The organism is Streptomyces sp. NPDC094034 (genome assembly GCF_040303865.1).
In the GTDB taxonomy this organism is placed as follows: Bacteria; Actinomycetota; Actinomycetes; order Streptomycetales; family Streptomycetaceae; genus Streptomyces.
In genome coordinates, this window is the sequence record NZ_JBEOUD010000002.1 from 344,418 (window position 1) to 400,305 (window position 55,888).

Consider the following 55,888-nt stretch of genomic DNA (forward strand, 5'->3'; position numbering starts at 1 on the left):
TCCGTCTCCGCGGTCATAGTCCCCGGATGCCCCCGCCCGCCCCGGATACGCGGCCCGGCCCGGATACGCGCCCGCTGGTGACCCAGTCCTGCTCAGATGCGGGCATCCTCCCCATCTGCCGGTCATGGCGCCTCCTGCCGAGCCTGAACCCATCTGGACTCACATCAGCTGGACTCTTCTGGGCTCACCTCAGACACGCTTCTCCCCCTCCTCCGGCACGCACCGCCGGTACCGTACAAGCATGAGACGGACTTCCTGACCCGTACCACTGCACATGCGCCAAGCGGCCTGGGTACCGTCAAGGCAGAAGTCCCGAAGGATGGAGCACGATGTCTCGCCGCCCGCTGGAATGCCGGCGCCTCACGCCTAGGTGGCCGCGCTGATGCTGGAAGAAGCCGAAGAGATCGGCCGTCGCGCACGTCGCGCACGGCTCCGCCTCGGCATGCCGCAAGCCGACCTGGCTGCCGCCCTGGGCAAGACACAGGGCTGGGTGTCCAAGATGGAACGCGGGCACATCGAACTCGACCGTGTCGGCCTGCTCAACCTGCTCGCCTCGGAACTGCACGTACACCCGAACGACCTGATCGGGCGTCCGTACAACAGCACCACCCCGGCCGAGAATCAGTGGCAGGTGTCTGCCGCCGCGATCATGCGTGAGCTGCGCCGTTACGACCTGGCTCCCGTCTTCGACGGAACTCCCCGCCCAGCCAGTCAGCTATGGCAGGAAACCACCCGCCTGCATCGCCTCCGCGACGCTGCCGCGAACGTGGCGATCGTGCGGGTACTCCCCGACCTGTTCCGCGAGGCGCGCGCCCTGGCCGAAGTCGCCACCGGCCACGAGCAGGAAGAGGCGTACGCCATCTACGCGGTGTGCTGCAAGTTCGCGCACACCGCCGCGCACGCCCTTGGACACCCGGAACTGGTCGCCATGGCGTGCGAACGGGCCGCATGGTCTGCGCGGCTGTCCGGCGACCCGGTGATGCCTGCCGTCGCCGATTGGATGCGCGTGTGGGACATGTGGGCCACGGCGGACTGGAACGACTCTGTTGCCCTGTCCGACAAGGCGATTCGCAGCGTGCAGCGGGACTACGACCGCGGTGAGCCGTTGGCCGTGCGGGCGTGGGGGTCACTGCAAATGCGCGCGGCAGTCTCGGCGGCGCGGGGTGGCCGTAAGGCCGAAGCGAAGGATCGCATCAAGCACGCACGGAGCGCGGCCAAGCGGATGGCTGAGGCCGCCGGCCCTCCGATCTACGACCGCCACAGTCTGACCTTCTCGCCGGGCAACGTGCAGATCCATGCGATCAGCGTCGCTCTGGAGATGCATGAGCAACGTGAGGCGCTGTCGATAAACCGGCGCACGAGCAAGGAGTTGATCGCGTCTCTTCCCAACTCCCGTCAGGGCCACCACCACATGGACCTTGCCCGCGCGTGGCTGTGGGACGGGAACCGCGACAAGGCGCTGAAGGAGCTGGAGAAAGCCGAGGTCATCGCTCCCCAGCTCGTTCGGAACCACCCCGTCGCCCGGTCAACCCTGCGCAGCATCGTGTACGCCGAGCGGGCGAGCACCCGTGAGAACCTGCGTCGCATGTCAGACCGCTTCCACCTCGACGGGTAGCGGTCGTATTCCTGCGGTTCATATTGGGCCCCGAGCACCCACCTAGCTTCGGGGCATGGCCGAACGAACCTCGCGGCAACTCTCCGCGTCCCGGACCGTTTTGAGCGCAGGCAGCCCATTCCATCCCCGCCTCGGCGACCTCGCCATCGATCTGGCCAAGGCGGGGACGATCGGGGTCGTCGTCGCGCTGCCAAGCGACAGCTCGGCGTCCTACCAGCTCCGTCCGCCTGGCGGCGGCGTGGACTGGCGCGCAAGGTCCGACGGAAGCACCCTGCGCCCCGTGCGGGTTCCGGTCACGCACGTCACGCCTGTTCGGCGGGACGCCGTGTACGACCCCCGTGCGCAGCAGGCCGCCATGGCGGTCACCGTCCACTACGAGGACGGAGGCACCTGTGAGTCGATGCTCGTCCTCACCCCCGCGCAACTGGAGCTGTACTACAGCCAGCTCGGCCGCATGATCGAGGCGAGGGAATCAGCCCAGGATCGTCGGCGGTGAGCCCGGACGTGCTGATGCTCGCCCCACCGTACGAGCAAGCCCTCCGCGCCATCGCCGCAGGCCGCCACGCCATCGCAGCTCCACCGCTGAACGCACACCCGCCGCTCTGCGGCGCTGTCCTGCCCATCTACCGAGGGGAAGACGCGGTGACCATCTATCCCGTATCGCCGAACACCGTGCTGGCCAACGCGCTGACGAGTGCCGAGGACCTGCTGAGGCCGCACATCGCCGAGGTGGCTCCGGAGCGCATCGTGTTCGTGGTGGGAACGCAGATCAACGGAGCGCCGCACGTCGGCACGTCCCTGGTTCAGTCGCTCACGTTCGCCACGGCGGCCCGCATCCGGGACAGGTTCGGCGTACCGGCGGAAGTCCAGTTCAGCGCACTCGACAACGCCCCGTACGCCATCGCCACCGACAAGGAGACCGGTCACCGCTACCAGCGTGCCTACGCGCACGCCCTGAGCGAGGCGGGCATCGCTGACCAGGTCGACAAGCTGTACCGGCCGCTGTTCAACGCGCTGTCCGAGCGCCTGGACGTGTCGTACTCGGTCGAGACCTACAGCCAGCAGCAGGCGGGCGAGCACTTCCGCCGTACCTGGCTGCGTCTGCTGCCCCGTCTGGACGCTGCCCGCTGGCATCTGTCTCCGTCGTCCGGCGTGCCACACGTTCGCGTCCCCTGCCCGCGTCCGGGATGCGGGTGGGCCGAGAAGCACGCCGAGCGAACTCGCGTCCGTGACGACGGTTTCGAGCGGGCAACCATCTCGGCTGTATGCCTGCACCACGGCGCATACGAGGTTGGCATCGAGCCCGCGGCCGGTGGATACCTCGACCTCGCCACGCTGTACCGCAATCTCGTCAAGGAACTGGCCATCGCCGGGGCGCGCGGCACCCTGTACGTCATGGTCAAGGGCAGCGACTGGATGCCCGGCTGTCTGCTCGTCGACGGCGCCCTACAGGCTGTGGGCCTCACTCGCGGACAGATGACCGCCCGACTCTTCTGCCCCCAGGTGGTCACGGACACGGGGGCGAAGCTGTCCAAGTCGCTCATCCGCGAGGGGCGCGCACCCTTGCCAGACGGTGCGGCCCCGTGGATGCTCGACACTCGCGAGTGGCCAGGCTCGTCGGCAGAGTACGTCGATCGCCTCCTCGGTCTGACCGACGTGTTACTCGCCGACCCACGCCATTTCTTCCGCTCGTACTCGGCCGGTGAAATCGGTCGGCTCATGTCCACTGAAACAGCAAGGAGCGTTCCCGCCCCATGACGGAGACTGCCGCCGCGCGCGTCCGCGAACTGAACCTCTACCGCCGTTACTTCGACCTCGTCGCCGCCGGTGAGAAGACGATCGAGGTGCGAGTGAAGTACCCCCACCTCGAAGACCTGGCCGCCGGAGACTTCATCCGCTTCCGCATCAAGGCCACCGAAGAGACGTGTGACGTCCTGGTGAAGCGGGTCACGGAGTACGAGACGTTCGAGGAACTGCTCGACGGGGAGGGTCCGGCGAACGTCAACCCCGCCTCCTCCCGTGCGCAGCAGCTCGCCAACATCCGCGATATCTACCCGGCGGAGAAGGAAGCGCTCGGCGCGCTCGCCATCGAGATCGAGCTGCCACCGCGGTAAGCCCGCCGCGCTGTCCCCGCTTCCCCGAGGGGACCGCTCGCGGCCTCCTGGCGCCCGCCGCTCCTGCCCGTGCCGCAGGCGGCGGATGCCCTGGACAGCTCCGCTGCGCCGGGTCCGTGGTTGGTCACAGGGCCATGCGCGCGAGGAGCCCGAGACATCGATGTCTCGTCCCCGGATGCCCCCGCCCGCCCCGGATACGCGCCCGCCGGTCCCGTTCCGGGGAAGATGCGCGACACTGGTCATTTGGCCACTGGTCATGCGGCCGTGCAGAGCCATCCAGAGCCACCCCGAAAGGCAGCCGCGCGTGAACGGACCCCTTATCGTCCAGAGCGACAAGACCCTGTTGCTCGAAGTCGACCACGAGCAGGCCGACGCCTGCCGCCGCGCCATCGCGCCCTTCGCCGAGCTGGAGCGTGCCCCCGAGCACATCCATACCTACCGGCTGACGCCGCTCGGGCTGTGGAACGCCCGCGCCGCCGGGCATGACGCCGAGCAGGTGGTCGACGCGCTCGTGGAGTACTCCCGGTATCCCGTGCCGCACGCGCTGCTCGTCGATGTCGCCGAGACGATGGCCCGCTACGGCCGGCTGACTCTCTCCAAGCACCCTTCCCACGGCCTGGTCCTGACTTCCACGGACCGTCCCGTGCTGGAGGAGATCCTTCGCTCCAAGAAGGTCCAGCCGCTGGTCGGCAACCGCATCGATCCGGACACCGTCGCCGTTCACCCCTCGGAGCGCGGCCAGATCAAGCAGACGCTCCTCAAGCTGGGCTGGCCGGCCGAGGACCTCGCCGGTTATGTCGACGGCGAGGCGCACGCCATCGAGCTGGACGAGACGGGCTGGGCGCTGCGTCCGTATCAGCGGCAGGCCGTCGAGGGGTTCTGGCACGGCGGCTCGGGTGTGGTCGTGCTGCCCTGTGGCGCGGGAAAGACGCTGGTGGGGGCCGGTGCCATGGCCGAGGCCAAGGCGACGACGCTGATTCTGGTGACCAATACCGTCTCGGCCCGCCAGTGGAAGCACGAGCTGGTGAAGCGGACCTCGCTGACCGAGGACGAGATCGGCGAGTACAGCGGTACGAAGAAGGAGATCCGCCCGGTCACGATCGCCACGTACCAGGTGCTGACCACCCGCCGTAAGGGCATCTATCCGCACCTGGAGCTGTTCGACTCGCGTGACTGGGGCCTGGTCATCTACGACGAGGTGCATCTGCTGCCCGCGCCCGTCTTCAAGTTCACCGCCGACCTCCAGGCCCGGCGCCGCCTCGGGCTGACGGCGACGCTCGTACGGGAGGACGGCCGCGAGTCGGACGTCTTCTCGCTCATCGGGCCGAAGCGGTTCGACGCGCCGTGGAAGGAGATCGAGGCGCAGGGCTATATCGCGCCCGCGGACTGTGTCGAGGTACGGGTCAATCTGACCGACAGCGAGCGGCTGGCGTACGCGACGGCCGAGACGGAGGAGAAGTACCGCTTCTGCGCGACGACCGCGACGAAGCGGAAGGTGACGGAGGCGCTGGTGCGCAAGCACCGGGGCGAGCAGACGCTTGTCATCGGCCAGTACATCGACCAGCTCGACGAGCTGGGCGAACATCTGGACGCCCCCGTCATCAAGGGCGAGACCAGCAACGCGCAGCGCGAGAAGCTCTTCGAGGCGTTCCGGCAGGGCGAGATCTCGGTGCTGGTCGTGTCGAAGGTCGCGAACTTCTCGATCGATCTGCCGGAGGCGACGGTCGCGATCCAGGTCTCGGGTACGTTCGGCTCCCGCCAGGAGGAGGCCCAGCGCCTTGGCCGGGTCCTGCGTCCGAAGGCGGACGGCCACGAGGCCCGCTTCTACTCGGTCGTCGCGCGCGACACCATCGACCAGGACTTCGCGGCGCACCGTCAGCGGTTCCTGGCGGAGCAGGGCTACGCGTACCGGATCGTGGACGCGGACGAACTCCTCGCGGAGAGCTGAGCCCGTACTCACCCCGTACCCGCCGTCGTACTCACCCCCGAACCGGCCTCCGCGCGCTGCACCGGCAGGACGAGGGCGGAGCCCTCCCTGCCCGCGCCCGGGCCCGTGCGCCATGCCGCGAACGCCAGCAGCCCCAGCGCGAACAGCGCGTACGGCGACGACGGCACCTGCTGCCACCATGGCAGCCGGAGGTCCAGATCGCCGTCGTGCGGCACCAGCCAGAAGCTGCGCGCCGTCCAGACCACCCCGACCGCCGCCGCCGTACGGAACCGGCGCTCCGCGATCAGCACCGCGAGCAGCGGTACACACCACACCCAGTGGTGCGACCAGCTGATCGGCGACACGAGCAGCGCGGTCAGCGCCGTGACCAGTACGCCCCAGGTCTCCAGCCCGGCCCCCACGACGGCCCGCCGGGCGATCCACAGTCCTGCGACGGCCGTCAGCCCGGCGGCCACCGCCCACACCGCGCCCGGCTCCGGGGTGTGCAGCAGGCGCCCCAGCATCCCTTGCAGTGACTGGTTGTCGACGATCCACGCCTTGCCGACCCGGCCGGTCTCGAAAACGCGTGTCGTCCAGAACTCGCCGCTCGCCTGGGGCAGTACGAGCGCGCCGAGCAGCACCGTGCCGGTGAAGGAGGCCAGGGCGATCAGTCCGGACCGTACGCGCCCGGTCACCAGCAGATACACGATGAAGACGGCCGGAGTCAGCTTGATGCCCGCCGCGACACCGAGGGCGAATCCCTTGCCGAGCGCGTGCTCGGGTCTGGACAGGTCCCAGAGAACGAGACAGGCGAGTACGAGGTTGATCTGTCCGAAGAGGACGGTCTGGAAGACGGGTTCGAGCCAGAGCCCGACGGCGACGGCGGCCAGCAGCGGTACGGGACCGGCGGGCATCCCCGCGAACCGCCAGGACAGCCTTACGAGGAGCGCCAGCAGCGCGGCGTTGCCGATGACGAAGACGACCTTGAGGGCGTCGACGGGCAGCCAGGTGGTGGGTACGAAGAGAATCGCGGCGAACGGCGGGTAGGTGGCGGGCAGTTGCCATTCGGTGACCGTGAACCCGTAGAGATCGGTGCCGTGGACGACGGCAGCGCCTTCCGCGCGGTAGACGAGCGTGTCGGCCATGGGAATGCGCCGCGCGACGCAGAGAGTCGCGAGTGCGGCCAGCGACAGGGCGAGCGCGCCCACTGCGGCGAGTGAACGGGGCGTCACGGTCCGGTATGTCACGGCCGCGACCCTAGTGGATCAGAGGCGTTACTCAGGAGCGCGGCGGGACGGGGCGGCGCGTGGTTGGCGCGATAAGGATCACCGGCGTTCGATACGGCTCAACGGTGCTCATCGTTCAGTGGTGCTCGTCGTTCAGCGGTGCTCTTCGTTCAGCGATGCTCGTCATTCAGGGATGCTCGTCACTGTTCAGCGGCGGCGCTTGATACCCGCCTCCTCCGAGTACTCCCCGAGGACCGCCACGCTGAACGCGGTGCTCACGAAGACCTTGACGGCGCGCAGCGCGTTGCCGACGTAGTGGGCGTGGTGGGGAACGGAGCCCGTGGCGGTCGCGCCGGGGAGCGGCGAACCGTGCGGGGCATGGGCCGGGGTGAAAGTCGCGGTACTCATACATCCATGATGGGCACGCCCGCCGGGTGAGTCATCGCCCTCGGGTTTGAGCCTCGTGCGGGGCCAGGTACGCCCAGGGTCGAACGGCCTCCCCTACGGGATGGAGGCGGCGGATGGCCCGGAAGACGGACGCCGCCGAAAATCATTCGCCTCCCCGTCACCCGCTGGCTACAATCGCCCACCTTGCCCGCCTCCCTCGCGGAGCGCCGTCGTCCGGACGGAAACCGGACGGCCGACCGCCATGACGTGATCCACGCCGAACGGCCACCGCCGCCCGTCGCCCGACGGGACGCGGCCCGTCGGCCTGCGTAAAGCCCCCGGAGGCACCACTGTGTCCGCGCACGCCCCTGACGACCTCGACGACCTCACCCCGGATCCCCTCGGTCCCACCGGTCCCACCGGTCCCACCGATCCGCTGGCGAGGGAACGCGCCCATCTCGCCGCCTCCCGCTCCGCCCTGCGCGCCATGCGCGAGGACGTCCAGGCGCTGGACATCCGCGACGTGACCGCGAACTGGGTCAACGCCGCCGTCCTGGAGGCCCAGATCGCGGACCGCATCAAGGCGCTCGCCGATCTCGCCCACACCCCGCTCTTCTTCGGCCGCCTCGACTATCTGCACCCGGTGGGCGCGGACGAGGCCGAGGGCGGCGAGGGGGAACGCTTCTATATCGGCCGGCGCCATGTCCACGACGCCGAGGGCGATCCCATGGTCATCGACTGGCGCGCCCCCGCCTCCCAGCCGTTCTACCGGGCCTCCAAGAAGGACCCGATGGACGTCGGGCTGCGCCGCCGCTTCGGCTACACGGCCGGCGACATCACCGCGTACGAGGACGAGCACCTCTCGGACCCGGCCGAGACCGAGCTCTCCAGCAAGCTTCTCCAGGCCGAGATCGAACGGCCGCGCGTCGGCCCCATGCGCGACATCGTCGCGACGATCCAGCCCGAGCAGGACGAGATCGTACGGAGCGGGCTCGGCGGCACCGTCTGCGTCCAGGGCGGCCCCGGCACCGGCAAGACCGCCGTCGGGCTGCACCGGGTCGCGTATCTGCTGTACGCGCACCGCGAGCGGCTGGCCCGTACCGGCACGCTGATCATCGGCCCGAACGCCTCCTTCCTCCACTACATCGAGCAAGTCCTGCCCGCACTGGGCGAGTTGGACGTGAAGCAGGCGACGGTGGACGATCTGGTCGCCTCGGTGGACGTACGCGGCACGGACTCCGCGCCCGCCGCCGTCGTCAAGGGCGACGCCCGCATGGCCGACATCCTCCGACGCGCCGTACGGTCCCATGTCACGCCGCCGACCGAACCGGTCGTGGTGGTACGCGGCTCGCGCCGGTGGCGGATCCCGGTGTACGAACTCGAAGAGATGGTCGAGCAGTTGCTCGCCCGCGACATGCGGTACGGCGCGGCGCGCGAAGCCCTTCCACAGCGGATCGCGCACGCCGTGCTCGTACGGATGGAGGAGGCGGGGGAGGCGCCCGACGACCGGGTGCAGGACGCGGTGGCCCGCAACCCGGCGGTGAAGGCGGCGGTCAAGGCCATCTGGCCACCGGTCGAACCGGCGAAGCTGGTGCTGCGGCTGCTCTCCGACCCGGAGTTCCTGGCCGCGCACGCGGAGGGCGTCCTCACGCCTGACGAGCGGAAGACGATCCTGTGGGCGAAGCCGGTGCGAAGCGTGAAGTCGGCGAAGTGGTCCGCGGCGGACGCGGTGCTGATCGACGAGGCGGCCGATCTGATCGCCCGTACCCACTCGCTGGGCCATGTGGTGCTCGACGAGGCGCAGGACCTGTCGCCCATGCAGTACCGCGCGGTGGGCCGCCGCTGCTCGACCGGCTCGGCGACGGTACTGGGCGATCTGGCGCAGGGGACGACGCCGTGGGCGACGGCGAGTTGGACCGACGCGCTGCGGCACCTGGGCAAGACGGACGCGGTGGTGGAGGAGCTGACGGCGGGTTTCCGGGTGCCGCGCGAGGTGATCGCGTACGCGTCGAGACTGCTGCCGTCGATCGCACTGGGGCTGACGGAGGTGGCGTCGGTACGGGAGTCGCCGGGCTCGCTCTCGGTACGGCCGGTCCCGACGGGGCCGGCGGGTCTCGACGAGGCCGTCGTCGCGGCCTGCGTGGAGTCGCTGACGCACGAGGGCTCGACGGGTCTGATCGCGGCGGACGCCCGTATCCCGGCGCTGCGTGAGGCGCTGGCGGCGGCGGGGCTGGCGTATCTCTCGCCGGGCGAGGAGACGACGGCCGAGGCCCGGCTGACTCTGGTCCCGGCGTCCCTCGCGAAGGGTCTGGAGTACGACTACGTGGTCCTGGACGAGCCGGCGGCGGTGGTCGACGGCGAACCGGACGAACGGACGGGGCTGCGGCGGCTGTATGTGGCGTTGACGAGGGCGGTGTCGGGGCTGATCGTGCTGCACGCGACAGGGTTGCCGGGGGAGTTGTCGCTGTAAGGGGTGCGCCTCCGGCGGTGCGGTGCGCCTCCGGCGGGCGCGGGGCGTCTCCGGCGGGCGCGGGGGCGGGCGCGGGGCGCGGTGGTGGTGGGTGGTACCGGGCGCCGGGACCTACGCACCGCCCCGGACCCGCGCCCCGGACAACGCCGCCTACGCGTCAAGCACCTCGCGCCATCCCCGTACCGCCCCCGGTGACACCGACCCCGCCCAGCCCCCCGGCCGCGCCGCGCCGCCGATGTGGAACGCGTCCACCCCCGCCGCCACCAGCACCCCCAGGTGGTCCAGCCGCAGCCCGCCGCCGACCATCAGCCGCGCCCCGTACCCCGGCTCGCCCCGCGCCCCGGCCGCCGCCTCCGTCAGCAGCGTCGGCAGCCCGGCATCCACGCCCGTCGCCGAGCCCGCCGTGAGGTACGTGTCCAGGCCCGGCAGATCCGCCAGCCGCTTACGGAGCGCGTTCCGGTCGGCCGCGCGGTCGATCGCCCGGTGGAAGGTCCACCGGCAGCCGTCCAGCTCGGCGATCAGGCGTTCCACCGTCACCAGGTCCGGCACCCCGGCCACGTCGAGGAAGCCGAGGACGAACTCGTCCGCGCCCTCGGCCCGCAGTCCCCGTGCCACCTCGACCAGGGCGTCCGCGCCTTCCGGCTCGCCCACCGTGAAGCCGTCGGCCAGCCGCAGCATCACCCTCAGCGGGATGTCGACGGCGGCCCGGATCTTCGCGAAGGTCTCGCGGGGTGGGGTCAGCCCGTCCGCCGCCATGTCGGTGACGAGTTCAAGGCGGTCCGCGCCTCCGTTCCGGGCGGCGACCGCGTCCTCCGCGTCGAGAGCGATCACCTCCAGGAGTGCACGCTTACTCATGGGACCTCATTCATAGGTATGCAGGCGGATCGAGGACATGACTGGACAGGACCCCGCTATAGGTCTAGTCCAATATGCAAGCCTACGGGGCACCCCCGTCCGCGCGCATCAGCACATCCGGGGAATGCCTTGCATCAGATACCCCATGGGGGTATACATAAGGGGGTGAGATACCCCTAGGGGGTAGGATGTGTAACGGTCGAGGAGAAGGAGCCGTCAGCCATGAGCCCCACACGGACCACTGGCGCAGCCACCACCGGCGCCACCGGCACAGCCGCCGAAGTCGAGCTCGTGATCGGTGGCATGACCTGCGCCTCCTGCGCGGCGCGGATCGAGAAGAAGCTGAACCGCATGGACGGGGTCGAGGCCACCGTCAACTACGCCACCGAGAAGGCCAAGGTCAGCTACCGGGGCGAGGACGTCGCGGTCGAGGATCTGATCGCCACCGTCGAAGCCACCGGCTACACCGCCACACCGCCCGCACCGGCCCCCGTGGCCGCGCAGGACGGTCAGGACGGACAGGACGGTACGGACACCGCGGAGGACGCCGCGGACGCGGAACTGCGGCCGTTGCGGCAGCGGCTGACCACCGCCGTCCTGCTGTCCGTCCCGGTGATCGCGATGGCGATGATCCCCGCCCTCCAGTTCGACTACTGGCAGTGGCTCTCCCTCACCCTCGCCGCCCCGGTCGTCACCTACGCCGCCTGGCCCTTCCACCGCGCGGCCTGGACCAACGCCCGCCACGGCGCGGCCACCATGGACACCCTCATCTCGGTCGGGGTCTCGGCCGCGTTCCTCTGGTCCCTGTGGGCGCTGTTCTTCGGCATGGCCGGCATGCCGGGGATGACGCACGCCTTCGAGCTGACCATCGCCCGTACCGATGGCGCCGGGAACATCTACCTCGAAGCCGCCGCCGGCGTCACCGCCTTCATCCTCGCCGGCCGCTACTTCGAAGTCCGCTCCAAGCGCAAGGCCGGCGCCGCCCTGCGCGCCCTGCTCGAACTCGGCGCCAAGGACGTCACGGTCCTGCGCGACGGCGACGCGGTGACCATCCCCACAGCCCAGCTGCGCACCGGCGACCACTTCCTCGTCCGGCCCGGGGAGAAGATCGCCACCGACGGCACCGTCGTGGAAGGCTCCTCCGCGATCGACGCGTCGATGCTCACCGGTGAGTCCGTGCCCGTGGAGGTCACCGTCGGGGACGCGGTCACCGGCGCCACCCTCAACGCAGGTGGCCGCCTTGTCGTCCAGGCCACCCGGGTCGGCGCCGACACCCAGCTCGCCCGCATGGCCCGCATGGTCGAGGACGCCCAGAACGGCAAGGCCGCCGCCCAGCGCCTCGCCGACAAGATCTCCGCCGTCTTCGTACCCGCCGTCATCGTCCTCGCGCTGGCCACCCTCGGCTTCTGGCTCGGCAGCGGCGCCGGACTCACCGCCGCCTTCACCGCCGCCGTCGCCGTCCTGATCATCGCCTGCCCCTGCGCCCTCGGCCTGGCCACCCCGACCGCCCTCATGGTCGGCACCGGCCGCGGCGCCCAGCTCGGCATCCTCATCAAGGGCCCCGAGGTCCTCGAATCCACCCGCCGCGCCGACACCATCGTTCTCGACAAGACCGGCACCGTCACCACAGGCCGTATGACGCTCCTCGGCACACACACCGCCGACGACACGGACGAGACCGAGGTGCTGCGGCTGGCGGGCGCGCTGGAGCACGCCTCCGAACACCCCATCGCCCGGGCCGTCGCCACCGCGGCGGCCGAGCGGACCGGGGCACTCCGCACACCCGAGGACTTCGCCAACGTCCCCGGCCTCGGCGTCCAGGGCATCGTCGAGGGCCACGCCGTCCTCGTGGGCCGTACCAAGCTGCTCGCCGAGTGGGAGATCCATCTCCCCGAGGACCTGGCGCACGCGAAGGAGACGGCCGAGGCCGCCGGCCGCACCGTCATCGCCGTCGCCTGGGACGGCCGGGCACGCGCCGTCCTCGAAGTCGCCGACGCCGTCAAGGACACCAGCCCCGAGGCCATCCGCAGGCTGCGCGCCCTCGGCCTGACCCCGATGCTCCTCACCGGCGACCACAAGGCCGTCGCCCACGCCGTGGCCAAGGAAGTGGGCATCGACCCCGACCAGGTCATCGCCGACGTCATGCCCGAGGACAAGGTCGACGTCGTCAAGAAGCTCCAGGCGGAGGGCCGCTCCGTCGCGATGGTCGGGGACGGTGTCAACGACGCCGCCGCCCTCGCCCAGGCCGACCTCGGACTCGCCATGGGCACCGGCACGGACGCGGCCATCGAGGCCGGCGACCTCACCCTCGTGGGCGGCGATCTGCGCACCGCCGCCGACGCCATCCGGCTCGCCCGCCGCACCCTCACCACGATCCGCGTCAACCTCTTCTGGGCCTTCGCCTACAACGTCGCCGCGCTCCCTCTCGCCGCCGCCGGGCTCCTCAACCCCATGATCGCCGGAGCCGCCATGGCCTTCTCCTCCGTCTTCGTCGTCGGCAACAGCCTCCGGCTCCGCACCTTCCGGGCCTCATAGACGAGCAGCCGTACCGAGCCGGGCCCCGGAACCCCCGTTCCGAGGCCCGGCTCTATCGTCGTCCCATGCCCGCACCTGATCTGCCCGCACCTGATCCGCGCAGCCGGTTCGCGACCACGCTTCTCGCACTCCGGGAGGAGGCGACGGGTCCCGACCCGTACGAGTACGCCGACCGCCTCCTCGCCCGCTGGGCCGAGCCCCAGCGCCGGTACCACACCACCGATCATCTGCTCGCCGTCCTGGACCATGTCGACACCCTCGCCGAGTTCGCCGACGACCCCGACGTCGTACGTCTCGCCGCCTGGTTCCACGACGCCGTCTATCTGCCCGACCGTTCCGAGAACGAGGAGCGGTCCGCCCGCCTCGCCGAGCGCGCCCTCCCCGAGGCCGGGCTGAGCGAGGAGCGTACGCGCGAGGTCGCCCGGCTCGTCCGGCTCACCACCACCCACGCCGCCGCGCCGGGCGACCGCAACGGCGCCGTCCTGTGCGATGCCGACCTCGCCATCCTGGCCTCGGGTCCCGAGGCGTACGCGGCCTACACGGCGGCGGTACGGGAGGAGTACGGCTTCGTCCCCGACGACGCCTTCCGTACCGGCCGGGCCGCCGTACTGGAGCAACTGCTCGCCCTGCCCGCGCTGTTCCGTACCCCCTACGGCGCGCGCGAGTGGGAGGCGCGCGCCCGCGCGAATCTGGCCGACGAGTTGCGCGACCTCACCCGTCTCACCAGCTGAGAGCCGGCGATCCGACGGAATGCGAGGGCTGATACGGGCGTTGTCAGCTGTCGTGCCCGACTCCGCCGATTCCTCACCGCCGAAGCGGCCGATACCCAAGCCGACACCGACAGCGACGCCGACACCGACACCGACACCCAAGCCGATACCTTCGATGGCGAAGCCGCTCCCGTCCCCCGGCCGGCCCGCGCCCCAGGATCCGTCCCCGTCCCCGTCCCGGTCCCGTATGCCCCTCGCCGTCTACATCCTCGGCCTGTCCGTCTTCGCCCTCGGTACGAGCGAGTTCATGCTCTCGGGCCTGCTGCCGCCCCTCGCCGACGACATGAACGTGTCCATTCCCACGGCCGGGCTCCTGATATCCGCCTTCGCGATCGGCATGGTCGTGGGCGCGCCGCTGCTCGCCGTCGCCACCCTGCGGCTCCCCCGCCGCACCACCCTCATCGCGCTGATCTCGGTCTTCGGCCTCGGCCAGGTCGCGGGCGCGCTCGCCCCGACGTACGAGATCCTCTTCGCCTCCCGCGTCGTCAGCGCGTTCGCCTGTGCCGGGTTCTGGGCGGTCGGCGCGGCCGTCGCCATCGCGATGGTGCCGCACAACGCGCGCGCACGCGCCATGGCGGTCATGATCGGCGGGCTCTCCATCGCGAACGTACTCGGCGTCCCGGCCGGCGCGTTCCTCGGCGAGCACCTCGGCTGGCGCTCGGCGTTCTGGGCGGTCGGCGCGGCCTCCGCGGTCGCGCTGGCCGGTGTCGTCACCCTCATCCCGCGTATCCCGCGGCCCGCCGAGAAACCCCGGCTGAAGCGGGAGCTGACCATCTACCGCGACCGTCAGGTCTGGCTCTCGATCACCGTCACCGCGCTCGCGGCGGGCGGTGTCTTCTGCGCCTTCTCGTATCTCGCCCCGCTGCTCACGGACGTGACCGGCCTCGACAGCGGCTGGGTGCCGACGGTGCTGGCGCTCTTCGGTCTCGGCGCGCTGGTCGGCACGGCGCTCGGCGGCCGGTACGCGGACGCCCATCTCTTCGGCGTCATGATCGGCGGCGTCACCGCGTCGACGGTCCTGCTCGCCCTGCTGGCGCTCACCGCCTCGGACCCGGTGGCCGTCATCACCCTGACCTTCCTGCTCGGCGTCTCGGCGTTCTTCACGGCCCCGGCGCTCAACGCCCGTATGTTCAATATCGCCGCCGCGGCCCCCACCCTCGCGGGCGCCACCACCACGGCCGCCTTCAACCTCGGCAACACCGGCGGCCCCTGGCTCGGCGGCACGGTCATCGACGCGGGCCTCGGCTTCGCCTCGACGGCCTGGGCGGGCGCGGCGATGACGGTCGTCGCGATCGGTCTCGCGGCGCTCTCACTGCGCTACCACCGCGCGACGGCGGGCAGCCGGGTGGTCGCGGGCTCGCTCCTGGCCTCGTCCGCCGAGTCGGCCAAGGCGGCCGAGGACGACGTCCGCAGTCCCCTGTCGTAGCCCTCTCGTAGCCCTGCCGGGGCCCCTGCTGTCTGATACGTAACCCTCCCCACACCCCCCTCGGCAATCTAGAGTTGAGGCACATGAGTTGAGGGGCCATCAGCTTCACGCGGGGGAGACCGGGATGTCGCAGCACGAGCCGGACGGGACCGAGGGACAGACACTGCCGTTCTGGGTCGACGTCGTGGAGGAGGAGGGCGAGGACGGCAACGCGATGGGCGGCCTCTTCCGGCACGACGGCGAGGCCGTCCTGCGCTCGGTTCCGCTGGGACCCCTCCGCAAGAATCTGGCTGATACGGTCGACGCGCTCCAGAAGGTCTTCGAGGAGGTCACCGAACGCGGCGGCGCGCTCCCGCTCGCCGAGGCCCAGCTCTCCTTCCAGGTCACCGCCACCGGCGGTATCCAGCTCATCGGCAGTGGCCAGGTACAGGGAACCCGCGGTCTGACGCTCACGTTCAAGCGCCCGTCGTAGGGGTTCCATGCCACGCCACAAGGCTCTCCTCATCGGAGCCAGCGAGTACGACGACGAGACGATCCGCTCACTGCCCTTCGTCCGTGACGACCTCCAGCGGCTGGAGGGCGCGCTGTCCGACCGGGGGTTCCGGCCGGTGGAGATCGCCGAGTCCCAGCGCGGCATCACCCCGAACGCCGTCAACCGCCACGTGCTGCGCTTCCTGCGCGAGGCAGGCCGTGGCGACACCCTGTTCATCATGCTCAGCGGCCATGGGGTGCACTTCGACGGCCGGGACTATCTCGTCCCGGAGGACGCCTACTACGAGAGCGAACCGTTCGCCGAGAGCTGCGTCGAGATCGGCTGGCAGAAGGAGTTGGAGGACTCCCCCGCCGGCCAGGTGGTCTTCCTCATCGACGCCTGCCGGGAAGGTTCGTCCCGCAGGACCAAGTCCCCGACCCGGATGCCCGGTTGGGAACGCCCCAAGATCGCCGCGACACTGCGCCGCAAGGTCGCGTACGTGTACGCGTGCTCCAAGGCCCAGTACGCGCTGTACGTGGACGAGTCCGAGGCCGTACTCCCCCAGCACGCCGACGCCGTCGTCACCCAGCCGAAGGACTCGTTCAGCCTCTTCTCCCGCGCGGTCGCGGACGTCGTGTCGAACGTCCCGCACACGCTGCACATGGGCGAGTTCCTGGACGAGGTGCAGCGCCGGGTGACCGCGCTGCACACGGCGTACGGCAAGACGCCCGCCGTCCAGCGGATCAGGGCCGAGACCGACATCCCCTGGCAGGAGTTCACGGTGCTGCCGGGCCCGGCCCGGGACGCCGCAGAACATCCCTGGGTTCGCGGCACCGCCGCCCACCCCGTATGGGAACGGACCGCGCCCGGCGCCGCCCGCGAAGCGCTCAAGGGCGTCTGCGCCACCCTCGCCGCCCGGCTCGCCGAGGGGTACGAGACGGCCGCGGCCACGCTGCGGGACGACCCGTGGCACGACGCGGAGCTGGCCAAGCGCGCCCAGGACCGGCTGGGCTTCCTCACCGGCCGGCTCGCGGCCGGTACGGAACTCTCCCCGACCGAAGCCGCGTTGACGGTCCTGCTGCCGCTGCTCGGGCAGGCGTTCTGGACGCATGAAGCGGCCCAGCGGGCGCCCGTCGTCACGGCGGGCCCGGCCGATCAGTCCACCCCCGAGCGCGACCGCTTCGGCAAGTTCGCCCAGGGCTTCCCCCGCCTCCAGCGCCGGCTGCGCACCCTGGAGCAGCGCGGTGTCTCGGACGGATCGGCCGAACGCATCCGCTGGTGGCTGTTCCACCGCTGGCTGGTCCGGCAGCCCGAGCTGTACGCGTCCCAGACCCTGAAGACACTGCTCGGCCCGCCGCCGGGCGGACCCGAGTGCCCGGAGTGGGTGACGGACGCCCTGTCAGGCGAGCGCTTCATGCGCTTCCTCCAGGAGCTGCGGGCGGCGCCGTTCGCCGTACCCCGTCGCGCCACCGGCCGCACAGGCGATTCGGACCGGTCGTACCGTACCGGGCAGGGCGACGGCGACTACGACGTCATCGCCGCCAGCACGAGAGACGAACACGAGGTGAGGGAATCCCTCGTCGCCTCCCTCGCCAAGGCCGCCCAGGCGTTCGCCGTGGACCCGGTGGATCTGCCGGAGATCCTGGTGGAGCACATCGGGATCTCCGACAGCGTGCACCTCGGCGATCTGCTGACGACGATCCGCGGCTCCGACTGGCGCACCTCGGGCCTCGGCCGCTCCCTGAACGCGGTCTGCCGTCACCCGGCCGTCCAGATCGCCCTGCGCGAGCACGCCCACCGCGTGGACGCGCTCCTGCGCGACATCAACCGGACATCGGCGCTCGCCCCGCTGCGCTCCCTGCCGCCGTACGCCGACGCTGACCGCGTCAGGCTCAGCGGCAACACCCCCACTCATCTGGCCGACGGCATCCGCTTCCAGCTCGCCGAGGACCGGGTGCAGGAACTGCTTATGGGCGAGGAGCTGTACGGCGAACGCGAGCTGGCGATCCGGGAGTTGTACCAGAACGCCCTGGACGCCGTCCGTTACCGGGACCGCCGTACGGAATACCTGCGCAGGACCGGCGAGATGCCCACGCGGTGGGACGGCCTCATCGAGTTCGTCCAGAAGGCCGACGCCCAGGGCCGCCCGTATCTGGAGTGCCGGGACAACGGCGTCGGCATGGGCATCGACGAGCTCCGCGACGTCTTCTCCCAGGGCGGCGCGCGCTTCGTCGACCTGCCGGAGTACATCGAGGAGCAGACGGCCTGGGCCGAGCTGGGCGAACCACGCATCGAGCTGCACCCCAACAGCCGCTTCGGGATCGGCGTGCTGAGCTACTTCATGCTGGCGGACGAGATCGAGGTGACGACGTGCCGCATGGGACGTGACGGCCGCCCCGGCAACAGGTACCAGGTGAAGATCGCGGGCCCGGGAAACCTGTTCCGCGTCGAGGACCTGGGGCCGGGTACGGCCTCCGGCACGACGGTGCGGCTCCTGCTGACGGACCACAAGGAGCGTGTCTCGTGCGTGGACACCCTCCAGAAGGTGCTGTGGCTCGCTCCGTACCGTACGAAGGCGGAGCACGGCTCGCGACGGCACGAATGGGAGCCGGGGCGGCTCTCGGTCAGCGGCCCCGAGCTCGCGTGGGCGGAGGACTCGGACATGTTCCTGCGTTCCGGCGCCTGTTTCCCGTCGCAGAACCCCGATGTGTGGTGGGTGGACGGAACGGGCCGCTTCCTGGCGGACGGTCTGCTCGCGTCCACCGGCTCCTTCGCCACGCCCGACAGCGGAGTACGGGAGCGCTATGGCGCCGTGGTCAATCTTCACGAACAGCACCAGCCGGAGCTGAGCGTCGACCGCAAGATGATCCGCGCCAACGACAAGGATCATGTCAACGCGGTGCTGAGCGAGGCACTGCCCAGCCTGTTCTCGACCGCGCTGCCGCTCCTGACGCCGGGCTGGCTGACCGAGGTCAGCCTCTCCTCCGTCCGTTTCGCGGACGAGGTCGCCGAACATGCCCGCAGGAGTGAGGTGCCCTGGCCCGTGGGGGACGCCGAACGGCCCTTCGACGCCGTGGGTTTCTTCCGCCCCGACCAGTTGCTGCTCCCGCTCGTCACCGGCCGGTACCCGGCGGCACGGGAATATCACGCGCCGTCCTATCTGCGTACGGTGCCCGCTCCCGTCCTGCGGTGGCGACTGCTCACGCTCTACCGGGCCGGTCTCGGCGATCCGCTGACCGACACCGCGCGGGTCTCGCCTCCGCTGCCGTGCGCCCTGCCGTCCGACCACCGGCTGCTCGCCGTCGACGGTCTGGCCGGCGCGCTCGACTGGACTCCTGGCTACAAGGCGTGGATCGCCGGGCCCCACCACTCCCTGCTGTATCTCAAGGCACCGTCCCGGCTCGTGCTGAACTCCGGCATCCTGAGCGCCTACGCGCTGAACACGTGGCGCGATCCCGGGCAGATGGTCACCCTCGACGAGATCTTCCTTCTGGTGGAGAGGACCGGACTCACCGTCGGCGCCGTCGCGGAGCGGCTGAGGGCCCTGGGGTACGAGGTCACCCCTCCGACGGGCCGCGAGCTGATCGGACGAGGCGATCTTGCCCTGGTACGTGCTCTGGGCTCCGTCACCAACGGCTGGCTGGAGCCGGGCAGCGAGCTGTCGGTGGCTCAGCTCTGCTTCAGCGCGGCCGTGGCCGAGACATCCACCCGGGCGGCGGCCGACCGGCTCGCGGAACTGCGTTTCACCGTCCCCTCCGAGTATCCGAACTCCGACGGCTGGACCGCTGAGGACCGCGAGGTGCTGCGGACACTGTGGGATCTGCACGCGGATCCCGTACCGCTCGACCGGGCACGGGACATCACCTACGCCCAGCTGATCAGTGTGGCGCGCGTCTCCGGCGTGACCACACAGTCGGTCGTGGACCTGCTGGCGGCCACGGGCTTCTCCCCGCCCGCGCAGCACACACCTGGGCAGGTGTTCGACGACGAGTGGGCGCTGCTCCACTACAACGGAGTCTCCCTCGCCGTGGACCGCGAGGTGCCCGTACCGCATGTAGTGGGGGTGGCCCATCGCACCGGGCAGACCCCCGACGAGGTCGCCGTGCGGCTGCGCGCGCTCGGCTTCGAGGTGCCCGAACTCCCCGCCGATGAAATGGCGTTGAGCAAACAGGACGTCAACTTCCTCTGCTCGAAGTACGACAGGAAATCGAGCACGGCCTGGCCCGAGCCGGATCGGCCCCTGGGGCTGCGCGCGATCGCGGAACGCGCCGAGCGCTCCACCCTCTCGATGGCGGACGCGGCGGCCAGACTGCGGAACCTCGGGTATCGATGCGCGCCGGATCCGGCACTGCTCGACCGCTTCCAGGAACACGACCTCGAAGCTCTCCAGTGGTGCCTGCCCGCCGAGGACGAGCCGACGGCGATCTCTCCCACCTGGCTCTACGCGGTGGCCGAGCACCTGGAACGCCCGCCGGAAGATGTCGCGCGGTCGCTCACGGACTTCGGTTACGACGTCGCCGAACTCCCCGACAGCTGGCTCCAGGAACGGAAAGCGGAAGCGGACCTGATCGACACCCTCTCGCGCGGAGAGGAACCAATCGTCGACATCGACTACAAGGTCGAGATCTCGCTTCCCACCCTCGCCACCGTGGCCATGCGCCTGAGGCTGCCCTTCCGTACCGTCGCCCTCAAGGCCACCGCGCTCGGCATGCGCCACGAGGCCGAGACCTGGTTCCCCACCGGCGAAGCCGCCGGCTGATCCCAGCTGTCACAGATCATCGACGGCACGAACCGACTCCGCCGGACGCCCCTTCGGCCGTCGCAGCCCCGCCTCCGTGATCCTGCGTACGAGTTCCTTGGAGCCGATCTCCACCGCGCCCGCCCGCACGGCGTCCTCGTAGCGCTCCGACGGTATGTCGTAGTGGTCGCGTTCGAAGGCGCGCGCCGGGCAGCCCATGGACGCGGCGAAGGCGTGCAGCTCGCCGAACGAGACGTCGCTGACCAGATGCGACCACATACGGCCGTGCCCCGGCCAGGTCGGCGGATCGATATAGACCGTCATGAGCCGGTGTTCTCTCCCTCGGAGCCCCTGGAGTCCCGGGAGCCCGGGGAGCCCTTGGAGCCCTTGGAGCCCCGCGCGCCCAGCGAGCCCACCGCCGCGACCACCACCCCCGCCTTCCCGCACACCCAGTGCGGATCGGGCCCCAGCTCCGGTTCCACCTCCAGCGCGTGCGGCCCATCCGGCGGATCCTCGGCGCAGACCGGGCACAGCGGCCACCGCCCGTACCGTTCCAACAACGCGTCCTGTACGTCCTGCGCCACCAGTCCGGCCACGTACGCCGCGCCCTCCGGCCACTGTTCGACCCACCAGCGCCGGTGCGACACCGACTCCTCCACCAGCGACACCACCTCGGCCCGCGCGACATCGCCGGCCGCCAGATCGGCCAGCACCAGGGCGCGGGCGGTGTGCAGTGCCTGCTCAAGGTCGTCCATTCAGCCATTGTCAGGGACGACGAGGGGTTGACGAGGACGGAAATCCGAAAATATCTTTCATAAGTGACCCAAGACGTGAAGGAAAGTTTCAGCGGTGGCGCCCCACCCGCCCCCGCAGCCCTGGCCGCCAAGGTACGGACCCTCGCGCCGACCATGACCCGCTCCATGCAGCTCGTCGCCGAAGCCGTCGCCGGTGACCCCGCCGGTTGCGCCGCGCTCACCGTCACCGGTCTCGCCGAGCTGACCGGTACGAGCGAGGCCACCGTGGTCCGTACCGCCCGCCTTCTCGGCTACCCCGGCTACCGCGATCTGCGTCTCGCGCTCGCCGGTCTCGCCGCCCAGCAGCAGTCCGGCCGCGCCCCCGCCGTCACGGCCGACATAGCCGTCGACGACCCCATCGCCGACGTCGTCGCCAAGCTCGCCTACGACGAACAGCAGACGCTCGCCGACACCGCCGCCGGACTCGACACCGTCCAGCTCGCCGCCGTCGTCGCCGCGGCGGCCGCCGCCCGCCGGATCGACATCTACGGCGTCGGCGCCTCCTGCCTCGTCGGCATGGACCTCGCCCAGAAGCTGCTGCGCATCGGCCTGATCGCGCACGCGCACTCCGACCCGCACCTCGCCGTCACCAACGCCGTACAGCTCCGCTCGGGCGACGTCGCCATCGCGATCACCCACTCCGGCTCCACCGGCGATGTCATCGAACCGCTCCGCGTCGCCTTCGACCGGGGCGCGACGACGGTCGCGATCACCGGCCGCCCGGACGCCCCGGTGTCCCAGTACGCCGATCACGTGCTGACCACCTCCACCGCCCGCGAGAGCGAGCTGCGCCCGGCCGCCATGTCGAGCCGTACGAGCCAGCTCCTCGTCGTCGACTGCCTGTTCATCGGCGTGGCGCAGCGTACGTACGAGACGGCGGCGCCCGCGCTCTCCGCCTCGTACGAGGCCCTCGCGCACCGCCACAGCCCGCGCCACACCCGCTGACCGATTCGGCCAGGGGCGCCCGAACCCGACACCCGGCGACGAACACCCAGCACGCAGCACGCAGCACCCGACCTGACCCGACACCAGACACCCGACACCGGACACCGGACACCGGACACCCAACGCCCGGCACCCGCCCCCCGTACCGCTCACTCAGACGAAAGAGCCACTTCTTCATGACCTCTCCGTACGGCGACCTCCGCGCGCAGCTCGACACCCTCACCACCGAGGCGTTCCGCCCCGAGCTCGCCGAGATCGACCAGCTGCCCACCCTTGAGATCGCCCGCATCATGAACGGCGAGGACAGCACGGTCCCCGCCGCCGTCGCCGCCCAGCTCCCCCGGATCGCCGCCGCCATCGACGCCACCGCCGAGCGCGCGGCTCGCGGCGGCCGGCTGATCTACGCGGGCGCCGGTACGGCGGGCCGGCTCGGCGTGCTGGACGCCAGCGAGTGCCCGCCCACCTTCAACACCGACCCCGAAGAGGTCGTCGGTCTGATCGCGGGCGGTCCCGGCGCGATGGTCACGTCCGTCGAAGGGGCCGAGGACTCCAAGGAGCTGGCCGCGACCGATCTGACCGCCATGAAGCTGTGCGCGCAGGACACGGTCGTCGGCATCTCCGCCTCCGGCCGTACCCCGTACGCGATCGGCGCCGTCGAGCACGCCCGGAGCCTCGGCGCGCTCACCATCGGGCTCTCCTGCAACGCGCACAGCGCGCTGGCCGAGGCCGCCGAGCACGGCATCGAGATCGTCGTCGGCCCCGAACTGCTCACCGGCTCGACCCGACTCAAGGCCGGCACGGCACAGAAGCTCGTCCTCAACATGCTCTCGACGATCACCATGATCCGGCGTGGCAAGACCTACGGAAACCTCATGGTCGACGTCCGCGCCTCCAACGAGAAGCTGCGGGCCCGCTCCCGGCGGATCGTCTCGCTGGCCACGGGCGCCTCGGACGACGAGATCGAGGCCGCGCTCGCCGCCACCGACGGCGAGGTGAAGAACGCCATCCTCACCATCCTCGGCGCGGTCGACGGACCCACCGCCGCCGCGCTCCTCACCGACTCCGACGGCCACTTGCGCGCCGCGCTGAAGGCCACCCGCACCAGCTGATAAACCACGCACCATGGCACCAGCAGATACGCCCGAACCATCCGGAACCGATAGAAACCGCACCACGGCCGAGGCGATCCTCCCGCTCGTCGGAGGCGCCGCGAACATCGCGTCCGTCGCCCACTGCATGACCCGGCTCCGCCTCGGCCTGCACGACCGTTCCCTCGTCCAGGACGAAGCGCTCAGGGCGCTCCCCGCCGTGCTGGGCGTGGTCGAGGACGAGACGTATCAGATCGTCCTGGGTCCGGGGACGGTGGCGCGGGTGACGTCCGAGTTCGAGCGCCTGGTGGGCGCGGAACGGGTGGCGGCGGAGCGCGCACCTCAGGCGGCGGCCGCCCTCACCTCGGCCGCCCTCACCGCGGCCGGACTGGCCGAGCGGGGAGCGGCCGTCAAGGCGGCGCGCAAGGCCAGGAACGCCACCCCGTTCAAGCTTTTCCTGCGCCGCGTCGCCAATATCTTCGTCCCCCTGATCCCCGCCCTCATCGGCTGCGGCATCATCGCGGGCCTGGGCGGTCTCCTCACCAACCTTCACTGGCTCCCCGGGCTCGTCCCCGCCCTCACCGCCCTCGCCTCGGGCTTCATGTCGCTGATCGCGGTCTTCGTCGGCTACCGCACGGCGAAGGAGTTCGGCGGTACGCCCATCCTGGGCGGCGCGGTGGCCGCGATCATCGTCTTCCCGGGCGTCGCCGATGTCGACGCGTTCGGCCGGCAGCTCGCCCCGGGCCAGGGCGGTGTGCTCGGCGCGCTGGGCGCGGCGATGCTCGCGGTGTACGTCGAGAAGTGGTGCGGGCGGCGGGTCCCGGCGGCGCTGGACGTTCTCGTGACCCCGACCCTGACCGTTCTCGGCGCCGGTCTGGTCACGCTGTACGGCCTGATGTACGTCGCGGGCGAGGTCTCCACGGCCATCGGCGACTTCGCGGACTGGCTGCTGGCGAACGGCGGCGCGGGCGCCGGCTTCGTCCTCGGCGGCCTCTTCCTCCCCCTGGTCATGCTGGGGTTGCACCAGGCCCTGATCCCGATCCACACCACCCTGATCGAGCAGCAGGGCCACACCGTCCTCCTCCCCGTCCTCGCCATGGCGGGCGCGGGCCAGGTCGGCGCGGCGGTGGCCGTCTACGTACGCCTCTCCCGCAACGGCTCGATCCGTCGCACCATCAGGTCCGCCCTCCCGGCCGGCTTCCTTGGCGTCGGCGAACCACTCATCTACGGCGTCTCCCTCCCCCTCGGCCGCCCCTTCATCACGGCCTGCGTCGGCGGCGCGTTCGGCGGCGGCTTGGTGGGCCTCTTCGGCCAGCTCGGCACGACAGTCGGTTCGACGGCGATCGGCCCGTCCGGCTGGGCGCTGTTCCCGCTGCTCTCCGGCGACAAGGGCCTGGGCGAGCTGGCCGTGGTGTACGGGGTCGGGCTGCTGACCGGCTACGCGGTGGGCTTCGCCGCCACATACTTCTTCGGCTTCACGAAGACGATGCTGACGGAACTCAACGCGCGAACAGCGCCGTCAGCCGTGCCGGAAGGCGGCCCGGTAGACGTGCGGACTCGTACCGACGACTCGCTTGAACCGGTCGCGGAACGCGGTAGGTGACCCGAACCCCACCTGGGTCGCGATGCGGTCGACCGGATGCGTGGTCGCCTCCAGCAGATACTGGGCCTGCCGGATACGGGCCCGGTGCAGCCACTGCAACGGCGTCGTCCCGGTCTGCTCCCGGAACCGCCGGTTCAGCGTCCGCGTGCTGGTCGCCGCCCGCGCGGCGATGTCCTTGAGGGTCAGCTCACGGCCGGCGTTCTCCTCCATCCACCGCAAAAGCGGCTCCATCGTGGCCCCGGCGGGCACCGGAGGCTGGTCCTGGACGATGAACTGCGCCTGGCCGCCCTCCCGTTCCAGCGGCATGACCGACAGCCGGGCCGCGTCGGCGGCGACGGCCGACCCGTAGTCCTTACGGATCATGTGCAGACACAGATCGAGCGCGGCGGCGGCCCCGGCCGAGGTGAGGATCCGGCCGTTGTCCACGTACAGCACCTCGGCGTCGACGGTCACGGCGGGATGGCGCGCGGCCAGCAGCGGGGCGGCCACCCAGTGGGTGGTGGCGCTCAGCCCGTCGAGCAGCCCGGTCGCGGCGAGGATGAAGGCACCGCTGCACACGGAGGCGATACGGGTGCCGCGCGCGGCGGCGGCCCGCAGGGCGTCGAGTACGTCCCGCGGCACCGGCGCGGCCGGGTCGTCCGTACCGGGCAGGACGATCGTGTCGGCCTCGGCGAGCGCGTCGAGCCCGTACGGCGCCCGCAGCGCGAACGGCCCGGCGTCGATCTCGGCCCCGGCCGAGACCGCGCAGACCACGACCCGGTAGGCGGCCCGGCCGTCGGGCAGCCGGGTACGGGAGAAGACCTCGATCGGTGAGGACAGGTCGAAGGGGATGACCCGGTCGAGCGCGAGGATGGCCACGGTGTGCATGCCCCACAGGCTAAGCACCCCGCGTGACCGCTTCGTCGGCGGTGGCGAGAATCCGTGGGGACCTGGCAATAGCGCCACTACTACGGGCGTGAGCAGCGCCTTAGCGTCGACGTGCACAGCCTCCTCCCGCCGAAGCCGTGCTCACCCCCCTCCCGCCGAAGCCGAAAGAGCGATCCACGCCGTGACGAAGTTCCTGCTCGCCGTACATGTCCTCGCCGCGATCGTCGCGATCGGCCCGGTCACCGTCGCCGCCAGCATGTTCCCCCCGTACGCGAGACGGGCGATGGCAGCGCCCGAGGACCCCCGGGCGCTGTCGTCGGTACAACTGCTGCACCGCATCTGCCGTGTCTACGCGACGATCGGCCTCGCGGTGCCGGTCTTCGGCTTCGCCACGGGGAGCGCGATGGGCGTGCTGGGCGACACGTGGCTGATCGTCTCGATCGTCCTGACCGGGCTCGCGGCCGTCACGCTCATGGTGCTGGTGCTGCCGCGCCAGGAGGCGATAGTGACGGACCTCGAAGAGACGACGGGGACATCAACGACCAAGCTGACCGCGCGCCTGGGGATGCACACGGGAATCTTCAACCTCCTGTGGGCGACGGTCACGGTCCTGATGATCATCCGCCCCGGCTCCACGACGGGTGCGTGAACGCCCAGCACGCCCAGCACGCCCAGCGCGCCCAGCACGCCCCACACGCCGTTCAGCCCACCGCCGCCGTACGCAGGAACCGCACCAGGTCATCCACGCTGTACCCGAGCAGCGGCCCGCGCTCGGCGGCCATCAGCAGCAACTGCCCCACCACCTCCGCGCCCCGGCCGTCGGTCCCGTCGGAGGCCCACTCCCAGAGCCCCTCGATCCCGAGGTCGGTCATGAGCAGTCCGTGCTCGGCCCTGATCTCCGCGCACAGCGGCCCCACGGCGTCGAGCAGGGTCGCACCCCGGCGCGCGCAGCGCAGACTGAAGTACGCCTCGAATCGCACCACCGTGCATCCCTCCGGTGGCCGGGCCTTGAGCCCGTCGTAACGGGGGTCGTCGAAGTCCGGGGAACTGTCGGCCGAGCAGTGCACGAGGCTGAACCGGTGCGTGACGGCGTCTCTTGTGTCCTGGGTGCGAAGCAACGCAACTCTCCACTGTGTGTGACTGATTGGGCTACACAGAGTGGCCGACAGTCGCTAGCGTGACCAGAGGAAGCAGCACAACACCGACATCTGTCTCACCGGGAGCACCTGTGCCTGGACCCAAGCCACTCGACCCGTCGTCCTCACCCCGCGCCATGCTCGGCGCCGAGCTCCGACATCAGCGCGACGAAGCGGACATGTCCCAGGAGGAGCTGGGCAGGCCGATCTTCGTCAGCGGATCGCTCATCGGCCAGATCGAGGCGGGTACGCGACGAATGCAGCCGGAATACGCGATTCACTTCGATGAGGTGTTCAAGACGGACGGCTTCTTTCTGCGGAATTGCGAAGCGTTGCGGAAGTCGAAATACCCGGATCACTTCGCGGAGGCGGCGGAGGCCGAGGCGATCGCGACGATGATCAAGGAGTACGCGCCGCAGCTGATCCCGGGCTTGTTGCAGACGGAGGCGTATGCGCGGGCGGTGTTCCGCAGGTACCACCCGACGGCGCCGGAGGAGGCCATCGACGAACTGGTGGCAGCGCGACTGGATCGCGCCAAGCTGCTGAAGGATCCAACAAAGCCCGTTGTGTGGACGGTGCTTGACGAGGCGATTCTGCGCCGACCGGTGGGCGGACCTGCGGTGATGGCGGAGGCGCTACGTCATGTCGCGGCCCTGATCCGAAGGCACAGGATCATCGTGCAGGTACTGCCGTTCAGCGCAGGAGCACACGCAGCGCTTGAGGGAGCCCTACAGCTGATGTCCTTCGAGGACGCACCCCCACTCGCTTATCTCCAGAGCACGGGATCGGGTCAATTGCTGGACGATCCGGCAACTGTGGCCCGGCACGAACTGACCTACGATCTGGTGGGGGCCAGCGCACTCTCACCGGAAAAATCCTTGGCCCTGATTGAATCAGTGGCGGAGGATTATGAACATGAAGAGCAGCAGCCATGAGTACGACCTGAGCGGCGTGTCCTGGCACAAGTCCAGCTACAGCGGAGGCAGTGGCGGCAGCTGCCTCGAAGTGGGCACCTGGCAGAAGTCGACGTACAGCGACGGCAGCGGCGGCGACTGCCTGGAGGTGGGCACCTCCTGGCGGAAGTCGACCCACAGCGGAGGCAGCGGCGGCAACTGCCTCGAAGTAGGCACCGTCTGGCACAAGTCGACCCACAGCGGAGGCAGCGGCGGCGACTGCGTGGAGGTGGGCACCGTCTGGCACAAGTCGACCCACAGTGGCGGGGACGGCGGCAACTGCCTCGAAGTAGGCAGTGTCTGGCGCAAGTCCACCCACAGCGACGGCAGCGGCGGAAGCTGCGTCGAAGTGGCCGACGGCCACCCCGACATCGTCCCCGTCCGCGACTCCAAGAACCCCGACGGTCCGGCGCTCGTCTTCCGGACCTCGGCGTGGTCGGCCTTCGTCGCCGACGTCAAGCTCGGTTGACCCATCCGGCGGTCCGGCAGCGGAGGGACGTCAGCGCCCTCCGCCAGGTCCGGGCGTCGGCTGGTCGTGGACACCGTCGCCTCGTTCGGCCGACAGCGGTCGCTGGAGGCCATCAGTCGCGATGTCATGACAATGCGACCGGGGAGATCGTGTGCGGGAGCGCCACCGGCACAGATCGCCGCCGACCTGGCGCACCCGGCTTGCGATACGGAGCGGCATCGCCACAAGTGGAACAGGAGGGGTCAAAATGCTGCAAAAGCGATTGAACTGAACGGAGTGGGTGATGGCGCGTCCCTGGCTGAACGTGCTGGCACAGGTAGTGCCCGTTCCACTCGGGTTACTGCTCAGCGGTGCTCTGGTCTGGGGGGCCACCAACGCCGACTGGAGCGGTACCAGCAGCAACAGCGGCAACACCTGGACCTCCAGCTCGCTGGGGCTCGCCAATGACAGCAAGGTGCCCATGTTCAGCATCGACGACATGCGCCCCGGCGACACAGGATCCAACTGCATCGAGATCAAGTCGAACGCCGACTTCCCCACCGCGCTCAAGCTGTACAGCAGCTCGGAGAACTGGCCCAGCAACTTCCAATCCTTCGTCGACCTCAAGATCGAGGTGGGCAGCGGTGGCACGTTCGGGAACTGCCGTGGCTTCACTCCGCACAGGACCGCGTTCGACGGCACCCTGGACACGTTCGTCGCCCTGTACAACGACTTCCGCACCGGCTTGGGTCCCTGGATCCTGCCCGGTAAGCCGCCCAACGCGTTGAGCTTCCGCTTCGCGTGGAAGTTCAGCCCGAGCGCGTCCAACGGCGCGCAGAGCACGAGCACCAACGAGGTTATTTTCACCTGGGAAGCGCGGGAACGGACGTGACCCTCCCGGGTGATCTGGCCGCCCGCCCGCTCCATCACCCCCCGGCCGACGACGCCCCGCACCCGGTCCGCGTGGTCACCTCGGTCATCTCACGTACCGTGCTCGGCTCGATGGTCGGGCTGCTGGTGTGGGCGCATTTTCCCGTGCTGGCGCTGGGCTGGACAGCGGGCGTGGTCCAGTCCGGGTCCATGCGTCCCGCCCTTGTGCCGGGCGACGTCGTTCTCTACCAGCCACCGCGCGACCGCGTTCCGGCGGTGGGCCAGATCGTGCTGACCCAGGACCCCACCCGGCCCAACCGTCTGCTCACCCACCGGGTCCACCAGGTGCGTCCCAACAACGACCTGATCACCAAAGGTGACGCCAACTCCGCACCGGACTCCACACCGGTCCGGCCCGCGGCACTCAAGGGCGTGGCACGACTGCGCGTGCCCTGGATCGGCCTGCCGGTCCAGCTCTGGCGCGCCAAGCAGCATGTGCCCGCGACGGCCATGCTGCTCGGACTCGCCGTGCTGCTCGCGCTCGCCGCTCTGCCCCTGCACAGCCGTCGGCGCTCCGGCGACGGAGGATTGTCAGACCCCTCCATTAGATTTCGCGCATGACTGAATTCGTACTCGTAGCAGGCACGTGGCTCGGCTCGTGGGCGTGGGACGAGGTGGTGCCGGAGCTGCGCGCGGCAGGCCATGGCGCCCACGCCGTGACGCTGTCCGGCCTGGCGGAGAAGCAGGGCGTACCGGCCGGGCAGCGGCGGCACGTGCAGGACATCGTGGACGCCGTCGAGCACAACGACCTGCGGGACGTCGTCCTGGTGGGCCACAGCTATGCGGGGATACCGACCGGGCAGGCCGCCGAGCTGATCGGGGACCGGCTGGCGCGTGTGATCTTCGTCGACTCCAGCGTTCCGGCGGAGGGCGAGTCGTTCCTCTCCGGCTGGCCGGACGGCCGGGCGATGGTGGAGGGCGCGATCGCCGAGACCGGCGGTTTCTGGCCCCCGCCGGCGGCTCCCGAGTACGCCGGCCAGGGCCTGACGGACGAGCAGATCAACCGGATCGTGACCGGCTCGCCCCACCCGGGCGCCTCGCTGACCGAGCCCGCCACGCTGTCCCGCCCGCTCGGCGAGCTTCCGGCGACGTACATCAAGTGCCTGCTCGACGGCGCCGAGCCGAACCCGGACGTGGCCGCGCTGCTGACCAGTGACCGCTGGCGGCTGGTCGAGATGGACACCGGCCACTGGCCGATGTTCTCCCAGCCCCGTGAACTGGCCCGCGTCCTGCTCGCGGAGGCCGCCAAGACGAGCTGATACGCGCTGGCGACTCATCGCCATCGCCTTGTTCCGCACCCGGCGCGACCTCCACGCTGACAGAACACTCCGAACCAGTGGATCAGTGGAGGTTTCCCCATGGTGCGGAAAACCCTTGTCCTGTCGGCCGCGGTGACCACGCTCCTCGCCGGCACGTCCTTCGCTCCCGCCCACGCGGACGCGGCCGAGCCCGGCGTGATCATCACCGATGGCGACCGCGTCCATGTCTCCAGCACCCCGCCTCCCACCGCGTCCGCCCACGGGTGGTGGAAGAAGGTCAGCGGGCCCGGTGACAAGGCGCGCGTCACCATTGATTTACAGGTGAAGAACGCTGACGGTTCCTGGCGCACGGTGGCGACCGGCTCCAAGGTCGTGAAGCCGGGTGGCGGCAGCGCACGCCGGGCCAACGCGCGCAAACAGTGCGTCAACGTCAATCGGACCATCAGTTGGCGAAGCGTCATCGATGTGGACATCATCGGTGTCATCGACTCACCCGAGAAGGCCGTCACGGCGCCCCAGTCGTTGCGGTGCGCCGTCTAGAAGGGAAGCTCCTTGACCGACGACGCGGACGACCTGGCGCCGACCATGATCATGGGCGTTCATGGCGTCCTCGACCTTGAGCCATGGATCCGCCGGGCCCATGAGGACGACAGCCTCGAAGAGGACATGTACAGCCTCGTCGTGAAGCGGACGGTCGCCTATGGGCTGAGTTCCTTCCACGCGGGCGGGCCGGAGGGCGAGCGCTGGGGGCACAACGACGCGGGCGGCGACTGGACCCAGGACGGAAAGGTCCACCAACTGGCCTGGCTCCAGGTCGCGGTCAGCGAGGACCTGCCCGGGCAGCGGATTCCGGTCCAGCCCGCGGCGACGGTCCTCCGCGATGTGCTGACCCGTCTGGGCCGCTTCCGCCTCACGGGGCTGCACACCCTGGCGCCCCTCCATCTGGCCCCCGACGGCCGCGCCGATCTCGTGGACGCGGCGGCCTGGTTCGCCCTCGCGGACCCGGGCCCCGCCGCGCCGGTCGACCTCACCGTGTCCGTATGGGCCCCCGAGAGTGCCGGTCCGCTCGGCGAGCGCGCGTCCGACCTCCTCGCCGCGGCCCAGGAACGTACGTACGAGGCGATGACGATCCGGCCCGCCCCGACCGAGGCGACCACGACCACCGCGCGGGACGGTCTGGACCTTCCCCTCGCGGGTGAGGTCCAGACGGAGGGAATGCGCCCCGGCCCGGCGTTCCATTGCCGCGTCCGTGAATGGTCACTCGATGTGGCCGCGTGGACAACGGAGATCTTCGTGGACGCCCTGAGGTCCACGGGAGCGAGGGCCCCGGCACTGATCACGGTGTCGGCCGGGGGAGCGCACTGAACGACGAGGACCCACTCGGCCGACCACGCGGTAGCCGAAATCGCCGCCGTCGGCAGAGCCCCCGAGCGTGCCCGGGGCCCCCGAGCGTGCCGGGGCGCGAAGCCGGTGAAGCCGGTGGCCGTGACACGGGTCGGCCGGTGACCATGATTCCCCCTCCTCCCGTCCTCCGCCCGCGCAAGTCCCTGCAAGTTCGTTCCTGCGCCCAGGAGTTGAGTGCAAGACTTCGGAGGGCGATCATCAGCCGCGACACCGGAGGTCAAGCATGGCTCTACACCTGCTCGGCAAGGACCCGGACTCCCCTGACGGCAAATCCCCGACCGTGTACTACGACGACACCACCGACAGCTACTTGGTCCAGGGCTGGAAGGTGCTTGACGAGCAGAGGCTGTCGAAGCTGGACCTGCCGGATCACGAGACGGTCGTTGAGATCCCCAAGCGCATGTTGCAGTTCTTCCCGGAGGTGAACGGTGGCGGCGGAGCCGGCGTTTGACGATCTCTTCCGGTTGGCCAAGCGATCAGCCGTGCACCTTGAGATGCGAGACGGGTACATGCGCTCCGACCCGAGCTTCGTCGCCTGGCGACTCGGCAAGCGCGACGATCCCGCCGATTCGGACCCTGAGCAGCGCCCTTGGCTCGCGCTGATGCGGGAGACCATCGGCCGGGGCGTGGAGGTGCGCAGAGCTCGTATCGTCTCGACCCCCGTGACTGACTACATCCACTTCGAGCACCATCTGACCGCCGGGAACGTCGCGGTCGGCGAACATGTCCGCTGGCTGCCCCGCAGACGGGCCTCGGATCTCCTGCTGCCCGGAAACGACTTCTGGCTTTTCGACGACAGCCTGGTGGTCTTCCTTCACTTCGCGGGAGACGGCGAGGCGTCCCCTGAGGGCGACGAGGAACGGACGAGCGATCCCGCGATTGCGCGGCTCTGCTCCACAGCCTTTCGAGCCGTGTGGGAACGGGCCATCCCCCACGAGGAGTACAGGCTGTCCTGACCATGAGTGAAGCAGGCTGATCGGCCCGTGGCCCTGTCGCCGCCGTCGTCCAGCGTTCATCAAGCCAAAGAGGCCCTCGGTCTGCGTCTGCGCGAGATCCGCAAGGACTCCGGCATGACCGCACGTGCGCTGGCCGCGGCGGCCGGCTGGCACGAATCCAAGACGTCACGGATCGAGAACGGGAAGACTGCCCCTTCCGACTCCGACATCCGGCTCTGGACACGTATCTGCCACGCGGAAGAGCAGACCGTGGACCTCATCGCCACGGCTCGCGGCATCGCAAGTATGTACGTCGAGTGGAGACGTCTGGAACGTGCTGGGCTGCGCCGGGTGCAGGAGTCCGTGCTGCCACTCTTCACGAGGACTCGACGGTTCCGTGTCTATCAGTCCTGGGTCGTGCCCGGACTCCTCCAGACCGCCGATTACACCCGTGCGGTCCTGAACACCGTCACGTCTCTGCGTGATGTGCCGGACGACGACGTGGAGGAGGCGGTCGCCGTACGAATGTCACGCCGCCGCGTCCTTCACACCGGCCATCAGCGTTTCGCCTTCCTCATCGAGGAATGGGTCCTACGAACGCTCATCGGCGACTCCCGCATCATGGCCGGGCAACTCGGCCACCTCATCACTGTGGCATCGCTGCCTTCCGTCAGCATCGGTGTCATCCCCATGGGCGTCGCGCGTGGGAACGCGTGGCCCACCGAGTCGTTCACCGCCTTCGACGATGGACAAGTCGCCGTCGAGCTGGTGTCGGCGAGCCTCACAGTGACCCAGCCCAGCGAGCTCGCCGCGTACACGCGAACGTTCACGGAGTTGTCCCGTATCGCGGTCTACGGACCGTCGGCACACGCACTGATCACCAAGGCGATCAACTCCTTCGGGTGAAGGAGTGCAAGTCCGCAGAAGTTCATTGAGGCATGGCTCTCGGCAGTCCGATGCTCTTCACGACGTCGTCGGCAGCCTTCGCGCACCCGAGCGCACACCGCGACGCACAACGTTGGAGGAATCATGAACACCGACCTCTACGCGCTGTCCACACGGGGGGCCACGTTCACGCCGATGTGCGGCGGGAACGGCGGCGATGCCGACAACGACGAGTCCTGTCTGACCCTCGCCGAGATCCCAGGGGCGCTGGACGCGTATGCCCTCGGCGACACGAAGAACGCGGACGTGGAGGGGGCCATCCGCATGAGCGGCGAGGAATTGGACACGTTCGCTGTCCAATGGGCCCGCCTTCGAGGCCTGGTCCTCTAGGGCCGTGCACTGGCACGGCTACAGATGGTCGGGAAGCCGTGAGGACATGCGGCACGAGAGCGTACGACGCCCGGACCACAAGGATTTCCCTGAGTCGAAACTCCCCCCGATGATGACCGGCTGGTGGATTCTGCGCCGCGAACAGACCAAACGGGCCTGGACGTGGACCGACTACATCCCGGCCGTGGAATGGCTGAGCGCCGCTTATGACGACAGCCCGCCCCCGCCCGGCACGGACGTCGGTGTGACCACCAAGGCCGAATACGCGGCGGACGCTCTCGCTGCGGGCGTGGACGTGGCGTGGGGCCACTACACCGGGAGAACCACGTTCGCGCACATCGCCGTCGTCTGCTGTCCCAACCGGCACTGGCCCGCGATCCCGTGTCCCCTCGGCCTGGAGAAGTGACCCATGTCCTTGTCTCTCCTGATGCCTCAAGGTGATGTCCGCCCGAACGAGCCGCTCCTGGTGCACCGAGGTCGCACCGCGGTGCACGAATCCTTCAGCATGCCGCTGCTGGACGACTACATCGAAACCGAGTGCCTGCCCGCCGCTCATGTCCTGCTACTGCGAGACGGCCGAGTCCTGGAGCGCGACCACTACGTCCGGGAAGAGCGGCTCATCGCCGGCAAGGTGCGCCACTTCCTCGACCAGGGGTACACCCTGTCCCTGCGCAATCTCCAAGATCTACTGCCGTTTTTCAACCGAATGTGCCGGACGATCCAACGCGAGACCGGCTACCCGTGTCATGCCACCGGGTATCTCACGCCTCCAGGAGCCCGCGGTCTGGGCTGTCACTGGGATCCGTACACGGTCGTCGTCGCACAAATATCCGGTACGAAGTTCTGGCCCCTGTACCGGCCGGTCGTGCATGCCCCCGTGCGCGAACATCTGTCGTTCCCGAGGACCACAACCAGCAGAGCCCTGCGAGAACGCCTCGCGGGACAACCCCCGGACCACAGCATCAGGCTGGCTCCTGGCGATACGTTGTGGGTACCACGGGGGTGGATCCACCAGCCCCGCACGGTGGGTCATGCCCCGAGCTTGCATGTCACTTTCGCATTGCGCGAACTGACCCGCTCCTGGCTCGCCCATCAACTCGTCGACCATCTCGTGACCGAGGACTTCATGCGTGAAGCCCTGCACGAGGCGGACCTGACCAGCGATCTGGTGTCGGAGGTCGTGCGGACGCGTGAGTTGCTGTGCCACGCGCTGGCATCGCTCGACCTACGAAAGGCAGAGCAGGAGATCCGGCGGTCGGCGACGAAACGCCCGCTGACGACCTGATCTCCCGCCCGCACGCCTCATCCGCACCGCGAGCGCCCGGGGCTCAAGCCTCGGGATCCGAGCCCTTTTTCCAAGGATGGGGTGGCGGGTCTTTACCCACCCACCCTCCCTGCCTGGGGAGTTGACTTTTCGTGACCGATTTGCCACGCAGGGTCGCGACGCTTTAGCGTGCCCATAGAGCACAAAACGGGCCCCCGCCGATGCTAACGACATCTGGCGAGGGCCTGACCAACCAGATCGACACCCAAAGAAAAGCGATCCGATGGCTGAGAGTCAGCTTAGTGCCGCCGCGCCCGAGACGCACGCGGCCTCACCCGCTTCACCCACTTCTCCCCCGATGGCGTCCCCCGGGTACGGCAAACGTTCGACACCCGGTCAACAGGCCCGCGGCGCCGACACCTTCGCGCAGCTGCCGCCGCGCGAGGCCGCCGTCGCCGCGTTCATCGACCGGCTGCCCGAGGGCACGGACATCTCGGTGAAGGCCCTCGCCAAGGTGCTCCCGTACGGGCAGTGCGCCCTGCGTACCGCGCTTCGCCGACTCCAGGTGGCCGGGCATCTGCGACGCGGCAAGGAACACCTCGCCGGTCCTGACGGCATGCGCTGGGTGACGCGTACGTGGTTCTCCCGTACCGCGCGGGACAACGAGTGGTGGGCCGCGTTCGTCTCCGGCGACCTGGCCACCGCGGACGCACGGGCCAACACCTCGGATCCGCCGACCCGTTCCCGCGCCTTCATCCTGCTCGCCGCGCTCGGCCGCAGCGCGCCGGTCCTGTCGCTGTCGGCCGCCGACTGCGCGGCCCTGGAACCCCTGACCACGCCGTGGTTCGAACGGGGCGCCACCGAGAGGGACATCCTGCACGCCCTCACCGCCGGACTCCCCGCCGTCGTCCACCACCCGGCGGCCCTCGCCCGCGTACGGCTGACGTCCAAGCTCCCACCCGAGCGGATCCGCGCTCCACGCCCGCCGCTGCGCGTCCTGGAGTGCGCGAAGTGCGGCGCCCCCGGCCGCCCCGAAGTACTCACCGACGGCGAGTGCGGCCCATGCCGGGGCGAGCCCGTCCCCGTACCCCCTGTCTCCCGGCTATCCCCCGCCCAGCTCCGCGCCCGCGTCGCCGAGGCCCGCGCGGCGGCGACCCGCCCACCCGAAAGGACTCGTACATGACCATCCAGTCGATCCGCCGCCATAAATCCGGGGCACCACGGAGGGGAAGAGGCGACGACGTGCGGCCGCAGATGTCCGTCGAGGACTTCGAGGAACTTGCTCGCAAGGCTCCCGAGACGGTGCTGCTCGAATTCATCAACGGAAAGCTAGAGGTCAAGCCCGTGCCGGACCAGCTTCACGGGGCCATTGCCATGTGGCTCCTGCGGCAGTGCATGCAGCAACGTCCCGAACTCGCGTTGCACCCGGCGCAGGGACTCCTCACGGAGACCTACCGCAACGGCCGCGCCCGCGCGGACGGCGCCCTCGCACCGCTCGACCACTTCGTGGACCAGGATGGTGAGTGGGCCAGCCCCGACGGCGTACTGATGACAGTCGAAGTGACTTCTCACGACCACGACACGGACCGCCGCGACCGCACCGAGAAGCGCGATGGCTACGCGGCGGCGGACATCCCCGTCTATCTCCTCATCGACCGCGACGCGGAAGAAATGGTCCTTTACACCGATCCGCGGAAGGGCAAATACCAGACGCGCACCACACGCCCTTACGGCGCTACGGTCAAGCTCCCGCACCCCGTCTCCATCACCCTGGAAACCGAGAAGCTCAAGGACTACACCCGCTGACGAAGCCTCGCTGAAACGCCCGAGGGCGGCACCCCCGCGAAGGGGTACCGCCCTCGGTCACTTCAGACCATGGACCGGGTCCGAGCCGTCAGGCTCAGAAGTCCATGTCACCGCCCGGCATGCCGCCGCCGGCCGGGGCCGCGCCGGCCTTCTCCGGCTTGTCGGCGATGACGGCCTCGGTGGTGAGGAACAGCGCCGCGATGGAGGCGGCGTTCTGCAGGGCAGAGCGCGTCACCTTCGCGGGGTCGATGATGCCCTCGGCGATCATGTCGACGTACTCGCCGGACGCGGCGTTCAGGCCGTGACCCACCGTCAGGTTGCGGACCTTCTCCACGACGACGCCGCCCTCAAGACCACCGTTGACGGCGATCTGCTTGAGCGGAGCCTCCAACGCGAGCTTGACGATCGCGGCACCAGTGGCCTCGTCGCCCGTCAGCTCAAGCTTCTCGAAGACCGAGGAAGCCTGGAGCAGAGCCACGCCACCACCGGCGACGATGCCCTCCTCGACGGCGGCCTTGGCGTTGCGCACCGCGTCCTCGATGCGGTGCTTGCGCTCCTTGAGCTCGACCTCGGTCGCGGCGCCGGCCTTGATGACGGCCACGCCGCCGGCCAGCTTCGCGAGGCGCTCCTGGAGCTTCTCGCGGTCGTAGTCCGAGTCGCTGTTCTCGATCTCGGCGCGGATCTGGTTGACCCGGCCGGCGACCTGGTCGCTGTCACCGGCACCGTCGACGATGGTGGTCTCGTCCTTGGTGATGACGACCTTGCGGGCGCGGCCCAGCAGGTCCAGGCCGGCGTTCTCCAGCTTGAGGCCGACCTCCTCGGAGATGACCGTACCGCCGGTGAGGATGGCGATGTCGTTGAGCATGGCCTTGCGGCGGTCACCGAAGCCCGGGGCCTTGACGGCGACGGACTTGAAGGTGCCACGGATCTTGTTGACGACCAGGGTCGACAGCGCCTCGCCCTCGACGTCCTCCGCGATGATCAGCAGGGGCTTGCCCGACTGCATGACCTTCTCCAGCAGCGGAAGGAGGTCCTTCACGTTGCCGATCTTGGAGTTGACGATCAGGAGGTACGGGTCGTCCAGGGACGCCTCCATACGCTCCATGTCGGTGGCGAAGTACGCCGAGATGTAGCCCTTGTCGAAGCGCATGCCCTCGGTGAGCTCAAGCTCAAGACCGAAGGTCTGCGACTCCTCGACGGTGATGACGCCTTCCTTGCCGACCTTGTCCATCGCCTCGGCGATCAGCTCGCCGATCTGGGTGTCGGCGGCGGAGATGGAGGCGGTCGAAGCGATCTGCTCCTTGGTCTCCACGTCCTTGGCCTGCTCCAGCAGGGCACCGGAGACGGCCTCGACGGCCTTCTCGATACCGCGCTTGAGGGCCATCGGGTTGGCACCGGCGGCCACGTTGCGCAGGCCCTCGCGGACCAGCGCCTGGGCGAGCACCGTGGCGGTGGTCGTACCGTCACCGGCGACGTCGTCCGTCTTCTTGGCGACTTCCTTGACCAGCTCGGCGCCGATCTTCTCGTACGGGTCCTCCAGCTCGATCTCCTTGGCGATGGACACACCATCGTTGGTGATCGTGGGGGCGCCCCACTTCTTCTCCAGGACGACGTTTCGGCCCTTGGGGCCAAGGGTGACCTTGACGGCGTCGGCGAGCTGGTTCATCCCGCGCTCGAGACCGCGCCGTGCCTCCTCGTCGAACGCGATGATCTTGGCCATGTGAAGTGGTCCTCCCGGACGGATGGGGTCTCCCCTGCTCGAACGCAGTTGAGAGCTTGGGGAAGGATTGCTCCGGACCGCGCTGGCGCCCGCGACGGACGGCCTGAGAGCCGTGCGGTTCCTTGCCCCACCGGCTCTTCGGGCCTCACCGACCCGGTCCTTAAGTTGTCACTCTCACTTGCAGAGTGCTAACGCAATGATTAGCACTCGACCCCCGAGAGTGCAAGCTCCTCCCGTTCGCAGCGGCCCCGCCGAGGCCCCGCCGAGGCCCCGCCGAGGCCCCTCCGGACGCTCCGGACCGGCCGGAACGCACGAAGGGTCCGCATCCCCTGTTCGGGATGCGGACCCTTCGGCGTGAGTCACGAGTCGTGCGTCGTGAGTTCGTACATCAGTGCGTCGGTGGCCGATCGCGCCGGGATCAGACGGCGAGCTTGACCATGTCCGCCTGCGGACCCTTCTGGCCCTGCGAGATCTCGAACTCCACTCGCTGACCTTCTTCAAGGGTGCGGTAACCGTCCATCTGGATCGCGCTGTAGTGGACGAAAACATCCGCACCACCGTCTACCGCGATGAAGCCGTAGCCCTTCTCCGCGTTGAACCACTTGACGGTGCCCTGAGCCATGCCTAACTCCCCTATTACTGGCCCTTGCACGGGGCCACACTTCGCGCCGGAACGCGTCGACCGCGGCTGAATGTATCTGCCCAACTGCCCTCTGCAACAGGTCAATCGGACGAGAATTCTGGGCATGGCTGAACAGGCATAGCGTTGAATTCCCTGCGTTCCAGGGCAAGTCGGGCCGGGCAAAGCGCACCTACGGCGCATACGGCACTCCGACTTCGACCCCATGTTGTCGCGTTCTCGCATGCGTTCGGCAGAGGCGACAGCGGGGCGTTCCCCTACTGTACCGCGCTCAACCATGTAGAACGGCCCCCTCCGCTTCTCTCACGGAGGGGGCCGTACCAGTCACAGAGCGGAGGAGGATGCGGGGATCAGCCTCCGGCGACGGCGGGAATGATCGAGACACCTGCGCCCGCCGGGGTGGCGGTCTCCAGGCCCTGTTCGAAGCGGACGTCGTCGTCGTTCACGTACACGTTCACGAAGCGGCGCAGCTTGCCCTGGTCGTCCAGGACGCGGGCGGCGATGCCCGGGTGGTTCGTCTCCAGGGACTGGATGACCTCGGAGAGGGTCGCCCCCTCGGCGGCGACCTCGGCCTTGCCGCCGGTGTACGTACGGAGAATGGTGGGGATGCGGACGTTGACGCTCATGGTGGTGTTCTGCCTTCCGTCTTCCGTAACGTCGTGGTGGTCGTCAGTCGCCGGTCGCGGGGCCGGTCGCTGGTAGCCGGTCGCCTGCCGCCGGTCGCGGGGCCCGTCGCCGGTCGCCGGTTGTCAGCTGCGGGCCAGGCCGGCGTCGCGGAACGCGTCCAGGCTCGGGCGGATGGTCGCCGTCGGGCCGGTCGTCGGGGCGACGGCGTCGAGCGTCTTGAGACCGTCGCCGGTGTTCAGGACGACGGTGGTCAGCGCCGGGTCGAGGAGACCGGCCTCGATCAGCTTCTTCGTCACGCCGACCGTCACACCCCCGGCCGTCTCCGCGAAGATGCCCTCGGTGCGCGCCAGCAGCTTGATCGCGTCGACGATCTGCTCGTCGTCGACGTCCTCGACGGCGCCGCCGGTGCGGCGGGCGATGTCCAGGACGTACGGGCCGTCGGCCGGGTTGCCGATCGCCAGGGACTTGGCGATGGTGTCCGGCTTCTGGGGCCGTACGACATCGAGTCCGGCCTTGAAGGCGGTGGACACTGGCGAGCAGCCCTCGGCCTGGGCGCCGAAGATCTTGTACGGCTTGTCCTCGACCAGGCCCAGCTTGATCAGCTCCTGGAGACCCTTGTCGATCTTCGTGAGCTGCGAGCCCGAGGCGATCGGGACGACGATCTGGTCGGGCAGCCGCCAGCCGAGCTGCTCACAGATCTCGTACGCCAGCGTCTTGGAGCCCTCGCCGTAGTACGGGCGCAGGTTGACGTTGACGAAGCCCCAGCCCTCGCCCAGCGGGTCGCCGATCAGCTCGGAACAGAATCGGTTGACGTCGTCGTAGTTGCCCTCGATACCGACGAGTTCACCGCCGTACACCGCCGCCATGACGACCTTGCCCTGCTCCAGGTCGTGCGGGATGAAGACGCAGGAGCGGAAGCCGGCGCGGGCGGCGGCGGCGCCGACCGCGCCGGCCAGATTGCCCGTGGAGGAGCACGAGAGCGTGGTGAATCCGAAGGCGCGGGCCGCTTCCACGGCGATGGCGACGACGCGGTCCTTGAAGGAGTGCGTCGGGTTGCCGGAGTCGTCCTTGATGTGCAGGGAGCCGGTGACGCCCAGTTCACGGGCGAGGTTGTCGGCCTTGACGAGCTTGGTGAAGCCGGGGTTGATATTGGGCTTCGTGGCCACATCGGCGGGAACGGGCAGCAGCGGCGCGTAGCGCCAGATGTTGTCCGGGCCCTCGGCGATACGCCTCTTCAGCTCTTCGGGGGTGCCGCTCGGCAGGTCGTACGCCACTTCGAGCGGCCCGAAACAGCTGGCACAGGCGAAAATGGGGCCGAGGTCGAAACGCTCTCCGCATTCGCGGCACGAGAGCGCGGCGGCGGGTCCGAGATCCACCGAGCCGGCGTCCTCGACGGAGTCGGCGTTGTGTACGGCGGTCTGCACAGCCATGGAGGCGAGGCCCTTTCTCCTCATCTTCCTCGCGACGTACTTCGCCACGAGACGGAATTGGCACCTTCCCCACCGTGACCTCGAATGGTCGGCGGGAGGGTTGCCGGGACTTCAACGGGCCGTTCCCTCAGTCCCTCTGGATGAGCGCTATGGCGCCGGACCCCGGGTCCGACGCGTTTATTGACGTAATGACCCCCGGCATGCGGTGGTCATTCGTGTTGTTCAAGACTGTAACCGACGGAGCGCGCGGTTGAGAGAGTCGTCCGCACCGCGAGATGGATCACGTTCAGGGCACACGTACGCACACGCTCAGGGAGTACCGACCGTGCTGGAAGAGGTGGAGCACTGGCTGACCAGGCGTTCCTGGTCCGTGGCCGACCGCCCGCTCGACCGGCTGACAGTGGCGAAGGCCGCGCGCGGTTCGACCGTGAGTGTGGTCCTTCCGGCGCTGAACGAGGAGGAGACGGTAGGCGAGATCGTCTCCGTGATCCGGCGCGAACTGATGGAGCGGGTGCGGCTCGTCGATGAACTGGTGGTGGTCGATTCCGGTTCCACCGACCGTACGGCCGCGGTCGCCGCGGCGGCGGGCGCGCGCGTGGAGCACCGGGACGCGATCCTGCCGCGGCTGCCCGCGCTGCCCGGCAAGGGCGAGGTGCTGTGGCGGTCGCTGCTGGTGACGAGCGGCGACATCGTGTGCTTCGTGGACGCCGATCTCAAGCGGTTCTCGGCCGATTTCGTGTCCGGGATCGTGGGGCCGCTGCTGACCGACCAGGACGTGCAGTTCGTGAAGGCGATGTACGACCGTCCGCTGTACCCGGATCCGGCAGGACCGGGAGCGGGACCAGGACCGGCAACGGGAGCGGGAACGGGAACGGGACCAGGACCGGGAGGGGGACCGGCACCGGCCCTCGGCCAGGGCGGGCGCGTGACCGAACTGGTGGCCAGGCCCCTGCTCAATCTGCACTGGCCCCGGCTGGCCGGTTTCGTTCAGCCGCTGGGCGGTGAGTACGCGGCGCGGCGCTCGCTGCTTGAGCGGCTGCCGTTCCCCGTCGGGTACGGGGTGGAGCTGGGGCTGCTCGTGGACGCCCTGCACATGGCGGGTCTCGACGCGCTGGGGCAGGTCGACGTCGGGATACGGATCCACCGCCATCAGGACGAGCGGGCGCTGGGGCGGATGGCCGCGGCGATCTACCGTACGGCGCAGCTGCGGCTGTCCCGGGCGCATTTGGTACGACCGGAGCTGACGCAGTTCGAGCGCGGCGAGAGTGGTTTCGTACCGCGCACGCACGCGGTGGACACGGAGGAACGGCCGCCGGTGCGGGAGATCGCGGAGTACCCGGCCGGACGCGCGGCGTAACGGAATGCGATCATGCGAATTATCTAGATTGCCCGGTTATGGCGATGGCGATGGCGATGGCGATGAATCCTGCGATGACCGGGCCGCTGAGCGCTGTGCACGCGCAGCTGGCCCAGGCCGGGAGCACGGCCGAGCGGCTGTGGCTGCTCGGCGGGGTGGTGCTCGCGCTGAGCGGCGCCGGGGTGGTCGCGCTGGCCGCCCTGCGCGGCCGGCGGGACTGACGGCCGTGCCCGGCCAATGGCGGGCGAGACAGCCGCGTCCGTACGTTTGAGCGTTTCCGTGACGGGCTAGGTTTCGGCACATGGTTACCGAGCCGCCCTCCCGGGCCCAGGTCCTCGTCGCGTCCAACCGCGGCCCCGTCTCGTACACCCCGCGGGACGACGGCTCGCTGGAGGCCAGGCGCGGCGGCGGCGGGCTGGTGTCCGGTCTGTCGGCCATCGGGCAGGACGGGGACGCGGTGTGGGTGTGCGCGGCGCTCGGGGAGGGCGACCGCGAGGCGGTACGGCGCACGGGCGGGCGGCTCGACCCCGCCGACACGGGCGGCCGGCGGGTGCGGATGCTGGGCATCGCGCCGGAGGTGTACGCGGACGCGTACAACGGCGTCGCCAACTCCACGCTCTGGTTCGTCCACCATCTGCTCTACCAGACCCCGCTGGAGCCGTCCTTCGGCCCGGAGTTCCGCGCGCGGTGGGCGTCGTACGAGACATACAACCGCGCCTTCGCGGAGGCCCTGGCCGACGAGGCGGCCGACGGCGCGGCCGTGCTGGTGCAGGACTACCACCTGGCGCTGGTGCCGGGGATGCTGCGCGCCCTGCGCCCCGACCTGAGGATCGGGCACTTCTCGCACACGCCCTGGGCCCCGGTCGACTACTTCCGGCTGCTGCCCGACGACATCGGGCGCCAGCTGCTGCGCGGCATCCTCGGCGCGGACCGCGCGGCGTTTCTGACGCACCGGTGGGCCGACGCGTTCACGGCGTGCTGTACGGAGCTGCTGGGCGCGACGGGTGGCACGGGAAAGACCCGGATCGGCGTGCACGGCCTGGGCGTGGACGGCGACTTCCTGCGTGAGCGCGCCCACCGCCCGGACGTGGACGAGCGGATCGGGACCCTGCGCGGGCAGATCGGCCGTACGGGCACGGGCGAGGAGCGGAAGACGATCGTCCGGGTGGACCGTACGGAACTGTCGAAGAACATCGTGCGCGGCCTGCTCGCCTACCGGCTGCTGCTGACCGATCGTCCGGAATGGCGCGAACGCGTCGTCCATGTCGCCTTCGCCTACCCCTCCCGGCAGGACCTGGCGGTCTACCGCGACTACACCGCCGAGGTCCAGCGGGTGGCCGACGAGATCAACGCCGAGTTCGGCACGGACGGCTGGACGCCGGTCGTCCTCCATGTCGAGGACGACTTCGCCCGCTCGCTGGCCGCCTACCGGCTGGCGGATGTGGCGCTGGTCAACCCGATCCGCGACGGCATGAACCTGGTCGCGAAGGAGATCCCTCTCATCTCGGAGCGCGGCGGCGCGCTGGTGCTGTCGCGGGAGGCGGGGGCGTACGAGGAGCTGGGCGAGGACGCGCTGGTGGTGAACCCGTACGACATCAGCGCCACGGCGGCGGCCCTCCACGAGGCGCTGGCCATGCCGGTCGACGAGCGCGCGGAACGCGCCAAGCGGCTGGCCGCGGCGGCGACGGCGCTGCCGCCGCAGCAGTGGTTCCTGGACCAGCTGACGGCGCTGCGCGCCTGACGACTCCTGGCGCGACCGGGTGGCATCGGTCCGCCCGGGCGCCAGGCGCCAGGTGTCAACTGTCAGCCGTCAGGCCATCGCCTCCGCCAGCGCCGCCAGGAAGTCCGCCAGCGCCGCCGGTCCCGGCAGCCGCAGGTCGGCGCGCTCGGCCAGTTCGGGCACTTCGCCGCCGCTACAGATCAGCAGCCCCGGGTGGCCGTCCGAGCGAAGCTTCTCGACCGCCGCGTAGGCCGGGAGGTCGCCCAGGTCGTCGCCCGCGTACAGGACCGTCTCGGCGCCGACCTCGCGTACGTACTCCAGCAGTGCCACGCCCTTGTCCACGCCGGGCGGACGCAGCTCCAGGACCATGCGGCCCGGTTCGACGATCAGTCCGTGGCGGGCCGCCAGCTCGGTCAGCGGGTCGCGCAGCGCGTCGAACGCGGCCTGCGGGTCGGAGGCGCGGCGGGTGTGGACCGCGACGGCCCGGCCCTTCTCCTCGATCCAGGTGCCGCGCCAGGCGCCGAACTGGTCCAGGACGCCGGGGAGTTCGGCGCGCACGGCCGCGACGCCCTCGTGCGGGGCGGGGGCGCTGACGGTGCCGGAGACGGCGTCCCAGCGCTCGGCGCCATAGTGGCCGAGGACCACGAGATGGTCCAGGCCCGGCACTCCGGCGAAGCCGCCGTACCGCACCGCGACCCCGGCCGGGCGGCCGGTGACGACCGCGACCGACGCGACATGCGGCGCGAGCGCGGCCAGTGCGGGGACGGCACGCGGATGCGCGCGGGCCTGTTCGGGGTCGGGGACGATCTCGGCGAGGGTGCCGTCGAAGTCGAGCGCGACGACGGCCTTGCCGGGCCGCGCGAGGAGCGCGGCCAGACCGTCGGCGCCGGCGGGAGTGGCAGGTCGCTGCAAGGGGTACGGGTTGCTGCCCATGCCACGACCCTATCGGCGCACGCCACGGCAGGGAGTCTGTCCGGCCAATACGCCACGGCACGAAGTCGCTCCGGGCCCACAGGGGCTCCCGGCACGATCTGAACGAAAGTCCTTGACGGCCCTAACGGCGGCGGCGTCTTTCGGCCCTGATCCGCCGCAGCCTGTTCACCGTCACCGGGTCGTGCTCCAGCGCCAGCGGATCGTCCAGCAGCGCGCCCAGCAGCTGGTAGTAGCGGGTCGGCGACAGGCCGAGCCCTTCCCTGATCGCCCGCTCCTTGGCGCCGGGGCCCGGCCAGCCGCGCCGCTCCATGGCGAGTACGGCGCGGTCCCGCTCGGACAGCCCGGCGGGGCCACGTACATCCTCGGAGTCGGCGGCAGGGTCAGCCGGGTCAGACGCGGTCATATGACCACACGCTACTCGGCGGCCTCGGCCGCCGCCGCGTCCCTGGCGATCCCGCCGAGGACGCTCGACGGGCTGGCGCCGGGCTCGACCGCCTTGCCGATGTTCTTCTTGAAGCTCTCGCTCACGCTCGCCCAGGAGTTCTTGCCGTACGGGATCAGCTCGGAAGTGGGCAGCGCGGTCAGGAACTTGCGCAGGTCCGCGTACTGCGGGTCCGCCACCATCGCCTCGTTCGCGCTGTAGGTGACCGGCAGCAGGTCGTACTGCCCGGCGAAGGACATCACGTTCTTGTCGTTGTACGCGAAGTCCAGGAACTTGCCGATCGCCGTACGGTGACCGTTCTGCTTGAAGGCCATCATCCAGTCGGCCACGCCCATGGACGCCTTGGCCTTGCCATTGACGCCGGGCAGCGGCACCATCCCGACCTTGACGCCCTGCTTCGCGGCCTCCTCCATCAGGGAGGGATGTCCGTTGAGCATGCCGACCTGGCCGCTGGTGAACGCCTTGAAGGCGGTGGCGCGGTCGAGCTTGCCGGGGGCGACAGGCCCGGTCAGCCCCTTGCCGACCAACTCCTTCTGGAGCCACTGGAACGTCTTGATGTTCTGCGGCGAGTCGATGTTGTACGAGCCGTCGGCGGTGTCCGTGTAGCCGCCGCCGCCGCTCAGCAGCCACATCATGGTCTCGCCCTGCGCCTCCTCGGAGCCCAGCGGCAGCGCGAACGGCGTGGTCACACCCGTGGCCTTGAGCGCCTCGGCGTGGGACTGGATGTCGTCCCAGTTCTTCGGGGCGTCGAGACCGGCCTGGTCGAAGAGTTCCTTGTTGTAGAAGAGCAGCCGGGTGGAGGCGACGAACGGCAGTCCGTACTGGATGCGGTTGACCTTGCCGGCCTCGGAGAGCTGGGAGAGGAAGTTCGCCTGCGTGGGGACGGAGAGCACTTCGTCGGCGGTGTAGAGCTTGTCCTGCTTCACATAGTTGGCGTACGAGCCGACCTGCGCGATGTCGGGGGCCTTGTTCTCCTCGACCATCGTGGCGACATCGCTGTCGACGGTCTTCCAGGGGCGGACGCTGACATCGACCTTGATGCCGGGGTTCTCGGACTCGAAGGCGGCGGCGAGCGCGGACCAGTACTTCTCGGAAGTGTTCTCGGAGCTGGTGCCGTAGTCCGCGGCGACGAACTTGAGGGTGACGTCGTCCCCGGACCCTCCCGTGCTGCCGCAGCCGGCCAGCGCCATTGTCATGCCCCATGCGGCTATCACCGCGGTCATTGCCCGATAGCGCTGTCGCACAGCTGTGTTCCCGCCCTTGTTCTTCGTTCGCGCGTAAGGCCCCGGTCGGTCCCCCGTGACGCACTGTTATGAAGCAGTGATTTTCCCTCATCCGGAGGTTTCGGGTCCACCGGTGATTGGTTTCACTTAGGCAACGCCCAAACCTGGAGCCCAGGGCTTCCGCGTTTGTATGGAGACTCAACAATCCTGGACAGTGGACTAGACCTTTCAAGGGTCTACGCGCGAGACTGTTTCCGTGAGACACGTCATCGCCCTGGATGTGGGCGGCACAGGCATGAAAGCCGCCCTCGTAGGGGCGGACGGCGCGCTGCTGCATCAAGCGCGGCGGGCGACCGGCAGAGAGCGCGGGCCCGAGGCCGTCGTGGAGGCCATTCTCGGCTTCGCGGCGGAACTGCGCGCGTACGGCGTCGAGCACTTCGGCGAGAGCGCGGTGGCCGCCGGGGTCGCCGTGCCCGGCATCGTCGACGCCGAGCGCGGTATCGCGGTGTACGCGGCCAATCTCGGCTGGCGCGACGTACCGATGCGCGAGCTGCTCGGCGCCCGGCTCGGGGGCGTACCCGTCGCGCTCGGGCACGACGTACGCACCGGCGGTCTCGCCGAGGGGCGGCTCGGCGCGGGCCGGGGAGCCGACCGGTTCCTGTTCGTGCCGCTGGGCACCGGGATAGCCGGGGCCATCGGCATCGCGGGCTCCATAGAGGCCGGCGCCCACGGCTACGCGGGCGAGATCGGACATGTCGTGGTCCGCCCCGACGGGCCCGACTGCGGCTGCGGGCAGCGCGGCTGTCTGGAGGCCCTTGCCTCCGCCGGGGCCGTGACCCGCGCCTGGGCGGCGGCGAGCGGCGACCCGGAGGCGGACGCCGCCGACTGCGCGAAGGCCGTGGAATCCGGCGACCCGGTGGCCGTACGGGTCTGGCTCGACGCGGTCGACGCGCTCGCCGCGGGGCTGGTCACGGCGCTCACGCTGCTCGACCCCCGAACGCTGATCATCGGTGGCGGTCTGGCCGAGGCCGGGGAAACCTTGTTCACACCCCTGCGGGCCCGGGTCGAGGAGCGGGTCACGTTCCAGAAGCTGCCCGAGATCGTCCCGGCGGCCCTCGGTGACCACGCCGGCTGTCTGGGCGCGGGCCTGCTGGCCTGGGACCTGCTCGCCGCCACCGAGCCCACCCCGGCCGAGCCCACCGCCACAGAACCGACCGCCACAGAACCCGCCGCCACCGAACCGACCCCCGCCCGGCCCGCCACCGAAGCGCGGTCCGCCGCGCGGTCGCACCCCACTGACGACACCAGTCCGCCCGACGACGAACCACTCGCCACGGAGGTATCCGCCTGATGGCCGCTAGCGCCCCACGCGCCGCGCACGCCGCACGCGCCCCACGCGCCGAAAGCACCGTTCTCACCGGCGCCCGGGTGGTGCTGCCCACCGGAACCGTGGAGGGCGGGCGGGTGATCATCGAGGGCGGCCGGATCGCGGGCGCCGCCCACGACGACACCGCCTCGCTGGATCTCTCCGGCCACTGGATCGTCCCGGGCTTCGTGGACCTGCACAACCACGGCGGCGGCGGCGCCTCGTTCACCTCCGGCTCGGTGGACGACGTGCTCAAGGGCATCCGTACACACCGCGAGCACGGCACCACCACCCTGGTCGCCTCCACCGTCACCGGCGAGATGGACTTCCTCGCGCACCGCGCGGGCTTCCTCTCCGAGCTGGTCGAGCAGGGCGAGTTGGCCGGGATCCACTTCGAGGGCCCGTTCATCTCCCCCTGCCGCAAGGGCGCCCACAGCGAGGCGCTGCTGCGCGACCCCGACCCGGCCGAGGTGCGCAAGCTGCTCGACGCGGCGCGCGGCACGGCCAGGATGGTCACGCTCGCCACCGAACTGCCGGGCGGCATCGAGTCCGTACGGCTCCTCGCGGAGCACGGCGTGATCGCGGCCGTCGGGCACACGGACGCGACGTACGAGCAGACCGTGGCGGCCATCGACGCGGGCGCGACCGTCGCGACGCATCTGTTCAACGCGATGCCGCCGCTCGGCCACCGCGCTCCTGGACCGATCGCCGCGCTGCTGGAGGACGAGCGGGTCACGGTCGAGCTGATCAACGACGGTACGCATCTGCACCCCGCGGCCCTGGAGCTGGCGTTCCACCGGGCGGGCGCGGACCGGGTCGCCTTCGTCACGGACGCGATGGACGCGGCCGGCTTCGGCGACGGACGCTACGAACTCGGCCCGCTCGCCGTCGAGGTCAAGGAGGGCGTCGCGCGGCTGGTGGAGGGCGGCTCGATCGCCGGTTCCACGCTGACCCAGGACATCGCGTTCAAGCGGGCGGCGACCGTGGACCGGCTGCCGGTAGAGGACATCGTGCGGGCGATCTCCGCCAACCCGGCGCGGCTGCTCGGCGTGTACGACAAGGTCGGCTCGCTGGAGCCGGGCAAGGACGCGGACCTGGTGGTCCTGGACGAGGAGTTCTCGCTCAAGGGTGTCCTGCACAAGGGCGAATGGGTGATTGAACCCAAGTAGGTTGATTTACCCGCGAGTACGAGGAAATCCATCCGAAGGCGGTCGGCCCGGGGTCTGGGCCTACCGCCTTCTGTTTGGCATGATCGCTCCGGTAATTGGCCGAACGAGCGCGTTTCCCGGGGGTGCGACGGATGATCGTGACGGTCACGCTCAATGCCGCGCTGGACATCACGTACCGCACCCCCGCGCTGGTCCCGCACACCACGCACCGCGTCAGCGATGTCGCCGAACGCCCGGGCGGCAAGGGCCTGAACGTCGCGCGGGTGCTGTCGGCGCTGGGCCACGAGACGGTGGTGACGGGGTTCGCGGGCGGCCGGACGGGCGATGTGCTGCGGGAACTGCTCGGCAACAGCGGCCCCGGGGGCTCCAGGGCCCGGCCGGTGGACGCGCTCGTACCGATCTCCGGGTCCACCCGCCGCACCCTCGCCGTCGTCGACGAGACGGGCGGTGACACCACCCAGCTCAACGAGCCGGGCCCGACCGTCTCCTCCGCCGAGTGGTCCGACTTCCTCGGCGCGTACGAGCGGCTGCTCACCGGCGCCGACGCCGTGGCCCTGTGCGGCAGTCTGCCGCCCGGCATCCACGTCGGCGCGTACGCCGAGCTGATCCGCCGGGCCCGCGCCGCCGGCGTCCCGGTGCTCCTCGACACCAGCGGCGAACCCCTGCGCCGCGGCGTCGCCGCCCGCCCCGACCTGGTCAAGCCGAACGCCGACGAACTCGCCCGGCTCACCGGCTCCCGCGAGCCGCTGCCCGCCGCGCGCGACGCCCGCAGGCGCGGCGCGCACGCCGTCATCGCCTCGCTCGGAGCCGACGGCATCCTCGCGGCCACCCCGGACGGAATCTGGCAGGCGAGCCCGCCCGCTTCCGTGAAGGGCAACCCGACGGGCGCGGGCGACTCGGCGGTGGCCGGGCTGCTCTCGGGCCTCGTCGAGCGTCTGCCCTGGCCGGCCCGGCTGGCCCGCGCGGTCGCCCTGGCCACGGCGACGGTCCTGGCCCCGGCGGCGGGCGAGTTCGACACGGAGGCGTACGAGGAACTGCTGCCACGGGTGACGGTGACGGAACACCCCGGACCATAGCGCCGCGCCGGACGGGGGCGTCGGGCCGAGGAGCAAGACCGAACCGCAAGCTGGAAGGACTGAGGCACGCATGCCACTCGTCAGCACCGGAGAACTCGTCACGGCCGCACGGACCGCGGGCCACGGAATCGCCGCCTTCAACGTCATCACCCTGGAGCACGCGGAGGCGATCGCGACCGGCGCCGAACGGGCCGGGGCACCCGCGATCCTCCAGATATCGGAGAACGCGGTGACGTTCCACGGCGGCGACCCCGGCGCGATCACCGCCGCCGCGGCGGCCGTCGCCCGCCGCTCCTCCGCGCCGCTCTCCCTCCATCTCGACCATGTGGAGTCGGTGGCACTGCTGCGGGCCGCGCCCGAGGCCGGCTTCAGCTCGGTGATGTTCGACGCGTCGAAGCTGCCGTACGCGGCCAACCTCGCGGCCACCGCCGAGGCCGTGCGCTGGGGCCATGACCACGGCATCTGGGTCGAGGCGGAACTGGGCGCGGTGGGCGGCAAGGACGGCGAACCCTCCCTCGACGCGCACGCCCCGGGCGTCCGTACGGATCCGGCCGAGGCGACCGGCTATGTCGCCGGGACCGGCGTGGACGCGCTGGCCGTCGCGGTCGGCTCGTCCCACGCGATGACCCACCGCACGGCCGCTCTCGACCACACCCTGATCGCCGCGCTGCGCGACGCCGTCCCCGTACCCCTCGTCCTGCACGGGTCGTCCGGCGTCCCGGACGAGGAGATCCGCCGGGCGGTCGCCGCCGGCATGGTCAAGATCAATGTGGGTACGGCGCTCAACACGGCCTTCACCGGTGCCGTACGCGCCCATCTCGCCGCGCACCCCACGACGGTGGACCCCCGGAAATACCTCGTCCCGGCTCGCGAGGCGATGGCCGGGACGGTGGCGGATTTCCTGCGGGTGGTCGGCTCCGCCGACTCCCCGGCGCGCTGATCACGAGGGATTACCCCTTCGGGGGCGTGACCTCCAGCCAGTCGAGAATGGCATCGCACTGATTGCCCTGCTCGCAGGAGATCTTGAGGGTGTTCTTGCCCTTCTTGAGCTCGACCGGCGCCCATGTGGTCTGCCAGTTCTTCGACCAGTCCGGGTCGTTGGAGCTGATGAAGTTCTTCAGCCCGAGCGGGGAGTTGTTCGCCTTGCCGTTGACGGTCAGGGTGGCGTTGGCGTCCTTGGCGGGTATGGCGTAGCGCACGGACAGCGCGTAGGAGCCGGCCTCCTCGATGTCGGCGGTCCAGGTCACCGACGCCCCGACGGCGTTGAAGCCGGTCACATAGGACCCGTTGGTGCCCTGGGCACCCTCGATGTCCGTCGCGAGGACGGCGGGCGGGCCCAGCTTGAGGGTCGCCGCGTCCTGCTTGGGGAGGCCGATCCCGTCGGGCGACGTGTCGTCCTTGGCGCTCGGCTCGTCGGTGGGCTGCTGCGACTGGTCGGCCGAGGGGCTCGTGCCGCCGGTCGGTGGCACGTCGGCGTTGTTGTTCTTGTCGTCGCCGTTGTTGAGCAGCGCGACCGTGATACCGATCACGACCACCGCGACGACGGCGATCGCGCCGATCAGCAGGCCCTTGGTGTTGGGGCCGCTGCCGCGCCCGCCGCCCCGCTGGGCCGGCACCTGGCGGGTGGTGGCACCGCCGGGGTGGGTCTCGGGGGCCGCGTAGTGCGGGTTCTGCTGCTGGCCGTAGGGCGCCTGACCATAGGGGGCCTGGCCCTGGGGTGCCTGCTGCTGACCGTAGGGAGCCTGGCCGTACCCCGGCTGCTGACCGTACGGCGCCTGCTGCGGCGGGACCGCCTGCTGCTGGCCGTACTGACGCTCGCCGACCGTCCTGACCTGGTTGTACGAAGTCCTGGGCACGCCGGGCTGCGCGGCCGGACCGGGGTAGCCGTAGCCGCCTTGGCGTCGCTGATTGCCACCCGCCGCCTGTCCGTCCTCGTACAGATAGCCGAACGGATCGTCGTCCTCGGGCGTGCTCGCGCCGTTGTTCCCGGCCGTCATCCCTGGTCACTCCTTACCATCTCGCCAGCGTCGCCGACCGGCCGAGCCTACCTCGAATGGGCAAGGCCACGGACGGGCCTTGACGGGTGGCAGCCAGTCTGCGACCCGTGGGTGAACAACGGATCGCAGACATGTCCCAGCACTGTCCCGAACGGCTGTGTAAACCCTCCCGACACATCGGGACGACCCCTTGGGGAGCGTCTACCCCGCACGCCGGTGCACCTTGCTCCGCGACCGTTTTTCGATATACATCCGCTGGTCAGCGGATTGCAGCACTTCCTCCACGGACATCCCGCAGCTCGCCCAGCTGATACCGAAGCTCGCCCCGACCCGGACCGCCCGGCCGTCGACCCTGATCGGCGGAATGATCGCGTTCCGCAGCCGTACGGCGAGATCGGCGGCGTCCGCCGAACCGAGTCCGTCCGCGAGAACGACGAATTCGTCACCCCCGAGGCGCGCGACGGTGTCCCCGTCCCGTACTCCCGTGGTCAGCCGGCGCGCGACCTCGATCAGCACCGCGTCACCGGTGTTGTGGCCGAACCGGTCGTTGATGGACTTGAAGCCGTCGAGGTCGCAGAAGAGGACCGCCAGGCCCTTCGTGCCGTCGTCGGCCTCGGGGTCGTCGTTGGGCGCGACCATGTGCACATGGTGGTCGAGGGGCGCCCCGCCGACCGCGGGCACGACCGAGCGGCCGCCGCCCTGGCTGCCGCCGCGCTCCTCGTACTGGTCGAAGCCGTCATAGCCGTCGTACGCGTCGTATCCGGGCTCGTACAGGACGGTGCCCTCGTACCCTCCGTAGGCCGCGTCCAGCGCCTCGACCGCGGTCTCCCGCATCGCGTGGGGCCGCGAACAGAGCCGGGCGCTGAGACGGGAGCGCAGCTCGGCGCTGTTCGGCAGGCCGGTGAGCGAGTCGTGCGAGGCGCGGTGCGCGAGCTGGAGTTCGCGGCTCTTGCGCTCCTCGATGTCCTCGACGTGGGTGAGCAGGAAGCGCGGGCCGTCAGCGGTGTCGGCGACCACGGAGTTGCGCAGCGAGACCCAGACGTAGGTGCCGTCGCGCCGCAGCAGCCGCAGTTCGGCGCGGCCCCCCTCGGCGGAGGTGCGCAGCAGCGTCCCGATGTCCTCGGGGTGGACCAGATCGGAGAACGAGTGGCGGCGCATCGCGGAGGCGGGGCGGCCCAGCAGCCGGCAGAGCGCGTCATTGGTCCGCAGCAGCCGGCCGTGCTGGTCACCGCCCATCTCGGCGATGGCCATCCCGCTGGGTGCGTACTCGAACGCTTGGCGGAAGGATTCCTCACTGGCCCGCAGCGCCTGCTGTTCCCGTTCGAGCCGGACCAGCGCGCGCTGCATATTTGCTCGGAGCCGAGCGTTACTGATCGCAATGGCGGCCTGGGACGCGTACATCTGGAGCGCTTCCTGCCCCCAGGGGCCCGGCCGGCGCCCGCCACGCGGCCGGTCGACGGAGATGACGCCGAGCAGCTCGCTCCCGCCGCCGGATCCGTACATCGGGGCGTAGAGCCGGTCCTGCGGGTGCCACTCGTCCTCGAAGCGTGGGTCGGGGCCCTCGGTGTACCACTGCGGGACGTCGTCCTCCAGCAGCACCCATCCCTCGGTGTGCGGTATGAAGCGCAGCTCGCCCCAGCTCTCGCCCATCAGCAGCCGCCGCTCCCAGGAGGCCCGGGAGCCGACACGCCCGGTGATCAGGGCTTCGGCGGCGGCGCTCCCGGCGAATGCGGCGACGACGAGGTCACCGTCGGCCTGGACGACATTGACGCAGGCCAGTTCGTACCCGAGCCCGGTGACGACACCGTCGGCCACGGTCTGGAGGGTGTCCGCGAGGCTGCGGGCGGTGTTGAGTTCGGCGACGGCCTCATGCAACTGCCGCAGGGTCGCAAGACGGACATACGGCTCCGACTCGGTCTCCATTGCTCGCTCTCCCCGAGACCTCGACAGCAACTCCAGGATTCTCATCGGCTCTCGTCCTGCACTGGCCTCGCCACTGAATCACAGGGAGCTGCGCGCTCGGTACACAGGGTCAACAATTACCGCACTCTGTGAGTCAAGTCACATGACCCGATGAAGGGATGGAAGACCTGGTGAGAGCGCTCCCCAACTTTCTTGAACGCAAATTCGGCGGACCGCGGTCCTAGGACCAGTCCGGTCCTAGGACCGGACTGGTCCCCTGGCCCGATGCGGGTGGGAACGGCTGGGGCTAGCGTCTCCTCCGTGCCCCAAACGACCCCTGACACCCGTACCGACGCCCTCGGCCCCATCCCCCATCCTGAAGGGGTGAGCAACGAAGAGTTCCGCGCCGCCCTCGCCCGGCTGGCCTCGGGTGTGGTGCTGGTGACAGCGCACGAACCCCCTTTGAGCGCCACCGGACCGCGCGGCGAGGACGCCGGGATGACGGCGACCGCCTTCATGTCGGTCTCGCTGGACCCCCCGCTGGTACTGGTCAGCGTGCGCAACGGCTCCCGCATGGACGACCTGCTCCTCGAACAGCCGCTGTGGGCGGCCTCCTTGCTCTCCGAGAGCCAGCGTCATGTCGCCGGCCGGTTCGCGATGAAGGGCCGGATCAGCGACCGGCTGCTGTTCGAGGACATCCCCTACCGCCGGGGAGAGGTGAGCGGCGCGCTGTTGATCGGGGGATCGCTCGCGGTGCTGGAGTGCCGTACGGAACAGCGGATCGAGGCGGGCGACCACACACTGGTCATCGGACGGGTGCTGACGGCGGAGCTGCCGAGCGCGGAGGGCGGGCCGCTGATGTATTTCAAGGGACGCTACCGGCAGCTGGGGTCGTAGGGCCTTCGTTTGGATCAGGCCGGGATCAGGCCGGGATCAGGCCGGCGAGTTGGCGCCCGCTACGGAACTCCGTCACGGGCGCCAACCGCGTCACCGGTTGTGCGGGCCGTTCCCGCCCTCCACCGCCTCACGGCGTGAGGCCGCACA

General features: G+C 70.1%; 53 protein-coding genes, 2 pseudogenes and 1 riboswitch. Of the genes and pseudogenes, 39 read left to right on the forward strand and 16 right to left on the reverse strand.

The features are described 5' to 3' along the window. Positions 1 to 382 precede the first annotated feature (382 nt). The 5 genes from ABTZ59_RS03925 (at position 383) to ABTZ59_RS03945 (ending at position 5,677) form a co-directional block, all read left to right on the forward strand. Positions 383 to 1,615 carry a helix-turn-helix domain-containing protein gene (locus ABTZ59_RS03925; RefSeq protein ID WP_351389872.1) on the forward strand — a complete coding sequence of 411 codons (1,233 nt, stop codon included), beginning with the start codon at positions 383 to 385 and terminating at the stop codon, positions 1,613 to 1,615. Between the two features lie 55 nt (positions 1,616 to 1,670). Continuing rightward, positions 1,671 to 2,111: a hypothetical protein gene (locus ABTZ59_RS03930; protein ID WP_351389875.1), complete on the forward strand. Its 441-nt coding sequence runs from the start codon at positions 1,671 to 1,673 to the stop codon at positions 2,109 to 2,111. Between the two features lie 146 nt (positions 2,112 to 2,257). Next, positions 2,258 to 3,373, forward strand: a complete 1,116-nt coding sequence (locus ABTZ59_RS03935; RefSeq protein ID WP_351390132.1) for a hypothetical protein — start codon at positions 2,258 to 2,260, stop codon at positions 3,371 to 3,373. Beyond that, positions 3,370 to 3,729, forward strand: a complete 360-nt coding sequence (locus ABTZ59_RS03940) for an ASCH domain-containing protein (protein ID WP_351389878.1) — start codon at positions 3,370 to 3,372, stop codon at positions 3,727 to 3,729. The genes ABTZ59_RS03935 and ABTZ59_RS03940 overlap by 4 nt, the downstream gene beginning before the upstream one ends. 304 nt (positions 3,730 to 4,033) lie before the next feature. Continuing rightward, complete coding sequence (locus ABTZ59_RS03945; protein ID WP_249952150.1) at positions 4,034 to 5,677, forward strand: DNA repair helicase XPB; 1,644 nt, start codon at positions 4,034 to 4,036, stop codon at positions 5,675 to 5,677. 8 nt (positions 5,678 to 5,685) lie between these two features. On the opposite strand, the gene ABTZ59_RS03950 is transcribed toward ABTZ59_RS03945, so the two are convergent. Next, the gene (locus tag ABTZ59_RS03950) at positions 5,686 to 6,903 is read right to left on the reverse strand and encodes a glycosyltransferase 87 family protein (protein ID WP_503001959.1); all 1,218 of its coding nucleotides are present in this window, start codon (positions 6,901 to 6,903) and stop codon (positions 5,686 to 5,688) included. A gap of 186 nt (positions 6,904 to 7,089) precedes the next feature. Further along, on the reverse strand, positions 7,090 to 7,290 hold the full coding sequence (locus ABTZ59_RS03955; RefSeq protein ID WP_351389886.1) for a hypothetical protein: 201 nt from the start codon (positions 7,288 to 7,290) through the stop codon (positions 7,090 to 7,092). A 331-nt stretch (positions 7,291 to 7,621) separates the two neighbouring features. Between ABTZ59_RS03955 and ABTZ59_RS03960 the strand changes: the two genes are divergently transcribed. Next, complete coding sequence (locus tag ABTZ59_RS03960; RefSeq protein WP_503001962.1) at positions 7,622 to 9,739, forward strand: HelD family protein; 2,118 nt, start codon at positions 7,622 to 7,624, stop codon at positions 9,737 to 9,739. Positions 9,740 to 9,889: 150 nt separating this feature from the next. On the opposite strand, the gene ABTZ59_RS03965 is transcribed toward ABTZ59_RS03960, so the two are convergent. Further along, positions 9,890 to 10,594 (reverse strand): copper homeostasis protein CutC, encoded by a 705-nt coding sequence (locus ABTZ59_RS03965; RefSeq protein ID WP_351389891.1) that lies wholly within the window; start codon positions 10,592 to 10,594, stop codon positions 9,890 to 9,892. 222 nt (positions 10,595 to 10,816) lie between these two features. Here ABTZ59_RS03965 and ABTZ59_RS03970 point away from each other — a divergent pair, with 222 nt between their 5' ends. The 5 genes from ABTZ59_RS03970 to ABTZ59_RS03990 all read left to right on the forward strand — a co-directional run bounded on the left by ABTZ59_RS03970 (position 10,817) and on the right by ABTZ59_RS03990 (position 20,556). Next, a complete protein-coding gene (locus ABTZ59_RS03970; protein ID WP_351389896.1) occupies positions 10,817 to 13,129 on the forward strand; it encodes a heavy metal translocating P-type ATPase in 2,313 nt (770 codons plus the stop codon). Between the two features lie 65 nt (positions 13,130 to 13,194). Beyond that, positions 13,195 to 13,860 carry an HD domain-containing protein gene (locus ABTZ59_RS03975; protein WP_351389898.1) on the forward strand — a complete coding sequence of 222 codons (666 nt, stop codon included), beginning with the start codon at positions 13,195 to 13,197 and terminating at the stop codon, positions 13,858 to 13,860. 226 nt (positions 13,861 to 14,086) lie between these two features. Continuing rightward, positions 14,087 to 15,325 (forward strand): Cmx/CmrA family chloramphenicol efflux MFS transporter, encoded by a 1,239-nt coding sequence (locus tag ABTZ59_RS03980; RefSeq protein ID WP_351390139.1) that lies wholly within the window; start codon positions 14,087 to 14,089, stop codon positions 15,323 to 15,325. A 124-nt stretch (positions 15,326 to 15,449) separates the two neighbouring features. Next, positions 15,450 to 15,797: a Pepco domain-containing protein gene (locus ABTZ59_RS03985; RefSeq protein ID WP_351389900.1), complete on the forward strand. Its 348-nt coding sequence runs from the start codon at positions 15,450 to 15,452 to the stop codon at positions 15,795 to 15,797. A 7-nt stretch (positions 15,798 to 15,804) separates the two neighbouring features. Continuing rightward, on the forward strand, positions 15,805 to 20,556 hold the full coding sequence (locus ABTZ59_RS03990; RefSeq protein WP_351389904.1) for an HD domain-containing protein: 4,752 nt from the start codon (positions 15,805 to 15,807) through the stop codon (positions 20,554 to 20,556). A gap of 9 nt (positions 20,557 to 20,565) precedes the next feature. Here ABTZ59_RS03990 and ABTZ59_RS03995 read toward each other — a convergent pair whose 3' ends face one another. Both ABTZ59_RS03995 and ABTZ59_RS04000 read right to left on the reverse strand, forming a co-directional pair. Then, a complete protein-coding gene (locus tag ABTZ59_RS03995) occupies positions 20,566 to 20,859 on the reverse strand; it encodes a DUF4031 domain-containing protein (RefSeq protein WP_351389909.1) in 294 nt (97 codons plus the stop codon). After that, the gene (locus ABTZ59_RS04000; protein WP_351389912.1) at positions 20,856 to 21,290 is read right to left on the reverse strand and encodes a DUF8819 family protein; all 435 of its coding nucleotides are present in this window, start codon (positions 21,288 to 21,290) and stop codon (positions 20,856 to 20,858) included. Before ABTZ59_RS04000 ends, ABTZ59_RS03995 begins: the two co-directional genes overlap by 4 nt. 63 nt (positions 21,291 to 21,353) lie before the next feature. Between ABTZ59_RS04000 and ABTZ59_RS04005 the strand changes: the two genes are divergently transcribed. The 3 genes from ABTZ59_RS04005 (at position 21,354) to ABTZ59_RS04015 (ending at position 24,965) form a co-directional block, all read left to right on the forward strand. Beyond that, entirely contained in the window at positions 21,354 to 22,274 is a 921-nt protein-coding gene (locus ABTZ59_RS04005; protein WP_351389917.1) for a MurR/RpiR family transcriptional regulator, read from the forward strand. A gap of 176 nt (positions 22,275 to 22,450) precedes the next feature. Then, positions 22,451 to 23,383 (forward strand): N-acetylmuramic acid 6-phosphate etherase, encoded by a 933-nt coding sequence (gene murQ / locus ABTZ59_RS04010; protein WP_351389921.1) that lies wholly within the window; start codon positions 22,451 to 22,453, stop codon positions 23,381 to 23,383. Positions 23,384 to 23,396: 13 nt separating this feature from the next. Further along, positions 23,397 to 24,965, forward strand: coding sequence for a PTS transporter subunit EIIC (locus ABTZ59_RS04015; RefSeq protein WP_351389924.1), 1,569 nt, complete (start codon positions 23,397 to 23,399; stop codon positions 24,963 to 24,965). Here the strand turns inward: ABTZ59_RS04015 and ABTZ59_RS04020 are convergent. After that, positions 24,882 to 25,832: a GlxA family transcriptional regulator gene (locus tag ABTZ59_RS04020; RefSeq protein ID WP_351389927.1), complete on the reverse strand. Its 951-nt coding sequence runs from the start codon at positions 25,830 to 25,832 to the stop codon at positions 24,882 to 24,884. The genes ABTZ59_RS04015 and ABTZ59_RS04020 overlap by 84 nt on opposite strands. A gap of 181 nt (positions 25,833 to 26,013) precedes the next feature. Here ABTZ59_RS04020 and ABTZ59_RS04025 point away from each other — a divergent pair, with 181 nt between their 5' ends. After that, positions 26,014 to 26,481 (forward strand): DUF2269 family protein, encoded by a 468-nt coding sequence (locus tag ABTZ59_RS04025; protein ID WP_351389930.1) that lies wholly within the window; start codon positions 26,014 to 26,016, stop codon positions 26,479 to 26,481. Between the two features lie 52 nt (positions 26,482 to 26,533). On the opposite strand, the gene ABTZ59_RS04030 is transcribed toward ABTZ59_RS04025, so the two are convergent. Next, the gene (locus tag ABTZ59_RS04030) at positions 26,534 to 26,950 is read right to left on the reverse strand and encodes an amidase (RefSeq protein ID WP_351389933.1); all 417 of its coding nucleotides are present in this window, start codon (positions 26,948 to 26,950) and stop codon (positions 26,534 to 26,536) included. 110 nt (positions 26,951 to 27,060) lie between these two features. Between ABTZ59_RS04030 and ABTZ59_RS04035 the strand changes: the two genes are divergently transcribed. From ABTZ59_RS04035 to ABTZ59_RS04110, 16 genes and pseudogenes are all read left to right on the forward strand, one after another. Then, positions 27,061 to 27,903 (forward strand): helix-turn-helix domain-containing protein, encoded by an 843-nt coding sequence (locus tag ABTZ59_RS04035; protein WP_351389937.1) that lies wholly within the window; start codon positions 27,061 to 27,063, stop codon positions 27,901 to 27,903. After that, a pseudogene (locus ABTZ59_RS37335) lies at positions 27,884 to 27,976 on the forward strand (DUF397 domain-containing protein); the annotation flags it as partial. The gene ABTZ59_RS04035 and the pseudogene ABTZ59_RS37335, both read left to right, overlap by 20 nt. Positions 27,977 to 28,030: 54 nt before the next feature. Further along, entirely contained in the window at positions 28,031 to 28,390 is a 360-nt protein-coding gene (locus ABTZ59_RS04045) for a DUF397 domain-containing protein (protein WP_503002000.1), read from the forward strand. A 283-nt stretch (positions 28,391 to 28,673) separates the two neighbouring features. Further along, positions 28,674 to 29,261 (forward strand): hypothetical protein, encoded by a 588-nt coding sequence (locus tag ABTZ59_RS04050; protein WP_351389940.1) that lies wholly within the window; start codon positions 28,674 to 28,676, stop codon positions 29,259 to 29,261. Further along, positions 29,258 to 29,860, forward strand: a complete 603-nt coding sequence (locus tag ABTZ59_RS04055; protein ID WP_351389943.1) for a signal peptidase I — start codon at positions 29,258 to 29,260, stop codon at positions 29,858 to 29,860. Before ABTZ59_RS04050 ends, ABTZ59_RS04055 begins: the two co-directional genes overlap by 4 nt. After that, positions 29,857 to 30,558: an alpha/beta fold hydrolase gene (locus ABTZ59_RS04060; protein WP_351389947.1), complete on the forward strand. Its 702-nt coding sequence runs from the start codon at positions 29,857 to 29,859 to the stop codon at positions 30,556 to 30,558. The genes ABTZ59_RS04055 and ABTZ59_RS04060 overlap by 4 nt, the downstream gene beginning before the upstream one ends. A gap of 99 nt (positions 30,559 to 30,657) precedes the next feature. Beyond that, positions 30,658 to 31,098 carry a hypothetical protein gene (locus ABTZ59_RS04065; RefSeq protein WP_351389959.1) on the forward strand — a complete coding sequence of 147 codons (441 nt, stop codon included), beginning with the start codon at positions 30,658 to 30,660 and terminating at the stop codon, positions 31,096 to 31,098. Between the two features lie 12 nt (positions 31,099 to 31,110). Continuing rightward, positions 31,111 to 31,923 carry a hypothetical protein gene (locus ABTZ59_RS04070; protein ID WP_351389962.1) on the forward strand — a complete coding sequence of 271 codons (813 nt, stop codon included), beginning with the start codon at positions 31,111 to 31,113 and terminating at the stop codon, positions 31,921 to 31,923. Between the two features lie 262 nt (positions 31,924 to 32,185). Then, positions 32,186 to 32,413, forward strand: a complete 228-nt coding sequence (locus tag ABTZ59_RS04075) for a hypothetical protein (RefSeq protein WP_351389965.1) — start codon at positions 32,186 to 32,188, stop codon at positions 32,411 to 32,413. Beyond that, complete coding sequence (locus ABTZ59_RS04080; RefSeq protein ID WP_351389970.1) at positions 32,391 to 32,918, forward strand: DUF6879 family protein; 528 nt, start codon at positions 32,391 to 32,393, stop codon at positions 32,916 to 32,918. Before ABTZ59_RS04075 ends, ABTZ59_RS04080 begins: the two co-directional genes overlap by 23 nt. Before the next feature lie 81 nt (positions 32,919 to 32,999). Continuing rightward, on the forward strand, positions 33,000 to 33,803 hold the full coding sequence (locus tag ABTZ59_RS04085; RefSeq protein ID WP_351390142.1) for a helix-turn-helix domain-containing protein: 804 nt from the start codon (positions 33,000 to 33,002) through the stop codon (positions 33,801 to 33,803). Between the two features lie 123 nt (positions 33,804 to 33,926). Next, positions 33,927 to 34,172: a DUF397 domain-containing protein gene (locus ABTZ59_RS04090; protein ID WP_351389973.1), complete on the forward strand. Its 246-nt coding sequence runs from the start codon at positions 33,927 to 33,929 to the stop codon at positions 34,170 to 34,172. Positions 34,173 to 34,281: 109 nt separating this feature from the next. Next, positions 34,282 to 34,578 (forward strand): hypothetical protein, encoded by a 297-nt coding sequence (locus tag ABTZ59_RS04095; protein ID WP_351389976.1) that lies wholly within the window; start codon positions 34,282 to 34,284, stop codon positions 34,576 to 34,578. A 3-nt stretch (positions 34,579 to 34,581) separates the two neighbouring features. Continuing rightward, a complete protein-coding gene (locus ABTZ59_RS04100; protein WP_351389982.1) occupies positions 34,582 to 35,457 on the forward strand; it encodes a JmjC domain-containing protein in 876 nt (291 codons plus the stop codon). Between the two features lie 262 nt (positions 35,458 to 35,719). After that, on the forward strand, positions 35,720 to 36,619 hold the full coding sequence (locus ABTZ59_RS04105) for a hypothetical protein (protein WP_503001973.1): 900 nt from the start codon (positions 35,720 to 35,722) through the stop codon (positions 36,617 to 36,619). 71 nt (positions 36,620 to 36,690) lie between these two features. Further along, a complete protein-coding gene (locus ABTZ59_RS04110) occupies positions 36,691 to 37,242 on the forward strand; it encodes a Uma2 family endonuclease (RefSeq protein WP_351390148.1) in 552 nt (183 codons plus the stop codon). Positions 37,243 to 37,336: 94 nt separating this feature from the next. On the opposite strand, the gene groL is transcribed toward ABTZ59_RS04110, so the two are convergent. From groL to thrC, 4 genes are all read right to left on the reverse strand, one after another. Continuing rightward, on the reverse strand, positions 37,337 to 38,962 hold the full coding sequence (groL, locus tag ABTZ59_RS04115) for a chaperonin GroEL (RefSeq protein WP_351389987.1): 1,626 nt from the start codon (positions 38,960 to 38,962) through the stop codon (positions 37,337 to 37,339). Between the two features lie 418 nt (positions 38,963 to 39,380). Beyond that, positions 39,381 to 39,584 (reverse strand): cold-shock protein, encoded by a 204-nt coding sequence (locus tag ABTZ59_RS04120; protein WP_005315736.1) that lies wholly within the window; start codon positions 39,582 to 39,584, stop codon positions 39,381 to 39,383. A gap of 368 nt (positions 39,585 to 39,952) precedes the next feature. Next, positions 39,953 to 40,228, reverse strand: a complete 276-nt coding sequence (locus ABTZ59_RS04125; protein ID WP_351389992.1) for a ubiquitin-like small modifier protein 1 — start codon at positions 40,226 to 40,228, stop codon at positions 39,953 to 39,955. A gap of 123 nt (positions 40,229 to 40,351) precedes the next feature. Beyond that, positions 40,352 to 41,659: a threonine synthase gene (gene thrC / locus ABTZ59_RS04130; protein WP_351389995.1), complete on the reverse strand. Its 1,308-nt coding sequence runs from the start codon at positions 41,657 to 41,659 to the stop codon at positions 40,352 to 40,354. Between the two features lie 17 nt (positions 41,660 to 41,676). After that, positions 41,677 to 41,806, reverse strand: a riboswitch (SAM riboswitch). Positions 41,807 to 41,984: 178 nt separating this feature from the next. Between thrC and ABTZ59_RS04135 the strand changes: the two genes are divergently transcribed. The 3 genes from ABTZ59_RS04135 (at position 41,985) to ABTZ59_RS04145 (ending at position 44,757) form a co-directional block, all read left to right on the forward strand. Then, on the forward strand, positions 41,985 to 43,016 hold the full coding sequence (locus tag ABTZ59_RS04135) for a glucosyl-3-phosphoglycerate synthase (RefSeq protein ID WP_351389997.1): 1,032 nt from the start codon (positions 41,985 to 41,987) through the stop codon (positions 43,014 to 43,016). A 74-nt stretch (positions 43,017 to 43,090) separates the two neighbouring features. After that, the gene (locus ABTZ59_RS04140; protein WP_351390002.1) at positions 43,091 to 43,237 is read left to right on the forward strand and encodes a hypothetical protein; all 147 of its coding nucleotides are present in this window, start codon (positions 43,091 to 43,093) and stop codon (positions 43,235 to 43,237) included. An 80-nt stretch (positions 43,238 to 43,317) separates the two neighbouring features. After that, complete coding sequence (locus ABTZ59_RS04145; RefSeq protein ID WP_351390005.1) at positions 43,318 to 44,757, forward strand: alpha,alpha-trehalose-phosphate synthase (UDP-forming); 1,440 nt, start codon at positions 43,318 to 43,320, stop codon at positions 44,755 to 44,757. Positions 44,758 to 44,826: 69 nt separating this feature from the next. On the opposite strand, the gene otsB is transcribed toward ABTZ59_RS04145, so the two are convergent. From otsB to ABTZ59_RS04160, 3 genes are all read right to left on the reverse strand, one after another. Beyond that, positions 44,827 to 45,669: a trehalose-phosphatase gene (gene otsB, locus ABTZ59_RS04150; RefSeq protein WP_351390008.1), complete on the reverse strand. Its 843-nt coding sequence runs from the start codon at positions 45,667 to 45,669 to the stop codon at positions 44,827 to 44,829. A gap of 121 nt (positions 45,670 to 45,790) precedes the next feature. Continuing rightward, a complete protein-coding gene (locus tag ABTZ59_RS04155; protein ID WP_351390011.1) occupies positions 45,791 to 46,072 on the reverse strand; it encodes a DUF3263 domain-containing protein in 282 nt (93 codons plus the stop codon). Positions 46,073 to 46,083: 11 nt separating this feature from the next. After that, positions 46,084 to 47,334, reverse strand: coding sequence for an ABC transporter substrate-binding protein (locus ABTZ59_RS04160; protein WP_351390015.1), 1,251 nt, complete (start codon positions 47,332 to 47,334; stop codon positions 46,084 to 46,086). Positions 47,335 to 47,590: 256 nt separating this feature from the next. Between ABTZ59_RS04160 and ABTZ59_RS04165 the strand changes: the two are divergent. The 4 genes and pseudogenes from ABTZ59_RS04165 to ABTZ59_RS04180 form a co-directional block, all read left to right on the forward strand. After that, positions 47,591 to 48,505: pseudogene (locus ABTZ59_RS04165) on the forward strand (ROK family protein); the annotation flags it as partial. A 179-nt stretch (positions 48,506 to 48,684) separates the two neighbouring features. Next, positions 48,685 to 49,869, forward strand: a complete 1,185-nt coding sequence (nagA, locus tag ABTZ59_RS04170) for an N-acetylglucosamine-6-phosphate deacetylase (RefSeq protein ID WP_351390019.1) — start codon at positions 48,685 to 48,687, stop codon at positions 49,867 to 49,869. A gap of 131 nt (positions 49,870 to 50,000) precedes the next feature. Continuing rightward, a complete protein-coding gene (locus ABTZ59_RS04175; protein ID WP_351390022.1) occupies positions 50,001 to 50,945 on the forward strand; it encodes a 1-phosphofructokinase family hexose kinase in 945 nt (314 codons plus the stop codon). Positions 50,946 to 51,015: 70 nt separating this feature from the next. Then, on the forward strand, positions 51,016 to 51,885 hold the full coding sequence (locus ABTZ59_RS04180) for a class II fructose-bisphosphate aldolase (protein WP_351390025.1): 870 nt from the start codon (positions 51,016 to 51,018) through the stop codon (positions 51,883 to 51,885). A gap of 10 nt (positions 51,886 to 51,895) precedes the next feature. Here ABTZ59_RS04180 and ABTZ59_RS04185 read toward each other — a convergent pair whose 3' ends face one another. Both ABTZ59_RS04185 and cdgB read right to left on the reverse strand, forming a co-directional pair. Next, on the reverse strand, positions 51,896 to 52,942 hold the full coding sequence (locus ABTZ59_RS04185; RefSeq protein ID WP_351390029.1) for a CBM35 domain-containing protein: 1,047 nt from the start codon (positions 52,940 to 52,942) through the stop codon (positions 51,896 to 51,898). Between the two features lie 201 nt (positions 52,943 to 53,143). Beyond that, complete coding sequence (gene cdgB / locus ABTZ59_RS04190; protein ID WP_351390032.1) at positions 53,144 to 54,865, reverse strand: diguanylate cyclase CdgB; 1,722 nt, start codon at positions 54,863 to 54,865, stop codon at positions 53,144 to 53,146. Positions 54,866 to 55,228: 363 nt separating this feature from the next. Between cdgB and ABTZ59_RS04195 the strand changes: the two genes are divergently transcribed. Continuing rightward, positions 55,229 to 55,741, forward strand: coding sequence for a flavin reductase family protein (locus ABTZ59_RS04195; RefSeq protein WP_374403986.1), 513 nt, complete (start codon positions 55,229 to 55,231; stop codon positions 55,739 to 55,741). The last annotated feature ends 147 nt before the right edge of the window (positions 55,742 to 55,888 follow it).

What these genes read in the sequence shown, in the direction of transcription:
- ABTZ59_RS03925 (WP_351389872.1), top strand. Translation starts at nt 383, where the DNA reads ATGCTGGAAGAAGCCGAAGAGATCGGCCGTCGCGCACGTCGCGCACGG.
- ABTZ59_RS03930 (WP_351389875.1), top strand. Translation starts at nt 1,671, where the DNA reads ATGGCCGAACGAACCTCGCGGCAACTCTCCGCGTCCCGGACCGTTTTG.
- ABTZ59_RS03940 (WP_351389878.1), top strand. Translation starts at nt 3,370, where the DNA reads ATGACGGAGACTGCCGCCGCGCGCGTCCGCGAACTGAACCTCTACCGC.
- ABTZ59_RS03955 (WP_351389886.1), bottom strand. Translation starts at nt 7,290, where the DNA reads ATGAGTACCGCGACTTTCACCCCGGCCCATGCCCCGCACGGTTCGCCG.
- ABTZ59_RS03965 (WP_351389891.1), bottom strand. Translation starts at nt 10,594, where the DNA reads ATGAGTAAGCGTGCACTCCTGGAGGTGATCGCTCTCGACGCGGAGGAC.
- ABTZ59_RS03970 (WP_351389896.1), top strand. Translation starts at nt 10,817, where the DNA reads ATGAGCCCCACACGGACCACTGGCGCAGCCACCACCGGCGCCACCGGC.
- ABTZ59_RS03975 (WP_351389898.1), top strand. Translation starts at nt 13,195, where the DNA reads ATGCCCGCACCTGATCTGCCCGCACCTGATCCGCGCAGCCGGTTCGCG.
- ABTZ59_RS03980 (WP_351390139.1), top strand. Translation starts at nt 14,087, where the DNA reads ATGCCCCTCGCCGTCTACATCCTCGGCCTGTCCGTCTTCGCCCTCGGT.
- ABTZ59_RS03985 (WP_351389900.1), top strand. Translation starts at nt 15,450, where the DNA reads ATGTCGCAGCACGAGCCGGACGGGACCGAGGGACAGACACTGCCGTTC.
- ABTZ59_RS03990 (WP_351389904.1), top strand. Translation starts at nt 15,805, where the DNA reads ATGCCACGCCACAAGGCTCTCCTCATCGGAGCCAGCGAGTACGACGAC.
- ABTZ59_RS03995 (WP_351389909.1), bottom strand. Translation starts at nt 20,859, where the DNA reads ATGACGGTCTATATCGATCCGCCGACCTGGCCGGGGCACGGCCGTATG.
- ABTZ59_RS04000 (WP_351389912.1), bottom strand. Translation starts at nt 21,290, where the DNA reads ATGGACGACCTTGAGCAGGCACTGCACACCGCCCGCGCCCTGGTGCTG.
- murQ (WP_351389921.1), top strand. Translation starts at nt 22,451, where the DNA reads ATGACCTCTCCGTACGGCGACCTCCGCGCGCAGCTCGACACCCTCACC.
- ABTZ59_RS04015 (WP_351389924.1), top strand. Translation starts at nt 23,397, where the DNA reads ATGGCACCAGCAGATACGCCCGAACCATCCGGAACCGATAGAAACCGC.
- ABTZ59_RS04020 (WP_351389927.1), bottom strand. Translation starts at nt 25,832, where the DNA reads ATGCACACCGTGGCCATCCTCGCGCTCGACCGGGTCATCCCCTTCGAC.
- ABTZ59_RS04050 (WP_351389940.1), top strand. Translation starts at nt 28,674, where the DNA reads ATGGCGCGTCCCTGGCTGAACGTGCTGGCACAGGTAGTGCCCGTTCCA.
- ABTZ59_RS04060 (WP_351389947.1), top strand. Translation starts at nt 29,857, where the DNA reads ATGACTGAATTCGTACTCGTAGCAGGCACGTGGCTCGGCTCGTGGGCG.
- ABTZ59_RS04065 (WP_351389959.1), top strand. Translation starts at nt 30,658, where the DNA reads ATGGTGCGGAAAACCCTTGTCCTGTCGGCCGCGGTGACCACGCTCCTC.
- ABTZ59_RS04075 (WP_351389965.1), top strand. Translation starts at nt 32,186, where the DNA reads ATGGCTCTACACCTGCTCGGCAAGGACCCGGACTCCCCTGACGGCAAA.
- ABTZ59_RS04090 (WP_351389973.1), top strand. Translation starts at nt 33,927, where the DNA reads ATGAACACCGACCTCTACGCGCTGTCCACACGGGGGGCCACGTTCACG.
- ABTZ59_RS04095 (WP_351389976.1), top strand. Translation starts at nt 34,282, where the DNA reads ATGATGACCGGCTGGTGGATTCTGCGCCGCGAACAGACCAAACGGGCC.
- ABTZ59_RS04100 (WP_351389982.1), top strand. Translation starts at nt 34,582, where the DNA reads ATGTCCTTGTCTCTCCTGATGCCTCAAGGTGATGTCCGCCCGAACGAG.
- ABTZ59_RS04105 (WP_503001973.1), top strand. Translation starts at nt 35,720, where the DNA reads ATGGCTGAGAGTCAGCTTAGTGCCGCCGCGCCCGAGACGCACGCGGCC.
- ABTZ59_RS04110 (WP_351390148.1), top strand. Translation starts at nt 36,691, where the DNA reads ATGTCCGTCGAGGACTTCGAGGAACTTGCTCGCAAGGCTCCCGAGACG.
- groL (WP_351389987.1), bottom strand. Translation starts at nt 38,962, where the DNA reads ATGGCCAAGATCATCGCGTTCGACGAGGAGGCACGGCGCGGTCTCGAG.
- ABTZ59_RS04120 (WP_005315736.1), bottom strand. Translation starts at nt 39,584, where the DNA reads ATGGCTCAGGGCACCGTCAAGTGGTTCAACGCGGAGAAGGGCTACGGC.
- ABTZ59_RS04125 (WP_351389992.1), bottom strand. Translation starts at nt 40,228, where the DNA reads ATGAGCGTCAACGTCCGCATCCCCACCATTCTCCGTACGTACACCGGC.
- thrC (WP_351389995.1), bottom strand. Translation starts at nt 41,659, where the DNA reads ATGGCTGTGCAGACCGCCGTACACAACGCCGACTCCGTCGAGGACGCC.
- ABTZ59_RS04140 (WP_351390002.1), top strand. Translation starts at nt 43,091, where the DNA reads ATGACCGGGCCGCTGAGCGCTGTGCACGCGCAGCTGGCCCAGGCCGGG.
- ABTZ59_RS04145 (WP_351390005.1), top strand. Translation starts at nt 43,318, where the DNA reads ATGGTTACCGAGCCGCCCTCCCGGGCCCAGGTCCTCGTCGCGTCCAAC.
- otsB (WP_351390008.1), bottom strand. Translation starts at nt 45,669, where the DNA reads ATGGGCAGCAACCCGTACCCCTTGCAGCGACCTGCCACTCCCGCCGGC.
- ABTZ59_RS04155 (WP_351390011.1), bottom strand. Translation starts at nt 46,072, where the DNA reads ATGACCGCGTCTGACCCGGCTGACCCTGCCGCCGACTCCGAGGATGTA.
- ABTZ59_RS04160 (WP_351390015.1), bottom strand. Translation starts at nt 47,334, where the DNA reads ATGACCGCGGTGATAGCCGCATGGGGCATGACAATGGCGCTGGCCGGC.
- nagA (WP_351390019.1), top strand. Translation starts at nt 48,685, where the DNA reads ATGGCCGCTAGCGCCCCACGCGCCGCGCACGCCGCACGCGCCCCACGC.
- ABTZ59_RS04175 (WP_351390022.1), top strand. Translation starts at nt 50,001, where the DNA reads ATGATCGTGACGGTCACGCTCAATGCCGCGCTGGACATCACGTACCGC.
- ABTZ59_RS04180 (WP_351390025.1), top strand. Translation starts at nt 51,016, where the DNA reads ATGCCACTCGTCAGCACCGGAGAACTCGTCACGGCCGCACGGACCGCG.
- ABTZ59_RS04185 (WP_351390029.1), bottom strand. Translation starts at nt 52,942, where the DNA reads ATGACGGCCGGGAACAACGGCGCGAGCACGCCCGAGGACGACGATCCG.
- cdgB (WP_351390032.1), bottom strand. Translation starts at nt 54,865, where the DNA reads ATGGAGACCGAGTCGGAGCCGTATGTCCGTCTTGCGACCCTGCGGCAG.